The organism is Kitasatospora sp. NPDC048545, from assembly GCF_040651155.1.
GTDB lineage: Bacteria > Actinomycetota > Actinomycetes > Streptomycetales > Streptomycetaceae > Kitasatospora.
Genome location: NZ_JBEZIQ010000035.1, coordinates 8,629 through 65,470 on the forward strand (window position 1 = coordinate 8,629; position 56,842 = coordinate 65,470).

The 56,842-nt window shown below is 72.5% G+C and carries 49 protein-coding genes and 5 pseudogenes (1 of these 54 cut by a window edge); 30 read left to right on the forward strand and 24 right to left on the reverse strand.

Translation table 11 applies throughout. The annotated features are described in order from the left end of the window. Positions 1 to 304: hypothetical protein (locus AB0D10_RS28715; protein WP_360261853.1), on the forward strand; the 304-nt coding region annotated here is incomplete at its 5' end. 51 nt (positions 305 to 355) lie between these two features. Further along, positions 356 to 646 carry a hypothetical protein gene (locus tag AB0D10_RS28720; protein WP_360261854.1) on the forward strand — a complete coding sequence of 97 codons (291 nt, stop codon included), beginning with the start codon at positions 356 to 358 and terminating at the stop codon, positions 644 to 646. A 499-nt stretch (positions 647 to 1,145) separates the two neighbouring features. On the opposite strand, the pseudogene AB0D10_RS28725 reads toward AB0D10_RS28720, so the two are convergent. Further along, positions 1,146 to 1,610: pseudogene (locus AB0D10_RS28725) on the reverse strand (transposase); the annotation flags it as partial. A gap of 180 nt (positions 1,611 to 1,790) precedes the next feature. Beyond that, the gene (locus tag AB0D10_RS28730; RefSeq protein WP_360261855.1) at positions 1,791 to 2,648 is read right to left on the reverse strand and encodes a ribosome-inactivating family protein; all 858 of its coding nucleotides are present in this window, start codon (positions 2,646 to 2,648) and stop codon (positions 1,791 to 1,793) included. A 595-nt stretch (positions 2,649 to 3,243) separates the two neighbouring features. On the opposite strand from AB0D10_RS28730, the gene AB0D10_RS28735 reads away from it, so the two are divergent. The 8 genes and pseudogenes from AB0D10_RS28735 to AB0D10_RS28770 form a co-directional block, all read left to right on the forward strand. Further along, positions 3,244 to 3,885 carry an integrase gene (locus tag AB0D10_RS28735; protein ID WP_360261856.1) on the forward strand — a complete coding sequence of 214 codons (642 nt, stop codon included), beginning with the start codon at positions 3,244 to 3,246 and terminating at the stop codon, positions 3,883 to 3,885. Between the two features lie 595 nt (positions 3,886 to 4,480). Next, the gene (locus AB0D10_RS28740) at positions 4,481 to 9,370 is read left to right on the forward strand and encodes a DUF6603 domain-containing protein (RefSeq protein ID WP_360261857.1); all 4,890 of its coding nucleotides are present in this window, start codon (positions 4,481 to 4,483) and stop codon (positions 9,368 to 9,370) included. A 6-nt stretch (positions 9,371 to 9,376) separates the two neighbouring features. Beyond that, complete coding sequence (locus AB0D10_RS28745) at positions 9,377 to 11,554, forward strand: hypothetical protein (RefSeq protein ID WP_360261858.1); 2,178 nt, start codon at positions 9,377 to 9,379, stop codon at positions 11,552 to 11,554. A 9-nt stretch (positions 11,555 to 11,563) separates the two neighbouring features. Further along, the gene (locus AB0D10_RS28750; protein WP_360261859.1) at positions 11,564 to 16,036 is read left to right on the forward strand and encodes a discoidin domain-containing protein; all 4,473 of its coding nucleotides are present in this window, start codon (positions 11,564 to 11,566) and stop codon (positions 16,034 to 16,036) included. 68 nt (positions 16,037 to 16,104) lie between these two features. Beyond that, a complete protein-coding gene (locus AB0D10_RS28755; protein ID WP_360261860.1) occupies positions 16,105 to 16,614 on the forward strand; it encodes a hypothetical protein in 510 nt (169 codons plus the stop codon). 98 nt (positions 16,615 to 16,712) lie between these two features. Beyond that, on the forward strand, positions 16,713 to 17,651 hold the full coding sequence (locus AB0D10_RS28760) for a hypothetical protein (RefSeq protein ID WP_360261861.1): 939 nt from the start codon (positions 16,713 to 16,715) through the stop codon (positions 17,649 to 17,651). Between the two features lie 125 nt (positions 17,652 to 17,776). Then, complete coding sequence (locus tag AB0D10_RS28765) at positions 17,777 to 19,195, forward strand: hypothetical protein (RefSeq protein WP_360261862.1); 1,419 nt, start codon at positions 17,777 to 17,779, stop codon at positions 19,193 to 19,195. Between the two features lie 280 nt (positions 19,196 to 19,475). Beyond that, positions 19,476 to 19,649: pseudogene (locus AB0D10_RS28770) on the forward strand (hypothetical protein); the annotation flags it as partial. A 173-nt stretch (positions 19,650 to 19,822) separates the two neighbouring features. Here AB0D10_RS28770 and AB0D10_RS28775 read toward each other — a convergent pair. Beyond that, the gene (locus tag AB0D10_RS28775; RefSeq protein ID WP_360261863.1) at positions 19,823 to 20,758 is read right to left on the reverse strand and encodes an AraC family transcriptional regulator; all 936 of its coding nucleotides are present in this window, start codon (positions 20,756 to 20,758) and stop codon (positions 19,823 to 19,825) included. A gap of 87 nt (positions 20,759 to 20,845) precedes the next feature. Here AB0D10_RS28775 and AB0D10_RS28780 point away from each other — a divergent pair, with 87 nt between their 5' ends. Beyond that, complete coding sequence (locus tag AB0D10_RS28780; protein ID WP_360261864.1) at positions 20,846 to 21,775, forward strand: NADP-dependent oxidoreductase; 930 nt, start codon at positions 20,846 to 20,848, stop codon at positions 21,773 to 21,775. Positions 21,776 to 21,894: 119 nt separating this feature from the next. Next, positions 21,895 to 22,044: a hypothetical protein gene (locus tag AB0D10_RS28785; RefSeq protein WP_360261865.1), complete on the forward strand. Its 150-nt coding sequence runs from the start codon at positions 21,895 to 21,897 to the stop codon at positions 22,042 to 22,044. Between the two features lie 303 nt (positions 22,045 to 22,347). On the opposite strand, the gene AB0D10_RS28790 is transcribed toward AB0D10_RS28785, so the two are convergent. The 3 genes from AB0D10_RS28790 to rpe form a co-directional block, all read right to left on the reverse strand. Next, entirely contained in the window at positions 22,348 to 22,707 is a 360-nt protein-coding gene (locus AB0D10_RS28790) for a hypothetical protein (protein ID WP_360261866.1), read from the reverse strand. A 315-nt stretch (positions 22,708 to 23,022) separates the two neighbouring features. Next, positions 23,023 to 23,982 carry a pirin family protein gene (locus AB0D10_RS28795; protein WP_360261867.1) on the reverse strand — a complete coding sequence of 320 codons (960 nt, stop codon included), beginning with the start codon at positions 23,980 to 23,982 and terminating at the stop codon, positions 23,023 to 23,025. A 145-nt stretch (positions 23,983 to 24,127) separates the two neighbouring features. Next, positions 24,128 to 24,811: a ribulose-phosphate 3-epimerase gene (gene rpe / locus AB0D10_RS28800; RefSeq protein WP_360261868.1), complete on the reverse strand. Its 684-nt coding sequence runs from the start codon at positions 24,809 to 24,811 to the stop codon at positions 24,128 to 24,130. 283 nt (positions 24,812 to 25,094) lie between these two features. Here rpe and AB0D10_RS28805 point away from each other — a divergent pair, with 283 nt between their 5' ends. After that, positions 25,095 to 25,946: a hypothetical protein gene (locus tag AB0D10_RS28805; RefSeq protein ID WP_360261869.1), complete on the forward strand. Its 852-nt coding sequence runs from the start codon at positions 25,095 to 25,097 to the stop codon at positions 25,944 to 25,946. 53 nt (positions 25,947 to 25,999) lie between these two features. On the opposite strand, the gene AB0D10_RS28810 is transcribed toward AB0D10_RS28805, so the two are convergent. From AB0D10_RS28810 to AB0D10_RS28835, 6 genes are all read right to left on the reverse strand, one after another. Further along, the gene (locus AB0D10_RS28810; RefSeq protein ID WP_360261870.1) at positions 26,000 to 26,683 is read right to left on the reverse strand and encodes a C39 family peptidase; all 684 of its coding nucleotides are present in this window, start codon (positions 26,681 to 26,683) and stop codon (positions 26,000 to 26,002) included. Between the two features lie 349 nt (positions 26,684 to 27,032). Further along, complete coding sequence (locus AB0D10_RS28815; protein WP_360261929.1) at positions 27,033 to 27,623, reverse strand: DUF4188 domain-containing protein; 591 nt, start codon at positions 27,621 to 27,623, stop codon at positions 27,033 to 27,035. Between the two features lie 155 nt (positions 27,624 to 27,778). Next, on the reverse strand, positions 27,779 to 28,393 hold the full coding sequence (locus tag AB0D10_RS28820; protein ID WP_360261871.1) for a TetR/AcrR family transcriptional regulator: 615 nt from the start codon (positions 28,391 to 28,393) through the stop codon (positions 27,779 to 27,781). A gap of 107 nt (positions 28,394 to 28,500) precedes the next feature. Further along, entirely contained in the window at positions 28,501 to 29,487 is a 987-nt protein-coding gene (locus tag AB0D10_RS28825) for an aldo/keto reductase (RefSeq protein WP_360261872.1), read from the reverse strand. A 69-nt stretch (positions 29,488 to 29,556) separates the two neighbouring features. Next, positions 29,557 to 30,360, reverse strand: coding sequence for an ABC transporter permease (locus AB0D10_RS28830; RefSeq protein ID WP_360261873.1), 804 nt, complete (start codon positions 30,358 to 30,360; stop codon positions 29,557 to 29,559). Positions 30,361 to 30,377: 17 nt separating this feature from the next. Beyond that, entirely contained in the window at positions 30,378 to 31,448 is a 1,071-nt protein-coding gene (locus AB0D10_RS28835; RefSeq protein ID WP_360261874.1) for an ATP-binding cassette domain-containing protein, read from the reverse strand. Between the two features lie 161 nt (positions 31,449 to 31,609). On the opposite strand from AB0D10_RS28835, the gene AB0D10_RS28840 reads away from it, so the two are divergent. After that, positions 31,610 to 32,440: a TetR/AcrR family transcriptional regulator C-terminal domain-containing protein gene (locus AB0D10_RS28840; protein ID WP_360261875.1), complete on the forward strand. Its 831-nt coding sequence runs from the start codon at positions 31,610 to 31,612 to the stop codon at positions 32,438 to 32,440. 7 nt (positions 32,441 to 32,447) lie between these two features. Here AB0D10_RS28840 and AB0D10_RS28845 read toward each other — a convergent pair whose 3' ends face one another. Continuing rightward, positions 32,448 to 33,845, reverse strand: a complete 1,398-nt coding sequence (locus AB0D10_RS28845) for a pyridoxal-phosphate dependent enzyme (RefSeq protein ID WP_360261876.1) — start codon at positions 33,843 to 33,845, stop codon at positions 32,448 to 32,450. Between the two features lie 347 nt (positions 33,846 to 34,192). Between AB0D10_RS28845 and AB0D10_RS28850 the strand changes: the two genes are divergently transcribed. Next, positions 34,193 to 34,666, forward strand: a complete 474-nt coding sequence (locus AB0D10_RS28850) for a hypothetical protein (RefSeq protein WP_360261877.1) — start codon at positions 34,193 to 34,195, stop codon at positions 34,664 to 34,666. A 7-nt stretch (positions 34,667 to 34,673) separates the two neighbouring features. Here AB0D10_RS28850 and AB0D10_RS28855 read toward each other — a convergent pair whose 3' ends face one another. Beyond that, positions 34,674 to 35,249, reverse strand: a complete 576-nt coding sequence (locus AB0D10_RS28855) for a hypothetical protein (protein WP_360261878.1) — start codon at positions 35,247 to 35,249, stop codon at positions 34,674 to 34,676. A gap of 205 nt (positions 35,250 to 35,454) precedes the next feature. Here AB0D10_RS28855 and AB0D10_RS28860 point away from each other — a divergent pair, with 205 nt between their 5' ends. Then, positions 35,455 to 36,597 carry a serine hydrolase domain-containing protein gene (locus AB0D10_RS28860; RefSeq protein WP_360261879.1) on the forward strand — a complete coding sequence of 381 codons (1,143 nt, stop codon included), beginning with the start codon at positions 35,455 to 35,457 and terminating at the stop codon, positions 36,595 to 36,597. Continuing rightward, positions 36,594 to 37,151, forward strand: coding sequence for a hypothetical protein (locus tag AB0D10_RS28865; RefSeq protein WP_360261880.1), 558 nt, complete (start codon positions 36,594 to 36,596; stop codon positions 37,149 to 37,151). The genes AB0D10_RS28860 and AB0D10_RS28865 overlap by 4 nt, the downstream gene beginning before the upstream one ends. 106 nt (positions 37,152 to 37,257) lie before the next feature. On the opposite strand, the gene AB0D10_RS28870 is transcribed toward AB0D10_RS28865, so the two are convergent. Beyond that, positions 37,258 to 38,673, reverse strand: a complete 1,416-nt coding sequence (locus AB0D10_RS28870; RefSeq protein WP_360261881.1) for an alpha/beta fold hydrolase — start codon at positions 38,671 to 38,673, stop codon at positions 37,258 to 37,260. 311 nt (positions 38,674 to 38,984) lie between these two features. Beyond that, positions 38,985 to 39,794, reverse strand: a complete 810-nt coding sequence (locus AB0D10_RS28875) for an alpha/beta hydrolase (protein ID WP_360261882.1) — start codon at positions 39,792 to 39,794, stop codon at positions 38,985 to 38,987. A 269-nt stretch (positions 39,795 to 40,063) separates the two neighbouring features. Between AB0D10_RS28875 and AB0D10_RS28880 the strand changes: the two genes are divergently transcribed. Then, the gene (locus AB0D10_RS28880; RefSeq protein ID WP_360261883.1) at positions 40,064 to 40,591 is read left to right on the forward strand and encodes a GNAT family N-acetyltransferase; all 528 of its coding nucleotides are present in this window, start codon (positions 40,064 to 40,066) and stop codon (positions 40,589 to 40,591) included. 115 nt (positions 40,592 to 40,706) lie between these two features. Here AB0D10_RS28880 and AB0D10_RS28885 read toward each other — a convergent pair whose 3' ends face one another. Next, positions 40,707 to 42,275 carry a PQQ-binding-like beta-propeller repeat protein gene (locus tag AB0D10_RS28885; RefSeq protein WP_360261884.1) on the reverse strand — a complete coding sequence of 523 codons (1,569 nt, stop codon included), beginning with the start codon at positions 42,273 to 42,275 and terminating at the stop codon, positions 40,707 to 40,709. A gap of 734 nt (positions 42,276 to 43,009) precedes the next feature. On the opposite strand from AB0D10_RS28885, the gene AB0D10_RS28890 reads away from it, so the two are divergent. Further along, complete coding sequence (locus tag AB0D10_RS28890) at positions 43,010 to 43,132, forward strand: hypothetical protein (protein WP_360261885.1); 123 nt, start codon at positions 43,010 to 43,012, stop codon at positions 43,130 to 43,132. A gap of 32 nt (positions 43,133 to 43,164) precedes the next feature. Beyond that, positions 43,165 to 43,854 carry an alpha/beta hydrolase gene (locus AB0D10_RS28895; protein WP_360261886.1) on the forward strand — a complete coding sequence of 230 codons (690 nt, stop codon included), beginning with the start codon at positions 43,165 to 43,167 and terminating at the stop codon, positions 43,852 to 43,854. Between the two features lie 630 nt (positions 43,855 to 44,484). Here the strand turns inward: AB0D10_RS28895 and AB0D10_RS28900 are convergent. Then, entirely contained in the window at positions 44,485 to 45,411 is a 927-nt protein-coding gene (locus AB0D10_RS28900) for a LysR family transcriptional regulator (RefSeq protein WP_360261887.1), read from the reverse strand. Positions 45,412 to 45,542: 131 nt separating this feature from the next. Between AB0D10_RS28900 and AB0D10_RS28905 the strand changes: the two genes are divergently transcribed. From AB0D10_RS28905 to AB0D10_RS28945, 9 genes and pseudogenes are all read left to right on the forward strand, one after another. Beyond that, positions 45,543 to 46,268: an SDR family oxidoreductase gene (locus tag AB0D10_RS28905; protein WP_360261888.1), complete on the forward strand. Its 726-nt coding sequence runs from the start codon at positions 45,543 to 45,545 to the stop codon at positions 46,266 to 46,268. Continuing rightward, positions 46,261 to 46,896 carry an ester cyclase gene (locus AB0D10_RS28910; RefSeq protein ID WP_360261889.1) on the forward strand — a complete coding sequence of 212 codons (636 nt, stop codon included), beginning with the start codon at positions 46,261 to 46,263 and terminating at the stop codon, positions 46,894 to 46,896. The genes AB0D10_RS28905 and AB0D10_RS28910 overlap by 8 nt, the downstream gene beginning before the upstream one ends. 88 nt (positions 46,897 to 46,984) lie before the next feature. After that, entirely contained in the window at positions 46,985 to 47,341 is a 357-nt protein-coding gene (locus AB0D10_RS28915; RefSeq protein ID WP_360261890.1) for a DUF6204 family protein, read from the forward strand. An 81-nt stretch (positions 47,342 to 47,422) separates the two neighbouring features. Then, a complete protein-coding gene (locus AB0D10_RS28920; RefSeq protein ID WP_360261891.1) occupies positions 47,423 to 47,971 on the forward strand; it encodes a MarR family transcriptional regulator in 549 nt (182 codons plus the stop codon). Positions 47,972 to 48,108: 137 nt separating this feature from the next. Next, positions 48,109 to 48,795 (forward strand): class I SAM-dependent methyltransferase, encoded by a 687-nt coding sequence (locus tag AB0D10_RS28925; RefSeq protein ID WP_360261892.1) that lies wholly within the window; start codon positions 48,109 to 48,111, stop codon positions 48,793 to 48,795. After that, on the forward strand, positions 48,792 to 49,166 hold the full coding sequence (locus AB0D10_RS28930; protein WP_360261893.1) for a sulfurtransferase TusA family protein: 375 nt from the start codon (positions 48,792 to 48,794) through the stop codon (positions 49,164 to 49,166). The genes AB0D10_RS28925 and AB0D10_RS28930 overlap by 4 nt, the downstream gene beginning before the upstream one ends. Positions 49,167 to 49,432: 266 nt before the next feature. Further along, positions 49,433 to 49,591, forward strand: a pseudogene (locus AB0D10_RS28935) (ChbG/HpnK family deacetylase); the annotation flags it as partial. 103 nt (positions 49,592 to 49,694) lie between these two features. Beyond that, positions 49,695 to 50,024: pseudogene (locus tag AB0D10_RS28940) on the forward strand (ChbG/HpnK family deacetylase); the annotation flags it as partial. A gap of 214 nt (positions 50,025 to 50,238) precedes the next feature. Then, positions 50,239 to 50,700, forward strand: coding sequence for a hypothetical protein (locus AB0D10_RS28945; RefSeq protein WP_360261894.1), 462 nt, complete (start codon positions 50,239 to 50,241; stop codon positions 50,698 to 50,700). Between the two features lie 60 nt (positions 50,701 to 50,760). On the opposite strand, the gene AB0D10_RS28950 is transcribed toward AB0D10_RS28945, so the two are convergent. From AB0D10_RS28950 to def, 5 genes are all read right to left on the reverse strand, one after another. After that, a complete protein-coding gene (locus tag AB0D10_RS28950) occupies positions 50,761 to 51,720 on the reverse strand; it encodes a MerR family transcriptional regulator (protein ID WP_360261895.1) in 960 nt (319 codons plus the stop codon). A gap of 106 nt (positions 51,721 to 51,826) precedes the next feature. Beyond that, complete coding sequence (locus tag AB0D10_RS28955; RefSeq protein ID WP_360261896.1) at positions 51,827 to 53,272, reverse strand: transcription antitermination factor NusB; 1,446 nt, start codon at positions 53,270 to 53,272, stop codon at positions 51,827 to 51,829. A gap of 184 nt (positions 53,273 to 53,456) precedes the next feature. After that, positions 53,457 to 53,771 carry a hypothetical protein gene (locus AB0D10_RS28960; protein WP_360261897.1) on the reverse strand — a complete coding sequence of 105 codons (315 nt, stop codon included), beginning with the start codon at positions 53,769 to 53,771 and terminating at the stop codon, positions 53,457 to 53,459. 136 nt (positions 53,772 to 53,907) lie between these two features. After that, positions 53,908 to 54,858, reverse strand: coding sequence for a methionyl-tRNA formyltransferase (gene fmt, locus AB0D10_RS28965; RefSeq protein WP_360261898.1), 951 nt, complete (start codon positions 54,856 to 54,858; stop codon positions 53,908 to 53,910). A gap of 46 nt (positions 54,859 to 54,904) precedes the next feature. Beyond that, positions 54,905 to 55,450, reverse strand: a complete 546-nt coding sequence (def, locus tag AB0D10_RS28970; RefSeq protein ID WP_360261899.1) for a peptide deformylase — start codon at positions 55,448 to 55,450, stop codon at positions 54,905 to 54,907. A 264-nt stretch (positions 55,451 to 55,714) separates the two neighbouring features. On the opposite strand from def, the pseudogene AB0D10_RS28975 reads away from it, so the two are divergent. Then, positions 55,715 to 56,071, forward strand: a pseudogene (locus AB0D10_RS28975) (hypothetical protein); the annotation flags it as partial. A gap of 591 nt (positions 56,072 to 56,662) precedes the next feature. Here the strand turns inward: AB0D10_RS28975 and AB0D10_RS28980 are convergent. Next, positions 56,663 to 56,842: the final stretch of a primosomal protein N' gene (locus AB0D10_RS28980; protein ID WP_360261900.1), read on the reverse strand. The gene runs 1,905 nt beyond the window's last position; only the last 180 of its 2,085 coding nucleotides appear in the window; its start codon lies off the right edge, out of view; its stop codon occupies positions 56,663 to 56,665.

Below are 56,842 nucleotides of genomic sequence, written 5' to 3' on the forward strand. Positions count from 1 at the left end.
TCCCGAGTTCACAGTCGACTTCGGCGCCGAGGTACTTGATGCCGTCTTCTACTTGGGATCGATCGGCTCGATCCTGACGTTTCCGGTGGACACGACTGTCACTCAGCTCAGCGGCGACAATGGTTTCACGGTCACGAACAACGTAGTCCAGGGCGTGGCCAAGAACCGCACAGCAACCACGCCTTCTGATTCCAACGGCAGCATTCGCCTCCGCAGGTCCACACCCTTCCGGTCGATCACATTCAACCTGAAGCCGAACGCCCCGATCGAGAAGGACGGCGTAATGCTCCAAATCGGCAGTTAACACGTCACTCACGCTGCGAACTGATCCCGTCGGTGATCTGGAGGACGAGCGATGGCGAAAATCAACCAGGAGACGCAGGGGGGATGGGTGGAAGAGACAGAGGTATTCAACGTTGAGCTGAACGCGAATGAACGGGCTGCGTTTCGTTCTTCCCCTGAGGCCTTCCTGAAGGATCTGCTGGAGAGGGAAGGACGCAAAGTCAACGGCATCGCCATTGACGCGCGACTGCTCGAAGGGGACGGCGAGGACGACTTCGCGTGCCCCCGCACCCCGAAGCTTCTCCACATAGCAGGAGGTCTTCTGAATTCCAACTACGCGTACATCTGCCCTACCCCCATTTGAGCCTGGATCCATCGATCGATGACGGGCTGCGGGAGGGCCAGACGCAGAGAGGTGCCTGCTGAGCCGGGAAGATGGGAGTTCTCTACGCTCCACCGGCCCAACCACTGAATTTGAATGCGTGTTGTCGGATCTGGTCGTGGTCAGTAATCCATGATCAGCCCGGCCTGGGTGAGTGCTCCGTCGATCAGGTGCGGACGGTACTGGATCTGGGCAGAGGTCCTTGGCACGGAGTCCGGTCTCGGCGTGCTCGAAGGCGGCCAGGATGTGTCGGTAGGCCGGTTGGGACAGGACCGGGTCGGCGGCGTGCTCCGCCTCGTCCTCGGCGGCCAGTGCGAGCACGGTCTCGCGGGTGATCTCCAGGCGCGTCAGGGCGTTCTCGGCCTCGGCCAACTGCGCGACCAGCGCGTCGATCTGGCCGCGCAGGAGTTCGACGCGTTCGCGGGCACCGGCCTCGCGTTCGGCCAGCCGTTCCAGCAGCGACCCCATCGTGTGCCTCCTGCTATGCGTCGCCGCTCTCGCGTGGTGGATCGCGCCAGGTCGGTGTCGTGGTGTCGGTCAGTCGGCGGGTCATGTTGTCGCTCATCGACCAATAGATCATCGACTCCGCACTGGCCGGCAGCGTCTCGTAGTCGCGTGCCAGGCGCCGGTGCAGCATCAACGTGCCCCAGGTCTGCTCGACCACCCAGCGCTTGGGCACCGGCGCGAACCCCTTGGTCCCCGGATCGCGCTGGACGACCTCGACGTCGATGCCGAGCCCGGCGCCGTGTGCGGCCACCGCGTTCTTGAACCCGGCGTCCACCCAGGCCTTGGTCACGCCCGGGTTGTCGGCGGCGACCTTGTCCAGCAGCGTGATGCCGATGGCGTTGTCGTGCACGCTCGCGGCCGTGACCAGGACCGCGATGAGCAGGCCGAGCACGTCGGTGGCGATCCCGCGCTTGCGCCCCGGGCTCCTCTTTCCCGCGTCGTCGAGGCCTTCATCCAGGCCATGGAGCGCGACGGCGTCGGCCTCGCCACCCAGTCCAACGCCTTCGACAAGCTCAAGGCCATCCTCCTCGACGCCCACCGCCTCGGCCTCTACGACGAGAACCTTCCACGCGCGCGTTCGCGCCGAAACGCACCAACCGCGAAGGTGACAGCTGCTCGGTCAGAGGACCTTCACGACGCGCAGATACGTCTGGGCTGTCTGCAGGTCGTTGACGGTGATCTGGGCGTTGATCCGGTGCGGCGGGGTGGCAGGGTTGTTGAGCTTGTTCACGGCCCAAGCAGAGAAGCTGGCCCAGCCCTTTTCGAGATCGACCATCAAGCCACGATCAGCAGTTGGGATACTGCTGGTCCACCCCTTGTTGACCAGATCGTCGATCTTGATGAAGCGGGCGGCTTCATTGACCTCCTGGGCCAGAACCAGCAGGGCCGCAGCGGCTTCCTTACCGCTGTCAGACTTGGTGGCGAGCTCGGCCGCGGCCCGGTCGGTACCCGTCCTGCCCAGCGTCACGGCCTCCAGGGAGGTCTGCGCGCGCCGCTCCAGGGTGGTGTAGCTCCCGTCGTAGTCGAGGCGGACCTGCCGGGTGTTGGCGGTGTGCTTGTAGGTGGTGTGGCTGCCGTCGTGCTCCTTGAGGGCGTGGTAGGTGTCATCGCGGGGGGTGTACCAGCCCACACCGTAGAGGTCACTCGACCTCACGATCTCCCAGACCTGGGCCCCTGAAGCCGTGGTGAAGGCGACCGGGAACAGGTCGTTGGTCGCACGCGGCCGGACCTTGTACATCGACTGGTAGAAGACCTCACCGTTGGTCGCACGCAACCGCACGGCCTGCACGAAGCTGCTGTAGTTCGCCGCAGTCGCCGTACTCGTGTTCAGCGAGGGATCCGCACGGACGGGGGGCCTTTGTGCCAACGCGGCAGGCCCGGGCCGCGCCGGTGCGGCGACCGCCACCCCAGCACCCGCAACCGCCGATAGCACAGTGAGCCCGGCCGCGAAGCTCCGCACCCATGATGTCGCATTCATGAACCACTCCATTCCCGTTCGCGAAATGAACATGAAGTCACATTCACTGCTGTGAGGGATGTCAGCTGAATCGACCAGCTCCCCCCAGCCCTAGCTATTCGTCCGTGGCAACGCACCTGCATACTGGGCTACTCATACCGCTCGGCCGAACACGCGAAGCGTCTGCCCCATGGCGTCCCCCACATGCACGGGCCACCTACAGGGCCGCGGCCCCACTGGATGCCTCCCTGAGCGCAGGCTCGCCCACGGCGCTCACGCCACTGCATACCGCCCCCATCACGCCAGGCGATCGACTCTCGATGAGACATGTCGAGTACAGAACATAGCAAGGAGAAGAATGACGCATATGCCGTTCCGATCGAATGGCCAAAAATCGCACATATCTCAGATGCCTGATCAGTTGCCTGCAGGTCATGGCTGCCACTCGCTGCTTCCCAGGGCGGCGCGGATTATGAGGCCAGCGCCGTGCGGGTGCCGATAATTCATCCGTCCAGGTCATGGCCTTGATCGCTGATCTCCGGCCGTGCGCCTGCCGAGAATGTCATCCATACAATTCAAGGACACAATGGTGGCTGCGACAGGATGATCGCTCGTCTTGCTTCGCTCGGCATACCCGACTGTCACCAACGCGTTCGCCGCCCTGCGGCTGCTGCCACCTACACCCCAGGCCGGCGCCCTCCTGGCGTGCGACTTCATCGAGACCATCACCCTGACCAGCCAGAACCAGTACACCCTCGCAGTCATCGAGCACACCAACCGCCGCATCCGCATCCTGGGCGCCGCCGCGCATCCCACCACCCGCTGCGCCGGCCAGACCACCCGAAACGTGGCCATGGAGCTCGAAGGCGCCGGAGCAACCGTCAACTACATCACCGCGACCAGGACGCGAAGTCCCTGCTCTCTCCGACCAGATCCTGGGCGAGACCGACATGCAAGTCGAGCTCTCCGGCATCCGTATACCGCAGATGAACTCCATCATGGAACTGGGGGGCGCCTCCCGACCGAAGCCTTGGGGCGAGTGCGGCCCTGCCGCGACGAACTCCTCGACCGGACCTTGATCCGGAACGCGCGCCACCTGCGCCACGCCCCGCGCGAATTCGAGCAGCATCACAACGCACACCAGCCCCACCAGGCCATAAACCAGGCGGCACCGCTGCGCGCGATCCCCGAACCGATCACGATTCCAGACAGATCACCCGCCTGGACATACCCCGACACGACCGGCTCGGCAGAGTGATCCACGAGTACCGACGCGCCGCCCAACCCGGTCGGATGAGATATTCGGCAGGCCCAGTGATCTTCGGGTCGACCCAATAGCCACAGCAGTGACCGACACCGACAGCAGCGGGGGCCGCTCTCCCGGAAATGATCTTCTTGAGCATGGGAAGCGATCAACGAGGCGGAGTATTCGCACCTGGTCAGCTACAGCTCGCCGGTCTCCCGCCAGGGTCAACCGACCCAGTGGGGCCAGCCTGAGCGACATGACGTCGCTGCGACCGGCCTTTTCGTGGCTACGCCGGGGCGGACCGGCTCGATCGAGTCCAACCCGCCCCACGTCCTTGCGTGATGGGGTGAAATGTCCCCCCATGGACACCCGGGACGATACACTCCGTAGGCGATCGGTATCACAGGGCAGTCGTGCCCGTGGCGCCTTCCGCATACTTGGCGTGTTCTGATGTGACGTCATGTGCGCTTTCTGGTGCTGGGCTTGGCGAGGTGCTGGGATCGCATGACGTACCGGGCAGCGTGCCGGCGCGCCGCCCCCGGCCCGCTGGCGTGAGTGCCTGCGCAGGACCTCCCTCCGTTGTGCGCACGAGAGGATCTCCGTCCCCATGGCCCTGTCTGTCGCCGATCTGCTGGACTCCTTCCCCACCGCGGGCGAAGACTTCGTGCTGCCCCTGGACGCGATCGAACTGCCCGAGCTGTACCAGCTGTTCGCTGCCGGCAAGGAGCTTGTCCTGCGGGTGACGGAAGTCGCCGAGGATCAGCTGACGGTGATCGGTGAGGCCGCGTTGGACGGTCACCCGGTGGCCCTTCGACTGGTGTTTCTCGCCGACGCGGCGGAGAAGTTCGTCGCCGGGCTGCGGGCCGAGTTCGATGCGGCGATGGGTCTGGTCGAGCTCGCGGCGGCCTGGGGGCTGGAGCTGGCCGAGGCGCCGGCGGCGTTCCTGGCCGAGGTGGCGGCGTTGACGGCGCGCTACGACCTCACGGTGGGCCGGGTGGCGATCACGGCGCAGACCGAGCGGCTGCGGCTGGTGTTCGCGCGGCCGGCGCGGGACGCGGGTCTGGTGGGGCTGGTCGGGGTCCGGGGCAGCCAGGCGTTGCTGTCCCAACTGCCGTACGTCGGACCGGAGATCCCCGACGTCGAGCAGGTCGGGGTGCACGGCGTCGAGTTGATCGTGGTGGGTCCCGGCAATCTCACCACGGAACACTGCGCGCTGGTTAACGCGGCAGTGGCCGAGGTGGTGGCGGAGACGGCCGATGACGAGCCGTGGTGGCCGCTGCTGCCGGAGCGGGACCTGGTGGCGGGGCTCTGGGTGGGCGCCGCCTACCAGTTGCCGCAGGGCGATCCGCAGGTGTGGGCGGTGCGGTTGGCGGTGCCGGATCCTGAGATCGACTGGGTGCCGGACTTCCCGGCACTCCCCCCGCTGGGCCGGTTCACGCTCTCCGGCTTCGGTCTGCGCTGGCCGCTCGCGGGCTCCGTCGGCAGCGGGCTGGGGGTGTACCTCAGGTTGTCGGTGAAGCTGGGTTGGCTCGACCTGTCGCTGCCCGATGTCGGCTTCGACTTCTCGCTACCGGACATGGGTCCGTTCTCGGTCGTTCCGCGCCTGCCGAAGCTCGCCCTCTCGCTGGGCGGTGCGGAGTTGACCTTCCGGGTGCCCGAGGGCCCGGACCTGCCCGCGTGGCCGGGCCTGCCGGGGCTGCCGGCGGTCGGGCTGCTGACCGGCTGGTGGGACGGCAGCGGGGACGGCAAGCGGCTGGTGGACCTGCTCGCGCTGTTCGGCTTCTCGCTGCCCTCGCTGCCCGACCTGTTCAATCCCCAACTGCCCTCACTGGGCCTGCGGTTCGACCTGAGTGCGGGCGACTTCGAGCTGGTCGGCGACTTCAGGCTGGTCGGCGACTCGATCCGGCTGCGCTTCGTGCTGGCCGGCCTTCCCTCGCTGTCCGGCCCTGACTGGGGCAAGGTCGCCTTGCTGGGCGTCACGGGCTTCACGGCCTGGCTCACGGACCTGCCCTTCATCGGTTCCCTGCTGACGGGGCTGTCCGGTTTCGCTCCGAACGGGCTCAGCCTGGCCGGGCTCGGATCCGGCCTCACCCGACCGCAGTTGGACCTGCTGAACGCGGGGATCGGCTCGTTCCCGGGCGGACCGGGCGTCTGGTGGCCCACCGTGAACTGGGACTTCTCCGGGGGCGGTCAGGGCGGCTCGGGCTGGTCGCTGGACATGGGCTGGAAGCTGCCCGGTGGTTCGGGCGCGTCCTGGGGAATCCCGTGGCCGCAGTCCTGGCCGGCGCGCCCGGACCTGTCCTGGCTGGAGCTGGAGCTGCCCGACCTCGCGCTGGGGCCGCTCGACGTGTCGCGGATCGGCCTGTCGTGGCCGGGCCCGGACGAGACCGACTGGTGGAACGGCTCCGACTGGGTCCTGCGTCTGCTCCTGGACGCCAGGATCACCTTCGGCGCCGGGATCACCGTGGGCCTGCCCGGCCTCGGCTTCGACATCGACCTGAAGAACTTCACGGTCCACCCGCGCTTCCCGAGCCTTTCGCTGTCTCTGCCCGGCAACGTCGAGCTGACCTTCGCCGTCCCCACAGCCGGCCCGCCCTGGCCGGTCGAACTGGTCGCGCGCTGGCAGGCGCAGGAGGGCGAGGAGGGGATCCCGGTCACCGATCTCATGATCGGGCTGGGCTCCGAAATCGCCGAGGCCGTGATCCCCGAGCAGTTGATGCCGACGCTGCGATCAGCCGGCCTGTACTTCAACTTCCAGACGTACCTCGTGGTCCTGACCACCACCACGGACTACTTCGGCTGGATGCTGGCCACCCGGCAGGTCAAGGACGCCAAGCGACGCTTCCTGCTGGCCGTCCGGGGCACCGTGCGGGCGAAGGCCTCGGACTTGCCGGTGATCGTCGAGCCGACCTCACCGGACCGCGACATCACCGTCGGCGACATCCACTTCGCCTGGGCGGGCGCCACCGGCAAGCCCGTGGAGGGCTGGACGCTCACCGAGATCACGCAACTGATCGGGATCCTGGCCGAGCTCGACATCGACCCGGCGCTCGGGAACCACGGGGTGCTGCCGGTCCTGCCGAAGACCGACTTCGACCCCGGGATGATGATCTGGGCCTCCCTCACCCTGGGCGTGGACCGCCTGCTGGACCTGGTGTGGCCGGCCGACCGGGAACTGCCCGCCCGAAGCTCCGGTGTGGTGCTGGGCCGCGAACGGGCTGCGGGCGACTCCGACCAGGGCGCGGAGAAGAGCCTGGAGGGGTTCGCGATCGGCCCGGTGCGGTTCCGCCATGCGGGACTGGGCTACGCGCACGGCCTGCTCTTCATCGCTCTGGACGCCACGCTGGCGGTCGGCCCGCTCACTCTGGACCTGCTCGGCCTGGGCCTGGGCGTGGACAAGGACTGGAAGGTGCAGCCGGTGCTGCGCGGCGCCGCCCTGGCCCTGGAGTTCCCCGGGCCGCCTCGGGTGGAGATCGCCGGGGCGTTCGCCCGGCTCGATCTGGGCCCCGAGTTCCCGCTGGCCTTCGCAGCTCTGGGCCGGATCGAGATCCAGGACCTCATCGCCCTGCAACTGGCTGGGAGTTGGGCCCGAAACGAGGCGGGCTGGGACTCGGTCTTCGGCTATGCCGAACTCGTGGCGGGCAGGAAGAGCATCACCGGCCTGTTCAGCATCGGCCCCGTCACGGTCACCGGTGTCGTGCTCGGCATCGGCATTAACAGCACCGTCCGCATCCCCACCACCAGCGAGCTGGAGAGCTTCCCGCTGACCAGGCGTCTGGGCGCCCAGCCCCCCGCGCCGGACGGCGAGGTGGAGAAGAAGTCGCCCGTGGACGCGCTGAACGAACTGGTCGTCGCCCCCGGTTGGGTGACGCCGGCCCAGGGCCAGTACTGGCTGGCCGGCGGCATGGAGTTCACCGTCTACAAGTTCATCCACGCCCGGGCGATGGTCCTGGTGGAGTTCGGCCAAGCCGGTTGGAAGGCCATCCTGGCCGGCAACACCACGCTGTCCCTGCCGCCCACCATGCCGAACGAGAGCGACGCGCGGGCCGGACTGCCGCAGGGCTCGAACTCCCTGATGCGCCCGATCGGGCAGGTGATCGTCGACTTCGTCTTCGCGTTCGACTCCGCACTGGGCCGCTTCTCGATGGACACCGTCATCGCCAAGGGCTCCTTCCTGCTGGACCCGGCCGCCACGCTCACCGGCGGGATCTCCCTGTACGTGTGGGGCAAGGACCTGCCCGAGCAGGGCATCAGCAAAGGCTTCGTGCTCTCGGCGGGCGGCTATCATCCCCAATTCCCGGTGCCCAGGTACTACCCCAAGCCGCCACGGATCGGCTGGCTGTGGGAGCGCGGCCCGATCACCATCAAGGGGCAGGCCTATGCGGCGCTGAGCGACGGCGCGTTCATGATCGGCGGATCGCTGGCGGCGGTCTTCGAGGCCGGCAAGGGCATCCAACTGCGGGCCTGGTTCACCGCCCACGTCGATGCGCTCGTGCAGTGGAAGCCGTTCTACGCCGATCTGGCCCTCGGGCTCAGTATCGGAGTCTCCGCCACCGTCAAGGTGCTCTTCATCCGGATCCGGGTGTCTCTTGAGGTCGGGGTCAGCCTCCAGCTGTGGCTGCCGCCGATCGGCGGGCGGGCGAAGGTCAAGGTCTGGTTCATCTCCTTCTCCTTCGGCTTCGGCGCGGACCGCAAGGGCGCGCCCCCGGTGCCGTGGGAGGACTTCCACGTCCAGTTGCCCGCCCCCTCGCGCACCACGTTGAAGCGGGGCATCGAGCTGCCGGACGCGACCGAGGACTCGAGCGATGCGCGCGCCGCGGCGCCGGCCGAAGCGCCCGCGCCGCTGCTGGTGCGGATGGACGGCTTCACGGTGGCCGTCGAGTCGGCGGTGCCCGCCTCGAAGATCACCCTGAACGACGCGCCGATCGCCGGCAGCGATGCCGCCCGCATCGACATCCGCCCCATGCGGCTGACCGGGGTGGTCAGCGAACAGGTCGTCGAGATCCGCAAGCAGGGCGCCACCGGCCTGTACGACTGGCGGCTGGCCGGCTGGAAGGTGACACCCACCACCGACGGCGTGCCGCGGGCCCTGTGGGGACGGCCGCTGGCCAACCCCCAGCAAGCCCTGGGCGAGGAGGGGTTGGTCCCGGACTGCCTGACCGGGCTGACCATCGAGGTGCCCGGGCCGGAGCGGTCGCAGTCGCCGGTGGGCCCGGTGCCGGCCGAGGCACTGAAGGTGGAACCGGTACTGCCGGACGGCAACATGCCGCTGCATGACACCGCGGCGGCGGGCAGCTCCCCCGAAGTGCACGAGCACAGCGTCCGGGTGATCACCAACACCCTGACCCAGACCGCGACGAAGCGCACCAAGGTGCACCAGGCGCTGGCCGCGCTGGGCGTGGCGCCGGGCAGCGACGGCCCGCTGACCCGCTACGCCGACCTGGCCGGCAACACGCTGACCGACCCCCCGCTGCTCACCACCACCGGCACGAGGTGACCCGCCATGACCACCACCCCTGAGCTGAACGTCACGTTCTACGACCACCTGCAGCCCAAGGCCACGGCCGGCGTCTACACCGTCACGATGAACCACCGGCTCACCCTGAACGGCAGCCCGGTCGACACCGCCGGCGCCCAACTGCCCCAGGTCGCGGACCGCTACGAGATCCGGGTGGCCCAGTTCACCCTGGACCCCACCTTCGTGCACGCCAGCTACCCGCCCGCCGACGCGGCCGGCCTGTACACGTACGTGCTGCCGCACATCACCCTGACCCGGGCGATCCTGCCCTGGGAACGCGAGCTCCAGGGCCGAGCCCCGCGGGCGCCCTGGCTGGCGCTGCTGGTCTTCGCCGAGGGTGAGGTCCTCGACGACCCCACCGCCGAGGGCGCGTTCACCCAGCGCACGGTGGGAGAGCTGCGCCGTCCGGGATCGGGCCTGCTCGGCCCGGAGCTGAGCGGTGAACTCGACGAGAGCGTCCAGTGCCGCACCATCGACGTGCCCACCGACGTGTTCACCGCCATCGTGCCGCGCGAGGACGAGCTGCTCCAACTGGCCCACGTGCGCGACGTCAAGACCGCTCCGCAACGCCGGGACAACGGCGAGATCCTGCGGGAAGGCGAGTACGCGGTACTCGCCGCCAACCGCTTCCCCCGGGCCGAGGGCCGCTACGCGGTGCACCTGGTCTCACTGGAGGGCTGGATCGGCCGCCTGGCCCCGGGCGCCCTGCCCGCCGATGCCGTCGTGCGACTGTGCACCCTGTGGTCCTGGTCCTTCACCAACGACCCCGACGGCAGCCTCAACCCGGGCGAGCTGCTGGCCGACCTGGTCGCCCCCGGCGCCGACCACCGGGAGAACCTGGCCCTGCGCCTGACCCCCGACACCGCCGGCCGGGCCGCCTCACCGGAGGAGGAGCACGCCCGCGAGCGGCTGCACCACGGCTACACCGCCGTGCCCTACCGCACACTGTCCGGGGAGCACACCTACGCCTGGTACCGCGGCCCGTTCACCCCGCTGACCGCCCCCGACGTGCCCCGCACCGAGGCCGACGGACCGTACACCACCGCCGATCACGCCCTGATCTACGACCCCGAGCACGGCCTGTTCGACGTCAGCTACGCCGCCGCCTGGACGCTGGGCCGCACCATCGCCCTGGCCGACCCCGAGTACAGCGCCGAAGTCATCGAGGCACGAAGGGAGTTGGCCAACCGTTCGGCCACCCTGAGCGCACTTAGCATGGATCGCGAGCGTGCCCTGCACGACCCCGACGCGCTGCCCGCCGGCACCGCGCTGCGCGAGCTGGCCGGCGCCCGGTTCGGCCGCGACCTGGTCGGCGCGCTCAAAGCCCCCCTCGCCGCCGAGACCCGCCGCTCCCGCCTCGCTCCCCCGGCCCGCCGCGAGGCGCCCGCGCTGCTCGCCGACGCGCGCACCCGCCAGTCGCTCAGCGCCGTGGCCGAGGCCAGCACCCCCACCGCGTCAGCCTGGATGGAGCGCCTGGGCCTGCTGCGCGGGGTGCCCTTCAACCACCTGGTCCCCGACCCGCGGATGCTGCCGCCCGAGAGCCTGCGCCTGTTCCGCCTCGACCCTGGCTGGATCCGGGCGCTGGTCGCCGGCGCGAGTGACGTCGGCGCGCACACCTCCGTCGACCGCGACCTGGACGAGGTGCTACGCGCCCGCCTGACCCGCTCGCTCGGCACCACCGAGCCGGTCGCCGGCCTGCTCATGAACTCCGAGCTCGTGCGCGCCTGGCCCGTCTTCGACATCCTCGCCAGCCGCGGCACCGACCACGCCCCGGTCAACGAACTGCGCCGCGACCACCTCGCCCCCGACGTCCTGCTCGTGCTCTGGGACGACCTCCCCGACCGGATCGCCATCCGCGAACCCAGCCAGGGCATCCACTTCGGCATCAGTGCCGCGAAGCGGATCAACCTGCGCCACCTCGACGGCGACCAGATCGGCGAGCGCACCGGCGAGCAGTTCCCCGCCGCCGGCCCCGACCTCTTCGACACCCACCTGCGCCCGGCCCGGGGCAGTGCCCAGCCGGACGTGCTGGACCTGCGCGGCCTGCTCCCCGCGCTCAAGACGGCCCTGCGCCTGACGGCCGACCCCACCCCCGCCCAGTTCGCCCTCGAACTGGTCAACGCGCCCCTGGAGCAGCTCCTGCTCCCCGCGAACAACGCCTAGGAGCCGGACGTGAGCGACACCGAACTGATCGTGCCCGTCGAGGTCCACGCCCTGCTGGTCAACAACAAGGTGCGCACGGCGCACCCCTTCTACCGCTACCAGCCCAGCTTCCACTACATGCTGGGCAGCAACCCGAACATGAAGGGCCGCGGCGCCGCCGAACCGGAGCCGTTCAGCGGCGGCAACACCGGCGCGCACGAGTCGTTCGAGGGCGTCCACGTCCAGTGGCAACTCCCCGAGGCGCTGACCGACGGTGTCGTGGACCCGAGCGGACAGACCAACTACCCGCTGGTGCCAAACCGTTGGCTGGTTGTGCGGTACGCGCAGCTGTCCGGTGGGACGGCCGCTCCGGTCGGCTGGGTCGTCCACAGTGACCACCTGCACAGCGACGACCCCGATGCCTGGGACGGACGCTCGGTGATCAACAGCTTCGTCAACCCGCGTGCGGAGCACCCGGAGGTCGACTGGCTCGGCCGCATCCACTCGCTCGCCGACGGACCGTGGCAGGAGCCCGAGGCCCGCGAGCTGTTCCTCACCGCGGTCGGCGCCGGCCTGCCCACGTTCGCCGCATTCGAGCCGTACCACGAGAACGTCTTCTCGATGCACGACGACCTGATGGACCTCAAAGGGCCCGGTGACAGCTATCCGCCCAACGCCACACTGAGCTACCTGGTCTGCGGCTGGTACAGCGACCCCGGCCAGGACATCCTCCGCCAGGCGCCCGCCATTCCAGGCCTGTTGCCGCCGGACGGCGACGGCTCTCCGGCCGAGCTGCTCGCCGCGCTCGGGTGGACGACGGCCGGCCGCAGCGCCACCGAGCTCGGCGGCCTGGGCGCCGCCGCCGGGCACGGCGTCGAGCGCATCCTCGACCCCGATGAGGAGAGCTACTACCTCAGCGCGAACGCCCCCGCCGAGGGGAGCCGGATCGTCATCGACCTCGGCAGCGTCCAGCAGATCGGCACCTTCCGGGTCCTGCTGGGCGACCCGGACGACGAGCACCTGCTCCCGAAGGTGCGCGTGCAGACCTCGGTGGACAACCAGAACTGGCCGGACCGGTTCCACCGGGACTACGAGGCCGGCACGCCGGTCATCGACTACCGCCCGCCGGAGCCCTGCGAGGCCCGCTACCTGCAACTGTGGATCACGGAGCCTGGTACCGAGCCGGTCGCCGTGCGCAGCGCCCGGATCACCGCCGCCCCCAAGGACCTCAGCCGCACCCTGTACAGCGGCACCGCGCTGGGACTCGGCTGGGAGCGCTTCGGCGACGCCCCCGAGCACCCGGACTATCCCGAGAACGGCGAACTCCTCAAGGTCGCGCTCGGCCACAGCACCGGCGAGGCCGCCGAGGCGCTGATCGACCGGCAGCTGCCGGACTCGCGCCACGCCTCGCTGGTCAGCGCGCTCTTCCACGGCACGCTGGACACCTTCGACGGCGCCGACGGCGAGCGCGACCTGGCGGAGGTCACCCACAGCAGCTGGTTCGCCGGCAGTGACGGCGGCGCCGACTGGCAGATCGTCCCGCGCGAGTCACCGGGCCCGGACGCCCCGCCGGCCCGCCGCGGTGGCGACCTGACCGCCGGCTGGCTGACCCGGCTCAACGCCGACCAGGTCCGCTACGACGCCGCGCTGAACGACCTGACCGCGAGTCAGTGGCGGGTGTGGGCGCTGTACTGGCTGCAGAACCAGCTGAGCCATCTGCCCGAGGACGAGCGTCCCGCCGACCTACCCGCCGACTTCGAGGCGCAGTGCGAACGGCAACTCCACCCCGAAACAGGTGACTTGGTCAAGGCCGTCAAGGCCCACCGCGACACGATCGCCGCGCTGTTGCCCGGCCTGCCGCCCACCGCCGCCGACGGGCAGGACCCGCAGGAGGTCATCGACGACTGGGCCACGGACCAGGGCCTGCCTGCGCACCTCCAGCTCAGGCGCCTGCCCCAAGGCAGCTTCTACAAGCCCGCCGACCCGGTCCTGCTGGTCGAGGGAACCGGTGGCGGTACCGTGCCGCTGACCCGTGACGCCGACAACCCGCTGCCCTGCCGGCTACCCTCGGCCCTGCTGCGCGGGGTGCTGCTCGACCGTGTCATGACGCCCCCGCCCGGCGATCCCGCCGACCCGGGCATCCCCGAGCTGCCCGCCGGCTGCGCCGCCCTGCTCAAGGAGTTCGCCCTGCTGGACCGGGCCGCACGCACTCGCGACGGCGACCGGACCGCCCTGCACGCCCTCGCGGAGAGCCCCGCCACGCACGCCGAGGGACCGCTCGCCGAGTACACCGCCCCGTGGCTGCAGCCCTGGCTGCCGATGTTCCTGATGTGGAAGCTGAGCTTCTTCCCCACCCCCTACCGCACCGAGCAGGGCTACCACTGGACCTTCCAGGCCCCCGACCCCGGCAGCGGTCTCGACTCCTACGGCTACGGGTGGAACGGCGACGGTACCCTGGTGGCCGACTTCGAGAGTGAGGGCGACGTACTCAACCGGCTGTTCCGCGGCCGGGCCTACCTCGCCCCGACCACCGTCTACGTGCTGCGCGCCCAGCTGGCCCGCTACCTGGCCGGCTACCCCGGCGCCGACCGCCGCGCGCTGGCCGCGCTGAGCGATGAGCTGGCCGGACTCGACGTCCTCTCGCAGAGCCTGGACGGGTTCAACGACTGGCTCCTGCAACTCGACGGCGGCGCGCAGGTCCCCTCCGAAGGCGATCTCGCCGAGCTGACCGGCGAGCAGAACCACGTCCCCGACGGCGCCGGCGGACCGCAGCAGCGGCGCTTCCAGCCCGTGCGCGCCGGGCAGTTCTTCTTCACCGACCTGCGCATCGTCGACCGCTTCGGCCGGGCCGTCGACCTGGTCACCTCCGGCGACGGCGGCAACTGGTACGACCAGTACCCGGTCCGCGCCGCCTCGGTGACGCCGAGTGAGCCCCTCTACACCGAGGTGGAGCTGATCAACCCCGAACGGTTCATCCAGCTCCCACCCCGCCTGCTGCAGGAGAGCCGCCTCACGTTCGCCCCCGTCCCGGCCGCGCCCGCCCCCGCGGGCCAGGGCACCCCGCTCGCGGGCTGGCTGCTGGCCAACTACCTGGACCAGACCCTGGGCGTCTACGGACCCGCCGGGCAGGCCCTGGGCGAACTGCGCGTCGTCACCACCGTCGAGACCACCCGCGAGACCAGGTACACCCCGCTCCCGCACTCCCCCTACAGCGGCCTGAGCGACCTGCGGTTCGCCGACGACCACCCCGAGCTGCACCGGTTCGTGGCCGCGCTGGATGCCCGCCCCGACTCCGAGGCCGCGTTCAAGGACCTGCTCAAGACCATCGACACGAGCATGCGGACCATCGTCGACCCCGCCGCCGGGGACGACCGGCTGCCGGCCCGCCTGATCGGGCGACCTGTCGCCCTGGTCCGCGCCGACCTCACCCTGGACCTCCAGGGGCCGCTGCTCACCGACCCGTCCTGGGCCACGATCCTCGAACCGCCCGCCGCGACCTACCCCGAGGACAGCTGGGCGATCCGCCTCGGCGACCCCTATGACCTGGACGACGGACTGATCGGCTACTACAGCGCCGACCGCGACCGGGAGGTCGACTACGGCCGGCTCAGCGCCCTGCACCCCGCCGGGAGCAGCGGCTACGTCAAGCCCGTGGACGCCGCGGAGCTGGACCTCCCGGCCCGAACCGCCGATCGTGCCGTCACACGCCGCGTCGCTCTGCTCGTCCACCCCCACCTTCCGGTGCACGCCACCACGGACATCCTGCCCGTCCAGGAGCTGCGCCTGGACGCCGAGCAGGTGCATCAGGCGCTGGCCGCCATCCGCGCCTCCTTCCGCCTCAACCCGCTGCTCGCCACCACCCGCAGCCCGCGCACCGCCACCAGCAGCATCCCCGGCCACGGGACCAACACCCCGCAGGCCGGACCCGTCGAGCGCATTCTGGATGGTCGGCTCGACACCTGGTACCAGACCGGCGCGGCACCCCGAGCCGGGGACACCGTCACCGTCGACCTGGGCGAGGTGCAACCGGTCACCGGCATCGACCTCTACTTCGGCGAGGCCGGCGGAGGACGCATCGCACCCGCCAAGACGTTGCGGGCCTCCGAGGACGGCGAGGAGTGGCTCGACCTCGCCGAGGCCACCGCGTCCCAGGCGGAACTGCACTGGCACGGCGACCCCGCCGGGCCGCCGCTGACGGCCCGCTACCTGCAGCTGGTGCTGCGCGCCGCCACATACACGACGGTGATCCGCAGCTTCCAGGTCACCCCCCAAGACGACCCCGTGGTCTTCCCGCCGCTCTCGGCCCGCTACGGCACCTGGTCCTGGGCCCAGCCGCAGGCCACCGCCGCCGACGTGCCGGACTGGGACGAACGCGGGCTGATCCCCGCCGACCACCTCACTCACCCCGACGACGCGCTGCCCACCGCCCGGGCCGGCTACCTCCAGCTCCACCCCGCCACGCCGCAGGATGACCCGGCGCCCGAGCCCGCCCCGCAGCCCTGACCACTCATCGACCACTCATCGACCACTCGTCACCAGGACCTCACCCCTGGAAGGGACACCGCCGCCGGATGACCGAGCAGACCGAAACCGCACTCCTCAGCTATGCCCTGACCACCGCCCCCGCCGTGCTCACCCGGGCCGCCCCCGGGCACCCCCGCCAGGGCCGACTGGAGATCACGGTCTCCCGCAACTCGGCCGGCAAGGGAGACGCCGGCTGCCGCAGCATCACCGTCGAGGTGCCCACCGGCCAACATGCGCAGGCACTGACCGACCGGCCCGAACGCATCGACACCGCCTACAGCGCTCCGCACGGCCACAGCTGGCACATCCACAAGAACACCGCCGCGCACCCCGACCGGACCGTGTTCACCTGCACCCCGGAGAACCCGCGACGAGAGGCGGTCTTCGACGAAACCACCACGCTCACCCTGATCCTGGAGCGGATCGCGCTGACGGGGCCGCCCGGCACGGTCAGTCTGCGGATCACCGACGACACCGCCGGTCACGCGCAGGCGCACGCCCGCCGGAGCACGGAGCTGGCCGTCGCAGTCCAGCAGGCTCCCACCGACGCGACCTGACCACTGACTGACACGCGACCTGAGCACGCTTACCGACCGGGCGACCTGACGACACGTCGGGATGCCCGGATCCGCTTGTCCCACCGGAGGCCCCACCCGTGTACCAGCTCGCCGCCGCGTCCGTGGCCCTGCTCGACCTCGTCTACGAGACCACGCCCGCCCTGTTCACCATCTCCACGCCGGCCGAGACCAAGAAGGGGACGCTATTCCTCACCTTCCGCAGGCCCGCCACGAGCGCGAACGTGAGGTGCCGGAAGATCGTCGTCACGCTCCCGGTCGGCTCGAACGCCGCGGACCTGGTCGGCAACACCGGCGGCGCCGAGGCGGACGACATCGACGACTATCCGCGTGACAGCACCGGCCTGGAGTGGAACGTCGAACGACAGACCACCCCGGCCGAACCGGCGTCCCCCGCCGAGGTCACTGCCATCACCTTCATCTGCACCCCGCCCTCGGGCGAGACCACCTTCGACGCGAGCCGCGAGTTCACCCTCATCCTCTCCAGCATCCCGATCAACCGCACGGCCGGGGCGGCTCCCCTGACGGTCAGCGAGACCACCACCGCCGGCACGGACTGGTCGGAACGAACTCTCGGCCCGTCCGCCGTCGAGAAGGCGGGCAACGAGTTCCGCTTCCAGACCTTCTCCTGCGTCGATCCCCGGGTCGCGCACGGCCGAAGCACCGTCCTGCAGTGGGACGGCACACCCCAGAACACGGAGTACTACCTGTTCTGGGACGACGCACCCGCGAAGCGGCTCACCGGCCTTCCCGCACGTCCACCGCTCACGGTCACCACCCACGAACTCACCCGCACCACGACGTTCGTGCTGAACGCCCAGACCAAGAACGCGGCCGGCCAGACGGTGCATCACTATCTCTCCACCACCGTCACGGTCAAGGACCCCGACCTGCTCGCCAAGACCCTCGCCGCCGCCGACAAGGTCGACGTCCACGACACGTTCGTTGCGGACCGGACCAACGCGAGCAAAACCTGGGCCCGCGCGACGACCTTCAACGGAGACGTCACCATCACGTAGCGCCGCACCCGATTCCGCTCCCTGACCGCCCGCCCGCTGACCCTGAGGGCCCCATGACCCAGACCGCCACTCCAGCCGACGCCCGACTCGAGGTCCACTGCGCCCCCTCTCCCAATCCGCTCCCGGTGTCCACGGCCAGCAAGACCAAGAACGGCGTCCTCGAACTCACCTTCGCCAAACCCGACGACAGCCCTGACATCAAATGCCAGGCGATCACCGTCACCGTCCCCGTCGGCACGGGCGCCACCGACCTCGCCAGCAGCGCCACCCCCATCGAGCACAACTACAGCGGCCAGGGCACCTGGCACGTCAGCAAGCAGATCGGCGAACACGCGATCACCTTCACCTGCACCCCCGAGGCCCCGGGCACCCCGCCGACGGTCGTCTTCGACCGGACACGGCGCTTCACCCTCGACCTCTCCGCCATCCCCGTCACCCGCGCCCCGGGGCACGCCGCTCTCACCATCACCGCCCTGACCACCCTCACCAACGACTGGGAGACCCGCCCCGTGAGCACCGACCCGGTCGAGAAGCATCTCGAAACCATCGCCGACTTCTTCTTCCGCAGCTTCTCCTGCGAGAAGCCCCAGGTCAACAACGGCACATCGGTGGTGCTGCGTTGGGAGGGCAGCGAGGCCGGCACCGAGTACTGGCTCTCCTGGGACGACAACGCCCCGATCAAGGTCACCGGCCGGAGCCACCCCTCCCACGCCCTCACCGACACCACCACCTTCGTCCTCGACGCCCGCACGAAAGCCGAGGACGGCGTGACCGTCATCCACCACTACCTCTCCACCACCGTCACGGTGAAGAACCCCGACATCAAGGCGAAGACCCTCACCGCGACGGACAAGATCAGCGTCACCGACACCTTCTGGGCCGACAACAAGGACAGCAAGAAGACCTGGGCCCGGGCCACCACATTCGAAGGAGAGGTCGTCATCGCCGGCAAGAACACCCTCAAGGTAGGCGGCGTGATCACTGCCGAGGAGGGGGTCACCATTCCCACCATGAAAAAGCTCGTGGTGGACACGATCGAGATCCCCAGCCCCACGGGCAGCCGCAAGCAGGTGGTGTTCAACTCCCCCGTCTGGATTCAAGAGGTCGTCCTCCCCACTGGCACCCCCGCCCACCTCACCGTCAAGGGCTCGGTAGATGTGAGCGGCACCGTCGCCCTGAACAAGATCAAGTCCACGGTGAACAGCGCGATCGAGCTGCTGAACAGCATCAACCAGACCGCGGGGGCCATCAGCACCACCGGCAACGTCACCGCTACCGGCAACGTCACCGCCGGCGGGAACCGGGTGCTTCGGGCGGGTGACACCCTCCGCTTCAAGAGCATCACGAACAGGTATCTCAGCGAGGATTACGACTACGGGCGGGACCACGAGACCGTCATGGCCGCAAGGACGCTCTACAACACCGCGCGTTGGACGGCTCTCCACCTGTCTTCGGCGAGCTCGCTCGCCGAGACACCCGGGAGTGAGCAGCAGCTGGCTGAGCCCCCGAGGGCAGACCAGGCCAGCGCCAAGCCAGAAGTCTGATTTCGGAGTCGACCGGGCCGCCGGTCAGGCGGGGACCCGCGTCGCCGTCGCCCACCGCATCGGCCTCCCGCTCGATGCCCTCACGCACCGTCACGCCCCCGGCCACCGCCAACTGCACGCACCACGCACCACGCACCACGCACCACGCACTCCATTCTCCTTCAGGCCCGGCCGAACCGCGCGGCCGGGCCTGCGCATGCTGTGGGTCGAAGGCCCTGGCCCACGTAGTAGGCGACATCAGCCGGACCGACGCCAAGGTCGGCTTTCGTAGGCCCGGCAGATCGAGCTGCAGGTCACCTACGCCGACCGCAGCCACACCACCCGCCGGCGCACCCTGCGCGAACCCACCCGGCACACCCCGGTGTTGCAGGAGAACCTGTACGCCCTGTTCGCCGCCCTCGGCCTCCAGCGAGCCCGGATCCGCGCCGTCACCGCCCGCATCGGCGGTCTCAGCCCGGCCGCAGCCGGCTGGACCCAGTTCACCCTCGACACCCAGACCGAGGACCGGCGCGTCCTGGAACCCGTCATCGACAAGGCCAACCCGCACCACCTTCGGCCGCAGCGACGCCACGACCGCCGCCACCATCCCCGCCCTGCACTTCTCCGACGGCGTCACTTGCAGCCGATTCAGCTTCTGCGCCGGTATGCGCCGGGGGCCAGCCCGTGCGTGCGTTTGAACGCGTTGGCGAAGGCGAACTCGGAGGTGTATCCGACTTGGGCGGCGATGGATCTCAAGGGTGCTTCCGTCGCCCGTAGGAGGCGGGCTGCCGTGGTCAGTCGCCACCAGGTCAGGTAGCCGAGGGGCGGTTGACCGATCATTGAGGTGAAGCGCCTGGCGAACGTCGCCCGGGAGAGGCGGGCTTCCGTGGCGAGTTCTGCCACGGTCCAGGGTGCTGCCGGGTCTCGGTGGATGGCGTGGAGGGCGGCGGTGATCGCCGGATCGCTGAGTGCTGCGGCCCAGCCGGTGGTGCTGCCGCGGGTGGGCTGTTCGGCGAGCCAGATGCGCAGGATGTACATCAGGAGCGTGTCCAGGAGCGCGGGGACGGTTGTGCTGGTGCCCAGGCGCGGATTGCCCACCTCGGCGGCCAGGAGTTGCACCGCCGCGTGCAGCTCGGGGTGGCGGCCCGGATCGGCCGGCAGGTGGATCAGGTCGGGCAGGGTCAGCAGCAGGGGGTGGGTTCGGGACGGGTCGAGCTGGTAGGCGCCGCAGAGCACTACGGTGGCCGGGCCGCCCTGGCCGAGCCGGTCGACGCTGTCCGACGCGTAAGGCCCGGGCAGGTCGGGGTCGTCGGGGGTACAGGCAGGGGTTGTGATCGCGGTTGCCGGGGTGTCGGCCAGGGTGTGCCCGCTGCCGTGCGCCAGGAACAGCACGTCACCCGCACCCAGTCGGACCGGCGCGGCGTGTGGGGGTAGGAGCCAGCAGTGGCCCTCCAGGATCACCTGGAAGCCTGCCGACCCCGGTACGGTGGCGAACTGCTGTCCCCACGGGGCATGCCATCGCACGTAAGCCGACCGGGGTCGGCCGGTCCGCGCCACCGTGATCACGTCGCTGAGCACATCCATGGGGCGAGCGTACGTATGAGACTCACGCGCATGAACAGGGCACCCTGGCGCATGGATCGTCTCCATGGACGGCCGTAGGTTCACGGCATGAAGATGAAGAGCGCGCGTATCCACGCGTTCGGCGATGCGTCCGTGATCCGCTACGACGACGTTCCGCGGCCTCGACCCGAATCCGGTGAAGTGCTCGTCCGCATCGCGGCGACTTCGTTCAACCCCACCGAGGTCGCGTTGCGCGCCGGGCTGCTGCAGGTGTTCCTGCCCGTGGGCCTCCCCTACACGCTGGGGTGGGACGCCGCCGGCACGGTGGCCGAGATCGGCCCGGGGACCGAGGGCTTCGCCGTCGGCGACCGGGTCGTCGGGCGGCTGGAGGGTGCCGGCGCGGCTGCCGAGTACGTTCGGGCGCCGGGTGCACTGCTGGTCCCGGCACCGGCCTCCGTTCCTCTCACGCACGCCGCAGCCCTGCCGGTGGCGGGCCTGACGGCCTGGCAGGCGGTATTCGAGCACGGGAAGGTGGTCGCCGGCCAGCGGGTGCTGGTCAACGGTGCGGGGGGTGGGGTCGGTGGCTTCGTGACCCAGCTCGCCAAGCACGCCGGGGCCGAGGTGATCGCCACGGCCAGCGCCCGCAGCAACCAGGCAGTCCGGCGGCACGGGGCGGATGACGTGATCGACTACACCGCCGGGCCGGTCGCCACCGCGCTCGACGGTCCAGTGGACACTCTGCTGAACCTCGTACCGCTGAGCCCACACGACGCCACAGCCCTCGCCTCTGCGGTCCGGCCTGGCGGGCGGATCGTCTCGATCGCAACCCCCATCGAGCCACCCGCCGATGCCGGGGTGAGCGCGATGCACATGGTCGCCCGCAACGACGTGGTGCAGCTGGCGGCACTCGTGGAGCTTGTCGACGCAGGTGAGGTCACCCTCGACATCAGCGCGTCACACCCGCTGGCCGACCTCGCAGACGTCCACCGCCTCAGCGAAGCCGGCCGGATCCGCGGCAAGGTCGTCATCATCCCCTGACACCGACGGCCGCAACCGGTGGCCGGCTCCCGCAGCCACGACTCGGTGGGCACGTTCACGTGTACGCGGCTGAGCACTGTGGCGGGTACGCCGACAGCGGGAGCATCGCGGTCACCAGCATGACCACCGACACGTTGCTCATGCTCAACCCACAGGGGGAGATCGTGCACCGTGTCCCCGCCGGCCGAAAGCCTGCGGGCGTCGCCACCCCCTTCCGGAAGGACGACAAGGTGGTGACCTACTTCTCGAACGGGGTGACGACACGGTGACCCGGATGACCGTCGACGGGGCGGATCTGCCGACCACCCCACAACCCGCCAGTGCTACGCACCGGACTGCTCGATGACGTCGCCGCATGGCTTGACTCCTTCCTCGCTGCGGCACAGGCCGTAGCCGTCGGCACCAAGGGAGCAGCCGGCCTTCTGCAGAACTCGGTCGGCGCGCTGATCGGACTCCGCGAGGAGATCGGGGCCACCTTCCGGCGCCCCCAACTGGCACGAGCCCGGGCGGTGCGTCGGGTCGTCGAAACCATGGAGCAGATGCTTCGCACCTTCCTGGGAGCCATCAGCGCGTCATCGCCGTTTGTTGCGCAGACTCTGGCCGCCCAGGCGCAGGATCAACTCGACAGAGCCACAGAAGTCCTGGGCGAGATCAGCTGGCTGGCACGGGCAACGAGCCAGTTGGACACCGCAGCCGATCCGGAGGACGTCGCAGACGTTCTTCTCCAACAGGCGTTGATCTTCCATTCCTCCGCCGATCTGGTCGAACTCGACGCTGCGGGCCGAGACGAGCTCGAAAGTCTCCTTGGAGTTCGCGGTTCCAATGGCTGCGGCCTGACGTTCGCCATGTACGACGTCCTCGCCCGCACCGCGTGCGATCGCCAACGGTTCATACAACTTATTTTCCAGGCCTACTCGTTCTTGAACGCTCACGCGACTGGTGTTCGTGCCCTCGTGGCCGACGGCGTCCTCGAGGAGGACCTGCGGGCCGCACACCTTGAGGTGTTCGACAGCTGCACACGGATCACATCCGCCGTCCAACAAGGGCGAGTGACGCGACAAGCCGGGCGGGCCCTGATCGACACCGCGGCTGCCTTGGTGGAGGGGCCCGGCAGGGTGACTCGGCAGGCCCTCCCCGAGCACGACAAGCCCTTTGGGGCGCGGGCACCAGACAGGCAGCGGATCGGCCGCCCCGGCACGGCGGCCGCCAGCAGCAGAGCAGCCCGTCCAGCCGCACGTTACCGCAGGTCAGCGCACCCGTCCGCGCGACTTCAGCGGGATGTCGGGCAGCGCCGGAGCGGGCAGTCGGCCGCCGTCGTAGCCGTGCACTTCACCGAACCGGGAACCCTTCTCCCAGTCGTTTCGTGCTTGTGCGATCTCCTCGCCGGATCGGCCGATGAAGTTCCACCACATGACGATCTTCTCGTCGAAGGGTTCCCCGCCGAGGAAGAGGACGGCCGCGTCGGTGCGGGCGTGGAGGGGGAGGTGGGGGCGGCCGCAGCCGAGGTAGAGCATGGAGCCGGGTTCGACGGGGACGCCGTCGACGTCGAGGCGGCCGGACATGGCGAGCACGGCGTACTCGAAGTCGGGGACGAGGGGGAGCCGGAGGTCCGTGCCCTCGGCGAGGGCGAGGTCGGCGCCGACCAGGGGGGTGTGGGTGGTGCCGGGCGAGGTGGCGGTGTCGAGCGTGCCGAGGATGACGGTGGCGCGCAGGCCGGGGGCGGTGACCACGGGCAGGTCGGGGTGGTGTTCGAAGGCGGGGGCGGTGTGCCGGTGGGCGTCCGGGAGGGCGACCCAGAGCTGGGCGCCGTGCAGGTGGCGGGCGTGCGGGCGCGGCGACTCCTCGGAGTGGGAGATCGCGCGGCCGGAGGTCATCAGGCCCAGTTCGTACGGCCGGACTGTCTGCAGGCTGCCGAGGCTGTCGCGGTGCAGCACTTCGCCCTGGTGGAGCCAGCTGACCGTCTGCAGGCCCATGTGCGGGTGCGGCGGGACCTGCATGCCGGGTTCGTCGGCGATGTCGTCGGGCCCGTAGTGGTCGACGAAGCACCAGGCGCCGACCATTCGGCGGCCGAGGTTGGGGAGCAGTCGGCGGACCACCGTGCTTCCGCCCAGCTGTACTTGACGGGCCGTCAGGAGATCTCGGACCGGTCCGGTGCTGGCCTCGCGACCGCAGGCGGTCGGGGTGGGCTTGAGGTCGAGGTTGCTCATCGCGGTTCCACCACCGTACGAGGAAGGCCGGGCGGAGAGGGGTCCGTCGTCACCGATCATCCATCACGGTCCGAGGTTCCTCCACTCACGCCCGGCCATCCGACGGCCGTCCGACCCCGAGCCGCTCCCGCCGGGGCGCAGCGCCTCAGTGCCGGCAGGACCACCAGGCGTCCGCCGAGGTCCGGTCGGCGAGGTCGCGCAGGTTGCGGACCGCCTCCGCCGGGTCCTCCGCCCCGTACACGGCGGAGCCGGCCACGAACACGTCCGCGCCCGCCTCGGCGCAGCGCTCGATGGTGCTCGCGGCGACGCCGCCGTCCACCTGCAGCCACAGCTCCAGGTCGTGCTTGGCGATCAGCTCCCGGGTGCGGCGGATCTTCGGCAGCATGATGTCCAGGAACGCCTGGCCGCCGAAGCCGGGCTCGACGGTCATGATGAGCACCATGTCGAGTTCGGGCAGCAGGTCCTCGTACGGCTCGATCGGGGTGCCGGGCTTGAGCGCCATCGAGGCCCGGGCGCCCTTGGCGCGGATCTCGCGGGCGAGCCGGACGGGCGCGGCGGCGGCCTCGACGTGGAAGGTGACGGAGCCCGCGCCGGCCTCGACGTACTGGGGGGCCCAGCGGTCCGGGTCCTCGATCATCAGGTGGAGGTCGAGCGGGGTGCCGGTGGCGCGGGCGAGCGACTCGACCACCGGGACGCCCAGGGTCAGGTTGGGCACGAAGTGGTTGTCCATGACGTCCACGTGCAGCCAGTCGGCACCCCGGACGGCCTCGGCCTCGTCGGCGAGCCGGGCGAAGTCCGCGGACAGGATGCTGGGGTTGATCTGGGCCATGACCGACTACCTTCACATGAGGGCTGGGGGGCTCCCCGGGTACGGGCGCCTCGCCCCATCATCTCGTGCCGTGCGACCGCCGACCGCACGCGCGACCCCCGCGTGACCGTCATCACACCCCGTCCGGGGTTACCGGGGCCGTCACCGTGGTCATCAGCCCTTGAAGCGGTCCTCGTACCCGCCGCAGCGGTCCGGGCCACGGACCGTCACGGCGCCCGCCGGGCCGTCCCGACCAGCCGAGCTCCCGCTCCCACCCGGAGCTCCGTCCGAGGAAGGTCCCTCGATGGCCGATCTCGTCCACCCCGCCCGCGCCCTGTGGTGGCTCTTCGAGCCGGTGCACGCCGTCACCTACTTCCTGCCCGAGGGCCGCGCCGCCTTCGAGGAGGCCGGGCTGCACGGCCGACTGCACAGCTACTTCGCGAGCCGCTCGGCCCCGCTCGGCGCGGTGGACGCGGCACCGGTGGTCGCCGCGTTCTTCAGCTTCTCCCCGACGATGGTCGAACGCGCCCTGCCGGAGGTGTGGTCGCACGCGAGCCCGGAGGAGGCACTGGCCGCCCGGCTGAAGGGCTCGGCGGCGACGCTGGCCCGGCTGCTGGAGCACGTGGACCGGGCGCAGGTCGAGCTGGTGGCGGAGACCCTGGAGCAGGCCGCGTCCCGGCTGGACTGCGCGGGCCGGGTGCTGGCCGCCGCGAACGCCGGGCTGCCCCGGCCGAGCGGCGTGTACGAGCGGCTCTGGCAGGCCGCGACCGTGATGCGCGAGCACCGCGGGGACGGTCACGTGGCCGCGCTGGTGGCGGCCGGGCTGGACGGCTGCGAGGCACTGGTGGTCCGCTGCGCGATGGACGTGCGGCGCGAGGCGCTGCAGCCGCTGCGTGGGTGGACGGACGCCGAGTGGGAGGCAGCCGCGGAGCGCCTGGTCGAGCGCGGCTGGCTGACCGCCGGGGGCGCGATCACCGAGCTCGGCCGGATCCGTCACCAGGCCCTGGAGGCCGCCACCGATCTGGCCGCCGCCCGGGTGTGGGAGGACTATCCGCGCGCCGAACTCGACCGGCTGGCGGCGGCGCTGAAGCCGATGTCGGCGCTGTGTCGCAGCGAGTTGCCGGTCAACCCGGTGGGTCTGCCGGACAATCCGTAGCGCCGCCGGGGCCCTGCGGCGCCCGGCCCGCACGACCCGCACGACCCGACGCCCTACGGCGTGCGGCCCGTGGCGACCTGCGGCTCGCGGCGCTCGGGCGGGCCGAGCACGACCCCCCGCCCGGCGTAGAAGGCCCCGAACGACCGCCACGGCACGCGCGCGAAGGACTGCGACTCCCCCGGGAAACCGGACGGGTTGTGGATCAGCAGCGCCGTGTCCGTGGCGCCCACCGCCAGCACCAGGTGGCCGCCGGGCCGCACCGGTTCCGGCCCGCCCGGCTCCCGGATCGACGGGTGCACCGACACCATCACCAACCGCCCGCCGGCCACCTCGGCCGACACTTCCTCGGGCGTCAACTCCCGTGCCCGCGCGGCCAGTCCCCACCGCCGCCGGACGTAGTCGGCGAACGGCGCGTGGATCAGCCCGTGCAGGCTCTCACCGTCCCGCACGTACGCGCCGGCCGCCACGCACTCGCCCGCCAGCGCCATCGCCGTCGGCGTCACGCCCCACCAGTGCTCCAACGCCATCCGCAGGCAGGCCACCCCGCACAGCCGCCACGACCACCACGCGTACTCCTCCGGGCCGACCGCCCCGGACTGCCCCCAGCGCGGGTCGGCGGCCGCGTTCAACCGCCCGTCGACGATCTCCCGCACCAGCTCCGGGGACTCCCACTGCGCCCGGTACGGCACCTCGTGCACCACCCGCACCGGCCGCGCGGCGCTGCCCTGATCCACCATCCCCCGACGCTCTCACGCCGGGCGGCCCGACCGACTCACGACACTCCCTGAGTACCCGTACTCAGGCGGCCGACCTGCGGGTTCTCCTAACGTGATCACGCCGCCGACGAGAAGCGACACAGGACTGGGAGCGACCCAGGCCGGGAGCGACCCAGGCTGGGAGCAACGCAGGACTGGGAGCGGCACGGGACGCGGGAGGAATCATGAAGAGGACGGCGCTGGGCGTAATCGGCGGGGTGGCGGTGGTGCTGGGGATCGCGTTCGTGATCCCGTTCGTGGTCTGGATGGTGATGGCCGCCCAGCTTCAGTCCGAGATCGATCACGGCACCGGTTCGCCCGTCGGCGCCACCTACGCGCCCGCCGCGCCGTCCCCGACGGCCACGTCCCCGTCCCGCTTCCCGGCGCCGCCGGCGTCTCCCGCGCCGCCGGTCTCGCTCGACCGGTAGGCCAGCCGCTGGGCCGCGTGGCGTCCGCGCTCCTCGACCGGGAGCGCACCGGTGGCGCCGGCCAGGCCGAACGGCGGCATGTCGAAGTAGATCGACTCGTAGCCGCCCTCCGGCACGATGTACGTCTCGTGCCAGAGCCCGACGTGCCCGCGGGCCTTGCCCTCCCGCAGCTTGCGGTTGGCGATGCCCCACACGGTGTGGTGGAAGCCGTCCGGCGCGCTCGCGTAGCCGTACAGCTTCTCCTTCGACTCCCAGTACTGGACGACGTAGTAGGTGCGCGGCGAGGCGGTGAGCAGGATGCGGCCGAGGAGGCCGCGTTCGCGGCCGCGCGCGGAGCCGCGGCGCAGCTCGTACAGCATCCGGAACATCGCGAACATCACCGGGCCCCAGTGGTGCACGGCCCAGAACCGGTTGATCCGCATGCCGATGAGCAGCACCACGGTGTCGCCGGTGACGGCGGCGGTGGTGTAGCCCGGCAGCGGTTTGGCGAACATCGAGCGGACGAACCCGCTCCCCGTCGAATCCGTGGACATCCCGGCCTCCCCACGGCTGACCGCGGGTGCCCCCGCACCGGAACCCGCATCCATGTAAGCGGTGATTACATCAGCGTGCGATGACCCGGTCAAGGCTCGCCGCAGCCACAATTCGACTACTGCACAAGCCGGTTGGCGATCCCTTGGCCGAAGGTGTCGAGCACCTGCGCGGCCACCTCCTCCGCCTTCCCGGCCGGCAGGTACCCGTCCACGATCATCTGCGCCAGCCCGTACACCAGGGCCTGCCCGGCCAGGCCGACCAGCGCCGGATCCCCTGGGCGCAACCGGCCCGCCTCCTGGTCCGCGACGATCAGGTCCGTGAACGCCCGGTCGATCCCCTCCAGTTGCTCCCGCAGCTCGGGCTCCCGCGAGGCCGCGAACACCCGCGAACGCACCAGCTCGAACCGCCGCGGATGGTGCAGCGCGTACCGGACGCAGCCCAGGCCGATCGTCCGCATCACCGACCGGCCGTCCGCACCGGCGGCCGCCACCTGCGCCTCCTGCCAGCTCACGAAGTCCGCCAGCACCCGGTCCGCCAGCGCGGTCAACAGCGCCTGCCGGCCGGCGAAGTGCCGGAACGGCGCGCCCGCGGACACCCCCGCCCGCCGCGCCACCTCCCGGACGCTCACCCTCTCCTGCCCCTGCTCGTCCAGCACCTCGAACGCCGCGGCCACCAGCGCCTCCGGCAACGCCCCGTGGTGGTACGCCCCCCGGCCCCTCGTCTCGCTCATGCCTGCCTTGCTACCACAGCCGGAGCGGGCCGGTCCCCGCACCGGCCGTCCGGCCCAGGCCCAGGCCCAGCAGCCGGGCCGGGGCCTGACCACGGGGGCCGCGCCGCCTACCAGGCGTAGTCCTCCGGGGCGGGCTGGTGGCCCGGGAAGAGTTCGTCGAGGCGGTCGAGGGTCTTCTGGTCGAGCCGGAGGTCGAGCGCGGCGAGGGCCGCGTCGAGGTGGGCCGGGGTGCGGGGGCCGATGATCGGGGCCGTGACGGCGGGTCGGGAGAGCAGCCAGGCGAGGGCGAGGTCCGCGGGGTCGGTGCCGAGTTCGTCGGCGAAGTCCTCGTAGGCCTGGAGGCGGTCGCGGTGCTTGTCGAGGAGTTCGCTCGCGTAGCCCATGGCGCTGCGGCCGCGCGTGCCCTCGCGCTCCTTGCGCAGGACGCCGCCGAGCAGGCCGCTGCGCAGCGGGGACCACGGGATGAGCCCGAGGCCGTAGTGCTGGAGTGCGGGGACGACCTCCAGTTCGATCGTGCGGTCGAGCAGGTTGTAGAGCGACTGTTCGCTGACCAGGCCGAGGAAGTGGCGGGAGCGGGCCGCCTCCTGGGCCTGGGCGATGTGCCAGCCGGCGAAGTTGCTGGAGCCCACGTAGACGATCTTGCCCTGGGCGACCAGGACCTCCATCGCCTGCCAGATCTCCTCCCAGGGCGTCGCCCGGTCGATGTGGTGCATCTGGTAGAGGTCGATGTGGTCGGTCTGCAGCCGGCGCAGGCTGGCTTCGACGGCCTTGCGGATGGCGAGCGCGGAGAGCTTGCCGTCGTTGGGCCAGTCGCCCATCTCGGCGTAGGCCTTGGTGGCGAGGACGGTGCGCTCGCGACGGCCGCCACCGCGGGCGAACCAGCGTCCGATGATCTCCTCGGTGCGGCCCTTGAGGTTGCCCTCGCTGTCGCGGCCGTAGGCGTTGGCGGTGTCGAAGAAGTTGATGCCGCGTTCGTGGGCGGTGTCCATGAGGCGGTGGGCGTCGGCCTCTTCGGTGTGCGGGCCGAAGTTCATGGTGCCGAGGCAGAGGCGGGAGACGGTCAGGCCGGTGCGGCCGAGGTGGGTGTACTCCATGGCGCCCCACCCAAGACCACACCGGCCGCCCTGTCCAGCACATTGCGCGGGCGCGCCGGAGTGCCCTGCTCAGCGCCCGTGCGTGGCGAACTTCCGTACGGCGAGCGGCATGCAGAGCGCGAGCAGCACGGCGCTCCAGAGCAGTGCGGCGAGCACGGCGTGCTGCACGGGCCAGGCGGAACCGGGTGCCGAGGGGTTGCCGAACAGCTCCCGGCAGGCCTGGACGACGGAGCTGATCGGGTTCCAGTCGGCGACGAAGCGCAGCCAGCCGGGCATGCCGAGGGTCGGCACGTAGGCGTTGGTGATCATCGCCACCGGGAAGACCACGACGGAGAGTTGACCGGCGGCCTCCTCCTTGCCGACGGCCAGGCCGAGCAGCGTGCCGAGCCAGGTCATCACGAACCGGAAGAGCAGGAGCAGTGCGAACGCCCCGGCCGCGTCGGCGAGTCCATGCCGGGCGCGCCAGCCGGCCGCGAGGCCGACCAGGGCCAGCAGCGCCAGCACGACCACGCTGACCAGCAGGTCGGCGAGGGTCTGCCCGAGCAGCAGGCCGGTGCGGGAGACCGGCATGGAACGCAGCCGGTCGGTGACCCCGCGCCCGACGTCGCGGGCGGCGCCGACCATGGTGGGCATGACGCCGTTGGTGGCGACCATGGCGAACAGCCCGGGCATCAGGAACTCCCGGTAGTCACCGCCGCCCGGCACCTGCATGGCACTGCCGAAGACGTAGCCGAAGACCACCACCATGACCACCGGGACGCCCAGCGAGGCGGCCAACAGGCCCGGCGAGTGGCGGTAGTTGAGCAGGATGCGGAGCATCGACGTCCAGGTGCCGGAAACCAGCCGGCCGACGGTGGACGGGCGCGGTGCCACGGACCCGATGGCGGCCATCAGGCGGCCCGTCCGGCCTCGGCGGACACCGCGACACCGGCGGACCCCACGGAACCGGCAGGTTCCGCGACCCCGGCAGGTTCCGCGACCCCGGCGGACCCTCCGGGCGCACCGGAGCCTCCGACGGGACGGTCGGTCAGCGCCAGGAAGACGTCGTCCAGCGACGGCGCCCGCACCGCGACGTCCTCCGCGACGACCCCGGCACCGTCCAACTCCCGCACCAGCGAGGGCAGCAGGACGGAAGCGCCCGGCGCCGTCAGCACCGTGACGGTCCGCTCGGCGACGTCCACCCGCGCGTCACCTCCCGTCATCGCCGACAGCACGACGGCGGTGGAGGCGAGTTGCCGCGGATCGGCCAGGGTGACGGAGACCTGGCTGCCGATCGCCGCCTTGAGCCGGTCCGGCGGTCCGGTGGCGATGGCGGCGCCGTGGTCGACGACCACGATGTGGTCGGCGAGCCGGTCGGCTTCCTCCAGGTACTGGGTGGTGAGCAGCACCGTGGTGCCGTCGTCCGCCAACTCCTTGACGGTGTCCCAGATCTCCTGCCTGCTGCGCGGGTCGAGCCCGGTGGTCGGCTCGTCCAGGAAGAGCACGGGCGGGCTGGTGACCAGGCTGGCGATGAGGTCGAGGCGCCGCCGCATGCCGCCGGAGTAGGTGCGCACCAGCCGGTCGGCGGCTTCGTCGAGCCCGAAGCGGGTCAGCAGTTCGTCGGCGCGCGCCCGGGCCCGGCGGGCGCCGAGGCGGTGCAGCCGGCCGAGCAGGTGGAGGTTGTCGCGGCCGGTGATGCCCTCGTCGACGGCGGCGTGCTGCCCGGCGAGCCCGATGGCGCGGCGGACGTCCTCGGCGGCGCGGACGACGTCGTGTCCGGCGACCCGGGCGACGCCGCGGTCGGGGGCGACCAGGGTGGCGAGCACGCGGACGGCGGTGGTCTTGCCGGCGCCGTTGGGGCCGAGGAGGCCGCAGACGGTGCCGGCCGGGACGGTGAGGTCGAGGCCGCGCAGGGCCTCGGTGGCGCCGAAGCGCTTCTCCACGCCCGCCATCTCGATGGCGGGCCGGGTGGTGCCGGACATGACTCTGCCCTTCTCTAGGTACAGCGTACGTAGAAGCGTGTGCGGACGCCACCCTACTACGTACGGCGTACGTATCTAAGATGGGAGGGCGAGGTGATCTTCCAGTGCCGTCCAGCAAGCCCACGCCGTCCAGCACGGCCGCGTCCGACCAGGCAGGGCCCGTGACCGACAGTCCCGCGACCGGCGGGCCCGCGACCGGCGGGCCCGCGACCGACAGTTCCGCGACCGACAGTTCCGCGACCGCCGGGCCGGAGCCCCACTGGCCCGCGACCGGCAGCCCCGGGCCGGCCAAGCCCACGCCCCCCGAGGCCCCCGAACTGATCTGGCTGCGCCCCGAACGCACCGGCCGCGGCCCGCGCCCGGCCCACAGCCGCGACTCGATCGCGGCCGCGGCCATCGGGATCGCCGACGCCGAGGGCTTGGACGCGGTCTCCATGCGCCGAGTCGCGGCCGTGCTCGGCGCGGGCACCATGTCGCTCTACAACTACGTGCCGAAGAAAGAGCACCTGCTCGACCTGATGCTCGACGCGGTCGCCGGCGAGTACCGGCTGCCGGCCGCGCCGAGCGGCGACGTCCGGGCCGACCTCGCCGACCTCGCCCACCAGCAGCTCGGCATCTCCCGCCGCCACCCCTGGCTGCCCACGCTGCTGCTGGCCCGACCCAGCATCGGCCCCAACGCGCTGCGCTACACCGACCACTTCCTGGCCGTCACCGCCCCCACCGGCCTGGGCGGCGGGGCCCGGATGGAGGCGATGGCGCTGTTCAACGGGTTCATCACCCAGTTCGCACAGTACGAACAGACGGCCGCCGCGGGCGCCAAGTGGCAGGCCGAGCTGATCGGTTACCTCGGCCGGGCGGCGGCCGGCGGCGAATTCCCGCACCTGGCACAGGCGTTCGCGACCGCCGGCCCGCCCGCCGACCCGGACAAGGCCTTCGACCGCACGCTGGACCGGGTGGTCTCCGCCATCCTCGCCCCCACGAGCGATATCTGACGTTGCGTCAGTCCGCGAACGCCTCCCCCGACAGCACCCCGGCCACCCGGCCGTCCACCAGCACCAGGACGGCCGGGTGGCCGCCCCCGGCCGCCCGGCCCGCCAGCGCCGCCCGCGCCTCGGCCACCGACTGCCCGACGCCCACCGTCGGCAGCGCCGGCCCCACCAGCGCGCCCAGTGGATCGTCCGGCTTGGCGGCGCCCTCCGCGAGCGCCGCCGTCAGCGCCTCCCGCGACACCGAGCCCATCAGCTCCGTCGCACTCACCCCGAACGGGCGCGCCGCCCGCGCCAGCGCCACCGGCGCCACACCGCCCGGCGCAGCCCGCAGCGCCTCCACCGCCTCGCCGACGGTCGCGTCCGCGGGGACCGCCACCAGCGGATCCGCCGCCTCCAGCGCCGCCCGGACCGCCGTCTCCCCCGGCTCCTCCAGGAAGCCCCACTCCCGCATCCAGGTGTCGCTGTGCACCTTGGACAGGTACGAGCGCCCCGAGTCCGGCAGCAGCACGACCACCAGGTCGTCCGGGCCCAGCCGCCGCGCCACCCGCAGCGCCGCCGCCACCGCGGTGCCCGAGGACGGGCCGGCCAGGATGCCCTCCTCCCGGGCGAGCCGGCGTGCCGTCAGCAGCGACTCCCGGTCCGGGATCCGCTCGAAGGAGTCGACCACCTCCGAGCGGTAGGCCTGCGGCCGGCGGTCCTCGATCGTCCCGGGGTGCAGGAAGTGCCCGATGCTCTCCACGAACCACGGGCTGCCGTCCCCGCCCCCGTACGAGGAGGACTCCGGATCCGCGCCGACCACGGTCACCGCACCGCCGGACGCCTGCTTCAGGTACCCGCCGGTGCCGGTGACGGTGCCGCCGGTGCCGACGCCGGCGACGAAGTGGGTCACCCGGCCACCGGTCTGCTCCCAGATCTCGGGGCCGGTGGTCCGGACATGGGCGTCAGGATTGGCCAGGTTGTCGTACTGGTTCGCGAGCCAGGCGCCGGGGACCTCCTCGGCGAGCCGACGGGCCACGTTGAACAGGTGCGCCGGATCCTCCCGCGGCACGGCGGTCGTGGCGAGCACCACCTCGGCGCCGTACGCCCGCAGGATGTCCGACTTCTCGGGCGCCGACCGGTCCGACACCCCCGCGATCACCCGGTACCCGCGCTGCCGCCCGACGATGGCCAGACCGATGCCGGTATTGCCGGAGGTCGCCTCGACGATCGTCCCGCCCGGCTCCAGCAGACCGTCCCGCTCGGCGGCCAGGATCATCGAGAGCGCGGCGCGGTCCTTGACACTGCCGCCGATGTTCAGGAACTCGGCCTTGGCGTAGACCGGCGCGGCGATACCGGCGCCGAGCCGGGCGAGGCGGAACAGCGGCGTCCCGCCGATCGCGTCGAGGACGGATTCGTGCACTGCGGTCATCCTGGGCTCCTTCATCCGGGCCGTCCCGGCCTTCCCTGTCATTCGCGCCGTCCGTGCCGCCCCGGCCACCCGACCGTTCGGCTGCCCGGGTCGTGCGGGCCGCCCCGGGCATCCGGTGCGGCGTGGACGGACGTACCGACCGAGCCTTCCCACACCCGCGCCCCGCTAGGCCCGGTCCGGCCGAGCCGTCCCGACGGGCACCTCCCCCACCCGACGTGCGCCGACCCCACCCGGGGCCGTTTCCCCCGCCCGGGGGAGACGGCCCCTCCTCGTGCAGGACGGCAACCCTGGCCGCCCCCGGCAGGCTTGGGGCACCGAAAGCCCCACGGAGCACCCGAGGACCGGACATGACCCGACGCCGACTGCACGCCGTCACCCTGGCGGGCGCGCTCGCCCTGCCGTACATCGCGCTGAAGTCGTACTGGGCGGCGGGCGGCCGCGCCGGACTGGCCGACGGCTACCGGATGGTGGACGACTTCCGGCGCAACGGCGCACCCGCCGCGCTGATCCGGCTGGAGCAGCACGGCGTCGACTTCACCGCCGTCCTGGCGCTGGCGGGCGTCGCGCTCGCGCTCGTCCTGGCCCGGCGCCCACCGGCCCGCACCCTGCCCCGCCGCCTGCTGCTCGTCCCCGCCTGGGCGGGCACCCTGTTGGTCCCCTACGGGCTGCTCACCGCCCTGCTGGGTGCGAACGGCGGCCACGCCGCGGGCGGCGACCCGATCACCGGCTGGGTCGTCCCGGCCGGGGCCGCCGCCTTCGTCGGTATCGGAACGGCCCTGGGGGTCGCGGCGTGGTCGCACCGCCCGTCGAGCACGAACTGACGACAGGTCACCATCCCTGCGGGTGTCGCGACAACCAACCGGCGTACCGCGCCTTCAGCCGATCGCGCTCCGCCGTCGTGGCCAGGAACACGTCCGCGCCGCCGTCGTACGGGTGGTGGATGCGCCGCAGGTCGGTGTCCGTGATGATGACGCCGGCCACCTCCTCGTCGGCAACCTGGCGCAGCAGACCGTCCAGGCAACCGCGCTGCCACGGGAGCTGCTCGACGTAGGCGTGACCGTAGGTGCGGAACGCCGGGTCGGGATCGTCGGTCTGCAGCCAGGTCCGCCAGTGGGTCGCTCCCGGGCGCGCGGCGGGGGCGGGCGGATCGGAGGTCCACGCCGGAATGATGACGTACAGCTCCGCGCCGCCGAACAGCTCGTCCAGCACCGTGTTGTGGCGCTCCAGCACGATCGCGTACTCGCGCTCGTCGCCGGGGTAGCGCTTGGAGTCGGGCAGGCCGTGGAAGCGCACCCAGACGTCCCGCCCCCGCTCGTCCAGCTCGTGTCCGACCGGCAGGCTCCCCGGCCACCGTCGCTCCCAGCGCCCGGTCAACGCCTCCAGGTCCACCGCGACCCCCGCCACCCGTCCTCCTCCTCCGATCACCGGGATCCGCAGGACGGACGCCGACCCTCCGCCGGACCGGCGGCGCGTCACCTCCCGGATCGCCGCCGAGTCTGTCACACCCGCCCCACCAGCCCCGACCTGGTGAAATTCCCTCGTCCCAGCTGTCCGGCTCCCGTAGCGTGGTCCGGTCGTTGATCTTGAGGGCAGAACGGGGCTCCACACCATGCAGCAGTACCAGGGCTGGGCCGACGAACGGTTCGGCGCCGTCGCGGACGCCTTCGCGCGCAACTTCGCCGACTTCCCCGAGCTGGGCGCCGCCGTCACGGTCTTCGCCGGCGGCCGCAAGGTGGTCGAGCTGTGGGGCGGAACGGCCGACGAACGCACCGGCCGGGCCTGGACGCAGGACACCGTGGTGCCGGTGTTCTCGTGCGCCAAGGGCCCGGTGAGCATCTCCGCGCACCTGCTCGCCCAGCAGGGCCGGCTCGACCTGGACGCCCCGGTCGCCCGCTACTGGCCCGAGTTCGCGCGGCACGGCAAGCAGGACGTCACCACCCGGATGATCCTCGGCCACCGCGCCGGCATCCCGGCGCTGGACGCGGTGCTCACGTTCGAGGAGATCGCCGCCTGGGAGCCGGTGATCCGGGCGATCGAGGCGCAGGAGCCGCTCTGGGAGCCGGGCACGGCCTACGAGTACCACGGCCACGTGTTCGGCTTCGCGGTCGGCGAGGTGATCCGCCGGATCACCGGCCTGACCCCGGGCGCGTTCCTGCACAAGGAACTCGCCGACCCGCTCGGACTGCCGGTCCGGATCGGTCTGCCGGAGAGCGAACTCCCCCGCCTGGCGCGGCTGGTGGAGGCGGAGGGCCGCCGCCCGATGCCCGGCCCTGAGCACCTGCTGACCCGGATCGTGACGATGAACGGCGCACTGGTCTTCCCCGGCCTGGACGCGCCGCACGGCTGGAACGACCCGACCCTGCACGCGATCGAGCTGCCCGGTGCGGGCGCCGTCGCCTCCGCCACCGGGCTGGCCGGCCTGTGCGCGGCGGCGGTCACCGGCCTGGACGGCGGGGAGCGACTGCTCTCCACCGAGACGGTCACCGGGATGGTGCGCGAAGTCTCCTCCGGGGCGGGCTTCCTGGGCTTCGACATGGGCGCCCGCTGGGGCTCCGGTGTCCTGCTCGATTCCCCCGCCTTCCGCAAGCTGCTCGGCGCGCGGAGCTTCGGCAACGACGGCGCCGGCGGCCAGTTCGCGTTCGGTGACGACGAGTTCGGCGTCGGCTTCGGCTACGTCGCCAACCGGATGATCGGCCACGGCGACGCCCGGGCGACCCGCCTGATCGACGCGGTGCGCGGGTGCCTGGGGTGACGGACTTCCTCGCGCTCCTCACCGGCCTGGCCGGCACCGGCAGCCTCGGCGAGCTGCGCTACGGCGCCTCGCTGCCCGAACTCGCCGCCCACTACGGCGATCCCTGGGACGGCGGCCGGATCCACCGCGACGACCGCTGGCCGCACGGCTTCAACTGGGGCGACGTACTGACGGTGTTCTGTCGCTGCCGGCAGCTGCACTCACTGTCCCTGCCGGCCTGGTACGGCGAGCTCGAACTCCCGCGACCGGGCGGCGGATCGGTGACGCTCGGCAGCCGCGTCACCGAGACCGAGCTGATGGCCGCGCTGACCGCCTCCGGCCACACCTGGCAGACCGTGACGTACGAGAACCTCCCGTACCAGAAGAACCTGATGTTCTCGCCGGCCGAGGAGGTCCGGGTGGAGCTGGTCCTGACCAACCGGGAGACCTACGACGAGCCGCCGTCGGAGGAGTTCATGCTGTACAAGGCGATGCTGTGGGGCTACGAGCACGTCGAGTGCCCCGAGCCGGACCGTACCCTGCCCGACGACGGCTGGGGCGCGGGCGACCGCTGAGCGGCGGCCGCCCGCGGAGCGGAGCCGGCGGCGGGCCGTTCCGTCCCCTGTGCGGAACGGACCGCCGCCGGCTCCCCGAACTCCCGTACTGCTTCGGCTACTTCGGCTACTTCAGCAGGAAGTCGTACACGGCCTGCCGTCCGGCCGGGTTCGCCGCCCGGGTCTGCACCGAGTGCGCCGCCCCGGGCACGATCACGATCTGCGGGTCGTGCGCCGACTCGGCCTGCTGGTACAGCCATTCGTTGGGCGTGGACAGGTCCCGGTCGCCGCCGAGCAGCAGCACCGGCACGTTCGGCAGCTTGCGGTGCGCCGGCGGTGTCGGCGGGACCTGCTCGCGCGGCCAGTCCAGGCAGACCAGCAGGCTGCCGAGGCCGGTCGCGGTCGCCGGGTCGTACGGCCAGGTCTGTTCGGCGGTCAGCCGCTGCCGGGTGCGCTCCAGCGCCGTCGCGCGTCCCGCGACCGGGGTGTCGGTGGTGCCCCACGGGAAGTGCGAGTCGGCGCACACCGTGGCGGCGTGCAGTCCCTGGCTGAGCAGGTTCGCGGGGGCGGCGTCGCCCTGGTGGACGGTGTCGATGAAGGCCTGGAGTTTGGCCGGCTGCCCGGCGGCGGCCTCGTGCAGGGCCTGCGCGACACCGCCGTAGTTCGGGTCGGTGAACTCGTAGCTGGTGAGGGCGTCCAGGATCTGCGCCCCGTTGCCGTACTGCCGGACGGTGGCGGCGAGGTCGGCGGCCGGGTCGGTGGTGCAGCCGGTGGCCTGGCAGGCGGCGCGCAGGACGCGGGCGCTGGCGGGCAGTGCGGCCAGGTCCAGGGGGTCGTAACCCTGTTGCGGCACCACCGAGTCGAGCACCAGCCTGGCCACGTGCGCCGGGTGGGCGAGGGCGTAGCGTTCGGCGACGAAGGTGCCGTAGGAGACGCCGTCCAGGGTGAGGCGCCGGTCGCCGAGGGCGCGGCGCAACAGGTCGATGTCGGCGACGGTGTCCGCGGTGCCGTAGTGGCGGGCGTTCGGGCCGAGGGCGGCGGCGCAGTCGGCGATGGACTGCCTGCGGGGCGCGGAGAGGTCGGAGGAGCCCATGTCCTCCTGGAGGCCAGGGCATTGGAGCGCGCCGCCTCCGGTGCCGCGCTGGTCGTACATGACCAGGCGGTAGTCCTTCAGGACGGGCTCCATCTTGCCCGCGATCCGCTTCATCAGCGGGACACCGGGCTGGCCGGGGCCGCCGGTGAGGAACAGCAGGTCGCCCTTGGGGGCCTTGGTGTTGCCGGTGACGGCCACCGCGAGGTCGAGGGTGCCGGGGGTGGCGCCGCTGTGGTCGAGCGGGACGGTGAGGGTCCCGCAGGTGAACTCGGGTGCGTCCGGGCAGGGCGCCTGCCCGGTGATCCCGCCGCCGGGTCCGGCCTGGTCGGCCGCGGCAACGACATCAGCGGCGGGGCCGCCGGAGGCGACGGCGGGGGTGGCCAGGGTGGTTCCGGCGACCACCGCGACGGCACCCAGCAGGGCGGCGAAACGGCCGCGCGTGCTCGTCATGTTCGTCCTTCCGCTCGCACCGCGTCCGTACTGACGCGGTCACGGAAGTAGCCTGCGCCCCGGGAGACTTCGATGGCGAGCACGGACACCAGGATTCGTCCAGGGTCGAATCCTGGTCCCCCGGAAGGCGGACGAAACCGCCCCGATCGGTCGTGGCCGGCACGGCCCGGGCGCGGACCGCCTCGCACGGGCAGCGGCTCAACCCGGGCACGCGGCGGACCGCCTCGCACGGGCAGCGGCTCAACCCGGGCACGCGGCGGACCGCCTCGCACGGGCACCGGCTCGCTTCCCGCGTGCCGCGGCGCGGTCCGTCACACCAGCACGCGCGGAAGGACCACCCGCACCCAGTCCTCCGGCCGCGACAGGTGCGGGGCGTGGCCGCCGCCCGGGTACAGGTGCCGCTCCGCCTTCGGCAGGGCGAGGTCGATGAGGTCGAGCACCTCGCCGAACATCGGCGCGCTGTCGTCGCTCTGCGTGAGCAGCGCCGGGTCGGTGAAGCGAGCCAGTCCGGTGAGGTCGAGGTCGAGCGCGTCCGGGTCGCGCAGTTCGTCCAGGTAGGTGGGCGCGTTGCGGATGTAGGTGTGCCGGATGGGCGCGGGCAACTGCTCCCACGCGCCCGGTCCGTAGGCGAGGCTGTCCACGTACAGTTCGGCGGCCGCGGCCGACTCGGCCTGCTCCAGCAACTCCCGGACGGCGGCGATCCGGTCGGCGAAGGCCGTGCCGATCGGGCGCAGGTCGGGGTCGGCGAGCAGGATGCCGGTGCCGGGCGGCTCGTGCACGGCGATCCCCCGGAGCAGGTCTGGAATGGCGGAGGCGAGCCGGAGGGTGACCAGCGCGCCGTAAGAGTCGCCGTAGACGAAGGCCGGGGCGAGGCCGAGCTCCCGGATCAGCCCGGCCAGGTCGGCCGCGTCCTCGTACACCGAACCCTGGGTGAGCGGGTCCTCGCTGCGGCTGTGCCCCCGGCGGTCGTAGACGACGGTGGTGGCGGACTCCGCCAGACCCGGAACCACCCGCGCCCAGGAGTCCCCGTCGCTCCACGAGCCGTGCACCAGGACGACACCGGGTCCCTCGCCGCGGACCTCGTAGTGCAGCGCCACCCCGTTCACCCTGATCTCGGCCATCACGAGCCTCCCGATCTCTGCGGTGCTCCCCCACCAGCCTGACACAACCGCCTGGAAGGCTCAGATCCGCCGGTCCGGGCGGCTGCAGTACCCCGCCACCGGGCCTCCGGGAGGTGCGCGAGGGCCGTGATGCAGGCCGTCATGACGGCCGTCATGCAGGCCGTTATGACGGCCGAACCCGGGGTCCGGCCGAGGACCGGGACGGGATCGGGCCGAAGATCATCCTCACGCGTGATCCCGCCGCCTGGCGTCCATGCCAGGCTCGACGCATGCACTACGCCGTACGCCGGATCGCCGCCGAGGAATGGCGGGAACTCCGCGAGATCACCCTGGAGGCGCTCCGGGACTCACCCGACGCCTTCAGCCTGTCCTACGCCGACGCGGCCGCCCGCCCCGACGGCTACTGGCAGCAGCACGCCGCCGCCGAGGCCACCTCCGGGGACTGCGCCACCTTCACGGTCCGTGACGACCACGGCGCCGTGGTCGGGATCGCCGGCGTCGAACCCATTCCGCACGTCCCCGACACCGCGCACGTCCACGCCGTCTACGTCGCCCCGGCGCACCGCGGTGCCGCCGGCCCCGCCGCCGACCTGGTGAACGCGACCATCCGCCACGCGCGCGACCACATCGACGTGCGGTGGCTGACCCTCGGCGTCAACGAGAGCAACGGGCGCGCGCTGGCCTTCTACCGGCGGCTCGGCTTCGAGGACACCGGCAAGGTGATCCCCTACGTCCGGAACCCGGCCGAGAAGGTCTTCATCCTGGGCTACCCGGGCTTCCGCGACGGCCCCCGGTAGGACGGGCCGCGCCCGCACTCCCAGCCGCTGCGCGTGCGGGCGCGAGCACCAGCGGGCGCGGGTGCGGGTGCGCGGGTGCGCGGGCTCGTGCGGGTGCCGACGGAACGCCCGACGCTCAGCCCATCCCGCGCACCGGCGGCTCGTCCCGGGTGCCGTCCTCCGCCACCACCGTGAACCGCCCGGGCCCCGACGCCGACAGGTCGACCGGGTACAGCGACGCCGTCCCGTTCACGTCCATCTCCGCGCTCCGCCGTCCCGTCGCGGTGTCGACCCGGGTGATCCTGGTGCGGGTCATCGCCCACACCGCCGTCCCGTCCACCACCAGGCCGGTGACCTGGTCGTCCAGCCCCGCCGTCCAGCGCTGCCCGCCGTCCGCGAGCGAGTAGGCCACCAGCCGCCCGGTCGCGCTGCGGCTCGGGTGCTTGCCGCCGCTGATGCTGACGTCCCCGGGCTTCTCCCCCGGCACGATGAACAGGTCCCCCACGACCACCCCGCCGAACAGCGGCCGGGCGTCGAACTCGTCGAAGGCGTGCAGCCCGCCCAGCATGACGTCCAGGTCGTACTCCTCCCCGGAGACCGGGATCGATGCCCGCGGCCGCCCGGCCCGGTCGTAGCTGAGCACGGCGTGCGTCCCGCGCTCGCCCTGGGCGTCCACCCACACCGTGAGCGGGTCGACCGACACCACCGCGAGGTTCTTCAGCCCGCCCTCCACCGGCAGCGCGATCCGCGACCGTTCCTGCCCGTCCGCGGCCACCAGCGACCGCAGGACCGGCGGCGCCTCGCCACACTGCGCCACCGCCACCACGTCCGCCGCCCCGCCCGCGACCTGCAACGGGAAGCAGCCGGCGTCGACCGCGGTGCGCCACACGGCCCCGCCGTCGGTCAGCCGCACCGCCCGCCAGCCGCCCTTCTCCTGCAGGACGGCCTGCTGTCCGGCGACGACGACCACGTCCGGTGCGGCCGCGTCCCCGTCCCGGGCGGGTGCGTCGACGGCGGTGGTCCAGCCCTCACGGCCGTCGGCGAGGTCGAGCGCGGTCACCGCCGCGCACGGCTTGTCGTGCGGCGAGTGGCCGATCAGCCCGACGCCGCCGGTCGCGGCACCGTCCTGGCCGGCCCCGGGTTGTCCCGCCCCGGGTTGTCCCGCCCCGCCCGGCCCGATCCTGCCCTGCCCGATCCCCCGGCTCATCGCGCACACCGAGTCGTTCCCCGGCGGCGACCAGCGCCAGACGACGGCACCGGTGCCACTGCGGTACGCCACCACCAGATCCGGCCGGACCCGCACGACCAGGCCTCCCGCCGTCCAACTGCCCAGCGCGCGGGTCGTGGACGGGCGGTCCAGTGGCGCCTTCCAGGAGTCGTTGAGGCCGTCACCGGCGAAGAGGACGAATATTCCGAACCCCAGCAGTGCCCCCAGGGCTGCCGACGGAAGCCCGCGCCGGGGGTGGATCAGTGCCCAGACGAAGCCCGCACCGCACGGCATCAGCCCGAGGATGCTGATGATGCCCATGTAGGCGAGGCTGTCGCCGCCGAACCCGTTCCCGGGCCCGAACAGCACCGCCAGCCCCATGGTCGCGAACATGGCTCCCAGCACCCCGCCGGAGACCACCATCCAGGTCTCCTTGTTCCAGGCGGACCTGACACCCCACCCCGCCCGGACCACGCTGTCCTCGGGCCCAACGGCCATGCCGGTCTCTCCCCTGCGACGCGCCGCCCACCGCGACAGAACGACGATCATCGGATCGTCGCAGAGCCCCACCATGATCCGAAACAAAGAGCAGGGAAAACCCCGGCCATCACCTGCACATGAGAGGCGCGGAATCAGGCGTTCGTCACGAATCCTCCTGCGGTCCCGGCGCCGGACCAGCACGGGCCAATCTTGGCCCTTCACTTCCGTCCACTTCCGTCCGCGTCCGCCACTCCCCCCATCCCCACCACCCCGGCCCCGCCGACCACCCCAGCCTCTCCGGCCACCGCGGCCCCGCCGTCGCCCCACACCCCGTCCCGCCGACCCGCTCACCGGCCCGCCAGCCCGCGGGGGATCACACCAACAGCCTTGACCGACAACCCAGTTGAGGACGGGGAAAGCTCGACCCGCGACGCGGAGCCGCCGCACCCCCGCCCCTTGATCGCCCGACCGGGTGAGCCTCGCCACCCGGCAGTACGCGCCCGCAGGGGCGGCTCGTTCTGCTGTACGTGACTCCCCGCTCCTCACACCTCCGTTCTTCACACCTCCGCTCCTCACACCTGCGCCGTCACCCGTGCACGGCGTCGCGCCGAGGCTCCCGTGGCCGTGATCGGCCGGGCGACGGCGGCGGTGATCTCCCTGGCGATCCTGCTCGTCCCGGCGGCGGTCACACCGGGCGGCGAACGGTCGCCCGAGATCGGAGCCGGCCGGTAAGCGGGGACGTCGTGGAGGTCGTGGACACCTGGACCTCACCGCTCGGCGCCTGCTGGGCCCAGGTCATGGTGACGCGCCCCCGGGTCACCGGCTGGGTGCCGTGGTCCCTGCTCGCGCACCGCGACCCGTCACCGGAACCGTAGAATCCGACCGTCCACACCAGGGAGGATCACGCGTGTTCCGAGCGCACCGTCCGCGCACACCAGAGCTGACCCCGCGACAGGGGGACGAGCCGGTCAACGGCGTCGCCCTGCTGCTGCCCGGCGGGTTCCTCCGCAGCCGCCGGGGGCCGTTGAAGGTCGCCGAGCTGGGCCTGCGGGAGCTGGCCGGCGAGCTCACCGAACGCGGCCGGCCGCACGGCCTCGCCGTGCACCTGCTGCGCTACCGCTACAGCGGCTGGAACGGCGACGACGCCGACACCGCCGTCGACACCCGCTGGGCGCTCGACGAACTCGCCCGGCGGTACGACGGCGCGCCGGTGGTCCTGATCGGCAACTCGCTCGGCGGACGCGCCGCCTTCTGGTGCGCCGGCCACCCCTCCGTCGCCGGCGTCGCCGGAATCGCCCCCTGGCTGCCCAGCGGCGACCCGGTCGACCAGTTGGCCGGACGCCGGGTGCTGATCGTCCACGGCACCGGCGACCGCAGCGCGGCCAACGCCACCCAGTCGCTGGAGTACGCGCTGCGCGCCCGGCCGGTCGTCCCGGACCTCGCCCGCTACGAGATCCCGGGCGCCAACCACTACCTGATCCGCGAGACCCGCGCCGTCAGCGCCCTCACCACCGCCTTCACCCTCGCCACGCTCGCGGCCGAACCTGCCGCGCTGGCCACCGGCGCGGTCTGCACCCGCCTCCCGGTACGGGTGTAGCGGGCTCGGAAACCCCTCCCCGGTCGGGGCACCGCCCTGTGCACCGACCGGGCTCCGCGACCCGTACCCGGACGGGGCGCCCGGCGGCACGCTGCCCCTGCCGGGTGCACGGCGCACGGACTCGGTCGTTCGCCGGGGTCCCGGGGGTGTGGGCCCCGGGAACGGGCCCCTCACGAAGGGTGTTCCCGGGCGCGGCTTCTCCGGACACGGGTTCTCCGGACACGGATTCCCCCGGCACAGGGGTGCCCATCGGCAGGGCACCCCGGTGACGTTCCCCCGTGAATCCTGCCGATCGGCACATGCACGATCGAGGCCCGGGCGACCACTCTTGGAGTCACCGAACGGCGGCCGTCCGAGCCGCCGGAGATGGGAGTCTCCACCGTGGTCCGCATCCGCGCCGCCCGCAGGCAATCGACCCGACGTCACATCCGTGCGGCCCGCCGGGGGTCGCGCCACCCCGCCGCCATCGCGCTCATCCGCCCGTCACCTCACCGTCCCCCCGGCCCCGCGCCTCACGGCCCCGCGTCTCACGGCCGCACGGCCCTCCGGCTGCGCCACACCCCCGCCGCCCGCCGCGGCGCCGGAGCCACCTCCCCCGCCGCCCGCCTTCCCCGTCCCCCACCTCCCCCGTCAGCCGCCCACCCCGCCGCACACCGTCCCGGCCGCAGGCAGGCCGGGGTTGACGCAGGCCTGCTCGGCGAGCAGGTCGGCGAAGGCCACGGTGAGCGGGTCGGGGCGGGTGCGGGTGTAGGCAGTGAGGGTCCGGCGGATCGGCGGGTCCGGGCGGAGCACGACGCCGTCGAAGTGCGCCGGGACGATGTTGGCGGGCACCAGGGCCGGGCCGAGGCCGGCCGCGGCCAGCAGCGGTGCGGCGGAGGTCTGTTCGGCGCGGACGGCCGCCCGGGGGTGGAAGCCGGCCCGGGCCGCGACACGGTCGAGCAGGTCGGCGAGGCCGTTGTCGGGGGCGTAGTGGACCCAGGCGCGGTCGGCGAGTCCGGCCAGCGCGACCGTACCGGTGGGGCTGTCGGCCAGCGGGTCGTCGGCGGGCAGGACGACGGCGAACTCCTCGACGCCGAGTTCGCGGATCGGACCGTCCCAGTCGGCCGGCTCGGGTCCGATGGCGACGTCGGCGCGGCCGGCGGCCATCGCGGCCTGGAGGCGGTCGGCGTGCGGGTACTCGCGCAGCCGGATCCGGACACCGGGGTGCCGTCGGCGCCAGACGCGCAGGACGGGCGGCAGGATGCCGAGGCTGACGGAGTAGATGGCCGCGACCTCCAGCTCACCCTCCTCCAGTCCGGCCGTACGCCGGGCCACCGTGTGCAGGCGGTCGGCCTCGGCGAGCGCGGCACGGGCGTGCGGCAGGACCGCCCGGCCCATCGGGGTGAGCCGCACGGAGCGCGGCAGGCGTTCGAGCAGCGGTCCGCCGACGGCCTTCTCCAGGGCCCGCATCTGGTGGGAGAGCGCGGGCTGGGTGACGTGCAGTTGCTCGGCCGCACGGGTGAAGGAGCCGGTGTCGACCACCGTGACCAGGTACTGGAGCTGCCGAAGCGTTGCCATGAACAGATTTTATCGCTGCCGTAGAAAACAAGCCTTGGACTCATCACACCAGCTCAGGAGAGGGTCGTGGTGTGGCCGCAGCAGTACGCGACAGGCGGCCGATCCCCCCTCTGCCACCAAGGAGCACCCTCATGTCCGATGACAGTTCTCTCAAGGGCCGACGCCTCGTCGTGGTCGGCGCGGGTTCGCACACCGGGCGGGCACTCGCCAAGGCCGCTTCGGCCGCCGGTGCCGAGCTCGTGCTGGCCGGTCCGGACCCGCGCAAGCTGGAGTGGACGGCCGGTGAGCTGTCCGGGCCGTCCGAGGTGCTCGCGGTCGACCTGGCGGACGAGCGGTCGATCGCCGAACTCGCGGCCCGGGTCGGCCGGTTCGACCACCTGGTGTCCACCGCCGCGATGCCGGCCAACGGCCCGCTGCGGGACCTCGACGCGGCCGATGTGCAGCGGGCGTTCTCGGCGAAGGTGATCGGGCCGATGCTGCTGGCCAAGCACCTGGCCGACCGGGTCTCCGGGAACGGCTCGTTCACGTTCTTCTCCGGTGTGGCCGCCTGGCGTCCGGCGCCCGGCCGCACGGTGATGGCCACGACCAACGGCGCGCTCGCCTTCCTGGTGCAGGCGCTGGCGGTGGAGATCGCGCCGGTCCGGGTCAACGCGGTGTCCCCCGGCATCGTCGACACCGGTTCCTGGGACGGCCTCGGTGCCGACAAGGAGGCGTTCCTGCGGGGCGTCGCCGAGCGCAATCCGGCCCGTCGCGTGGGCAGCACCGAGGACTTGGTCAAGGCCGTGCGCTACGCGATCGACAACCCGTACGTCACCGGCACCGTGCTGCACGTCGACGGGGGCGGTCGCCTTGTCTGAGGCCCGACCCCGGGGAGCGGTCCGCCCCCGCGCCCTGACCCGCACCGCCGCCGTCGCCGCCGCGCTGGCCGCACTGGCGGGCGGCACCGCCGCGGCCGCGCCCGTCCACGACGCCGGGCGCCACCCCGTCCCGCACGCCTGGCCGGAGCGCCTGGTCGACCGCTCACCCGGTCTGGTCCAGCCGAAGGCGCTCACCGTGGACCGTTCGATCGGCGCCCGGCGCGCGGCACAGGAGGTCCACCTGGCCCAGCAGTTGTACACGTTCTGGAACACCGGACAGCAGCAGTACCTGGACGCGGCGATCAGTCCGCGGTTCCGGGACAACACCCTGCCTCCGGGCCGTCCGCAGGGCCCGGCAGGCCCAGCGCTCGCCTCGCGCACCTTCCGCGCCGCCGTTCCGGACCTGACCTGCGAGCTGTCCGACGTCCTGGTCACCGGTGACGAGATCACCGCGAGGCTGGTCTTCCGCGGCCACTTCACCGGAACCTTCAACGGTGTCCACGGCCGCGGCCAGGCCGTCGAGTTCAACGCCATCGACATCCAGCACGTCGGCACCGACCGGATCGTCGAGGACTGGCACATCGAGGACAACACCGCCCTGCTCGCCCAACTGGGCGTCCACGGCTGAGGTCCGTCGCCAGGCCGAGGGGCCGCCGACCGCCGACGCCCGGAAATCACGTTGGCGGTCGGCGACCCCTCCTGCCTATCGTCGGGGGATGACCACCCGAACCTTCCGCATCATGGTGCGCGGCGTCTTCGACGGCCTCACCGACGGGCAGCGCGCCGAGCTCCTCGCCGCCGCGCCCGAGCACGACGTCCTGCACGCGGCCTTCACCCGCGAAGGCCACCTCAGCTACGACCTCTCCGCGCGGGCCGCCTTCACCTTCCGCTTCCTCGACGGCGGCGAGGCCGAGGAGGACATCCTGGAGGCCACCGAGCGGGCCGAGCAGGCAGCGCGCGACTGGCTGGCCGAGCGCGGCTACGGCCACAAGAACCTCCGCTCCCAGGCCGAGGACCTCTCCCAGGCACCCCTCGGCAAACGACAGCGCCGCGCCGCCGGCACCGCCCACTGACCGACCGGCCCCCTCCCCCCCTCCCCCACCTCCTTGACGACTCTTCGCCGAGCTATGCTTGAGCAGTCAAGGAGGTGGCAAATGACAGAGCCGACAGCACGACCGGCATCAGCGCCGACGACCGCACCGACCACCGAGCCGTCAGCGGAGCCGACGACGGAGCCATCAGGTCCGGTCCTGGGCGCCGACCCGCTGGAGACCGCCCTACGACTGGTCCGCGCCCAGGCAGCCGTGGTCAAGCGGTTCGACGCGAGCCTCAGCAGCCTGCACGGCGTCAGCCTCTCCGACTTCACCGTGCTGCTGCACCTCGCCCAGGCCCCGGGTGCCCGGATGCGCCGGGTCGACCTCGCCGACGCCCTCGGCCTCACCGCCTCCGGCGTGACCCGGGGCCTGGCGCCGCTGGAGCGGATCGGCCTGGTCACCCGCGAGACCGCGGCCCGCGACGCACGGGTCGCGTACGCCGCCCTCACCCCGACCGGCCGCGAGCGGCTCGCCGAGATGCTGCACACCGCCCGCCAGGTCGCCACCGACCACTTCGCGGCCGAACGGTGGAGCCCCCAGGACCTCGGCCACCTGTCGGCCCTGCTCACCCGGGCCGGCGGCGCCGCCCCCGGCACGCGGCTCGGCTGAGCGGCTCGACTGAGCGGCACACCACCCGGCCCGCCGCCGAGCGCCCGGAACGGCCCCCGACGCCCCACCGGACACCCCGCGCCCTACGCTGAACCAGCACCGCCCGCACCGCCCGCACCACCGCGAAGGGCACCGCCATGACCCACACACCCGGCACCCCGCCCGGCCGGGAGCCCGCCCTCGCCGACACCCAGCGCGCGCACTGGCAGCGGACCCACACCGCCAACCCCGGGATGTACGGCGAGCATCCCTCCGCCCCCGCCCGGTACGCCGCCGAGGTCTTCGCCGCCGCCGGCGCCCGCGAGGTGCTGGAGCTCGGCGCCGGGCACGGCCGCGACGCGCTCCACTTCGCCCGCGCGGGCTTCCACGTGCTGGCCACCGACTTCAGCCCGACCGGCCTGCAGCAACTGCGCACCGCCGCCGCGGACCAGGGCCTGGCCGACCGGCTCGCCGTCACCGCCCACGACGCCCGCGACCCGCTGCCCCTCCCCGACGCCTCCGTCGACGCGGTCTTCGCCCACATGCTGCTCTGCATGGCGCTCTCGACCCGGGAGATCGAGGCACTCGTCGCCGAGGTCCGCCGCGTCCTGCGCCCCGGCGGCGCCTTCGTCTACACCGTCCGGCACACCGGCGACGCCCACTGCGGCGCCGGCACCGGCCACGGCGACGACGTCTGGGAACACGGCGGATTCGCCGTCCACTTCTTCTCCCGCGAGCTGGTGGACGCGCTCGCCGCAGGCTGGCACCTCACCGACGTCCACCCCTTCGACGAGGGCGAGCTGCCCCGCCGCCTCTGGCGCATCACCCAGGAGACCCCGCGATGACCGCCCCCGACCGCACCGCTCCCACGACCGACCCGAACGGCCCGAACGGCCCGACCGGCCCGAACACGCCGGACGCCACCACCCCCGACCTCACCGTCGACGGCACCGGCCTGCTCTGCGTCCAGCTCCTGCTCCGCCTGCGCGCCCGGATCGCGCACCTCCCGGCTGGCGCGGTGGTCCACATCCACACCACCGACCCCGCCGCCCCGCTCGACCTGCCCGCCTGGTGCCACCTCACCGGCCACGAGTACCTCGGCCGGATCCCGCACGAGGCCACCGACCACGAGGTGTACGGGCTACGTCTCACCTCCGCCCCGGTCGTCACCCGCCCCGACCGCCCCTGGCACCCGGCTCCCGCCCCCACCGACTGACCCGTCCCTCCCCCCATCGACCGGCATCCGACCGGAGGCCCCGGACACGAACCCCCGGCCGCGAGCCCCCCGACGCGCAACCCCCAGCCGCGAGCCCCCGGCCGCGAACCCCGCACGAAAACCCCGCACGCCCGGCCCGACCCCCGTCACAGACTTCCCTCGTGCCCGCGCCCACCACCGGTCCCTGCCTCGGCCGCCCACCCGACGCCCGCCTCCTCCCGCTCACCTGCGACGACCTCGGTCCGGACGAGTCCGTCAACCTCGCCGTGATCGGCGCCGTCCGGACCGGCATCGCCGCCTCCGGCAGCCCGATGACCCCGTGCGCCGCCGCCCCGCACGCGCTCCGCCTGCTGCGGCAGCACCCGGAGGTGCCGTTCGGCGTCCACCTCACGCTGGTCTGCGAGGCGCCACATCTGCGCTGGGGCCCGCTGTCCGCCCGCGACCAGGTTCCGTCCCTGCTCACCGACGACGGCGGGTTCTTCGCCCCCCACGCCCGCCGGACGGGCCGAACTGCCGGCCCGCGCCCGCATCGACGCGGCGACGACGGCCGGCCCCTCCCCGACCCGCCTCGACCTCCACTGCCTCGCCGACGGCGGCCTTCAGGGCATCCTCGACCTCGCCCTCGCCCTCGGCACCGAGTACGGTCTGGCGGTACGGGTCCGGCAGCCGCCCGCGCTGGGCCGACTGCGCAAGCGAGGACTTCCCGTCGTGGACCACGCCTTCCTCGACGGCTTCACCGTCCCGCTGGACGACAAGCCTGCCCACTACTTCCGCCTGCTCGCGGCCCTGCGCCCGGGTCTGACCGAATGGGCGCTGCACCCCAGCCTGGCCGGCCCGAACCCAGCCGCCCCGAACGACGGTTGGCGGGTCCGTCGCACCGACTGCGACTTCCTGGTCTCCCCCGGAGCCCGCCGCCTCGCCGCCTCGCCGCCGAGCACGGCATCACGGTCCTCGACCACCGCCCGCTGCGGGACGCCTGGCAACGGGCCCGAGAACGGCTCACACCCGACTTCCCTCCGCCCCCCGGTGTGCCGCGATGATGGACCACGAACAGCCGAGGACCACAGGGAGGTTGACCACCATGGACCTGACCCTGCACTGCCACTGGCGCGACCTGAACGGCCCGTGGGCACTGACCGTCAGCCACAACGGCCACGAGTGGCAGCTGTTCGCCGGCACACCCGTCGGATCCGAGTCGCTCCCCTTCGCCGGCCCGGACGAGGTCCGCCGGCTCGCCCAGGCGCTGCTGGACCTGCCCGCCGAACCCGAACCGTACGAATGCGAATGGCAGCTCTCGCAGACCGAAGTCATCCACGACAAGCGCGAGTTCACCCACTACGCCACCTTCGCCGTCGGCCTCGACCCCAGCGACGGTCACCGCCCGTACCTCGCCTACCAGTCCTACTTCCACTGGGGCCAGACCACCGCGCTGGGCCTGGAGGTGATCTGCGAGGACCCGCCGGTCGACGACCTCCGCGCCCAGGCCCACGCCTTCCTCACCGGGCTCCCGGGCCCCGCCCGCCCCCAGCGGTAGCAACCGCACCCGGCACCGGAGCGGGCGCCCGAGCACACACTCGCGCCGACGGGCACCGGTTCACGCCACCGCGCGCCGCGCCCAGTCCACCTCTGCCGCCCGACTCTCCGGCGCTGGCCACCCGTTGACCACCGCCAGGAGTTCCAGGTAGCGCTCCCGCCGGGGGTCCGCCATCGCCGCCAGTCGCTCGGCCAGCCGGCCACGCACCGCTCCGGCGTCTCCCGGCACCGTCCCTGCGGATCGCTGCACCATCCCCGCGTATCGCTCCACCAGGGCCGCGACCGCCTCCGCCGCCTCCGGCGACCCCGGATCCAACCCCGCCGCGACCGCGGGCCCGACCGACTCCCGTACCGCGACTGCGAGTCCGGGTCGCGGCGGACCGGAACCGACCTCCGCCGCTTCCCCCTCCGCGAGCCCACGCAGCAGTTCCCGGAACCCGTCGTCCCCCGCCAGCTGCGCCAACTCCACCCAGGCCTCGACCTGGTCGGCCGTCGGTTCCTCCGGCAGCTCCGGCGTCAGCGAGCGCGCCACGCCGGCGAACAGACCCTCCCCCGGCCCGGCATCACCCGGCCCGACATCACCCGGCCCGGCGAACACCCCCGTGAGGAACTCCCCGATCAGACGGTTCCGTTCGTCCTCCGACAACTGCGCCAACCGGTGCACGAGCGTCAACTCCTCGGGTGTCGACCCGCGCCGGGCCACCGCCCGCAGGACCGCCTGCCGCACCCGCAGCAGCCGGATCCGGACGTCGAGCGCCTCGGCGTGCGCCGCGGCGACCGCGGGCAGGGTGAGTTCGCGCTCCAGCACCGTCCGGATCACGGGCAGTCCGAGCCCGAGTTCCCGCAGGGTGCGGACCAGGTCCAGGCGCGCGACGGCGTCGACGCCGTACCGCCGGTGGCCGGCCGGGTTGCGGCCGGTCGGCGACACGATCCCCCGGTCCGAGTAGAAGCGGACGGCCTTGACCGTCAGCCCCGTCCGTCGGGCCAGCTCACCGATGGTGTACGTCGCGTCGCCGTTCATGGCCGCCACTCTGCCGCCTCCCCCTACGGGAGATGCAAGCACCCAGGACCAAGCGCACCACCCACGCGGAACCACCCACGCGGGACGGCCCGCCGGAACTGCCCGATCAGGCCGTCCGACGCAACAGCGCCAGGTACATCGCGTCCGTCCCGTGCAGGTGCGGCCAGAGCTGCACGTCCGGGCCGTCGCCGAGTGCGGGGACGCCGGGCAGCAGCGGGCGCGCGTCGATCCACTCGACCCGGCCGCCTTCGGCTCGCAGCACGTCGTCCACGACGGCCCGGGTCTCCGCGAGGTGCGGCGAGCAGGTGGCGTAGCCGACCACGCCGCCGACCCGGGTGGCTTCGATCGCCGAGCGCAGCAGGTCCCGCTGGAGCGGGCCGAAGGCCGCGACGTCGGCGGGCCGGCGCCGCCAGCGCGCCTCGGGGCGGCGGCGCAGCGCTCCCAGGCCGGAGCACGGCACGTCGACCAGCACCCGGTCGAAGCTGTCCGCCTGCCAGGCGGGACGGGTGCCGTCCGCCGCGATCACCGTGTACGGGCCGGGGTTGCCCTGCAGTGCCCGCGCCACCAGTCGGGCCCGGTGCGGCTGCTTCTCGCTCGCGACCAGCGCCGCCCCGCGTTCGGCGGCCAGCGCGCCGAGCAGCGCGGCCTTGCCGCCGGGGCCGGCGCAGCCGTCCAGCCAGATCCGGTCCGGGCCGTCCAGCGGGGCGCTCGCCAGGGCGAGTGCGACCAGCTGGCTGCCTTCGTCCTGCACGCCGGCCCGGTTCTCCTGCACGGCCGCGACCGAGCCCGGATCGCCGCCCTCGGCGAGCCGCAGTGCAAACGGCGACCAGCGCCCCTGCTCGGCCTCGGGCAGCGCCTCGGCCAGCTCGCCGACAGTGGCCCGGCCGGGCCGGGCGACGAGGGTGACCTCGGGCCGCTCGTTGTCGGCCCGGAGCAGTTCCTCGATCGCGGTGCGTCCGGAGGCGTCCGGCTGCCAGCGGCCGAGGGAGTCCCAGAGCGCGGAGACCACCCAGCGCGGGTGCGAGTGGACGACGGCCAGGTGGTCCTCGGCGTCCTTGTCGTACGGCGGGGCGACCCGCTGGATCCAGGCGTCCAAGTCGTGGGCGCTGATCCGGCGCAGCACGGCGTTGACGAACTTCGCCTTGCCGTCGCCGAGCACGACCCGGGCGAGTTCGACGGTCGCCGAGACGGCCGCGTGGCTGGGGATCCGAGTGGTGAGCAGCTGGTGGGCGCCGAGCGAGAGCACGTCCAGGACCGGCGGGTCGACCTTGCCGAGCGGCCGGTCGATGCAGGCCGCGATGATCGCGTCGTAGGTGCCCTGCAGGCGCAGCGTGCCGTAGACGAGTTCGGTGGCGAGCGCGGCGTCGCGCCGGTCCATGCCCTTCTGCTCTGCCTCGCGGAGCAGCGAGGGCAGGATCAGGTTGGCGTACGCGTCCCGCTCGTCGACGGCGCGCAGCGCGCGGAACGCGACGATCCGGGCCGGGTCCTTCTTCGGACGGCGGTGCGGGCGGGGGGCGCGCTGGGTGCCGGGGGTGCTGCTGGGCGTGCTCATTTTGTGTGCCTCAAGGTGCTGCGGGGGTTATCGACGGTCAACGATATCCCCTGCGGGACGTGCCGCCCGAAGCCTCCTCCGCGCCGCGACCCGGGTGGAGCCCCCCGCGGGAGGGGGCTCCACGAACGCGTAGGGGTACGGGTACGGGTCCCGCTGCGCGCGGACGGTCCTTTCGGACGGTGCGTCAGCCCGTCTCGCAGAGGGCGAGCGCCTTGGCTCCGTCCACGCCCACCGCGACGACCTCCCAGGTGTTGCTCTGGTCGGCCGAGGGGGCGTTCCGGGACACCAGCACCGACGGTGCCGCACCGGTGCCGGCATCGACCTGGACGGGCCCCAGGTCGAAGCCTCCCGCGATCAGGAGGGTGTTCTGCGGGCAGGTGGCGGAGGAGAGCGTGCCAGAGGCGGCCGGCTCGCCGGAAACCACCGTGGTGGTCGCGGCGCCGACCGGAGGAGCGGTCGCCAGTCCATAGGTCGCGGTCACCAGTAGTGCACCGGCCATGGCGGTCCAGATACGCGGGCTCGTCCAGGCGATTCGGGCCATTGGGATCAGCCTTCCTGGTGAGGAATCCCCCACTCGGACCAAGGTAGGTCCACCCGCCGCGGCTCGCGCGGCGAGCCGCACCTCCCCCGGACGCTCAGCCCTCGGAGCCGGTCCCGAACCGCTCCCCGGCCTCCAGTCGGGCGCCGCGGGCCCAGTCCGCCGCCCGCATCTCCTTCTTGCCCTGCGGGCGGACCTCGCCCAGCTCGACGTCGTGGCTGCCGGTCCCGACCCGCACGCTGTTCTTGCCGGCCATCGCCACCTCGCCGGGCGCCAGCTCGGCCGACTCCGGCAGCAGCTTCACCGGCCCGGTGACCTTCAGCCGCTCGCCCCGGAACTCCGTCCACGCCCCCGGCGCCGGCGCGCAGCCGCGCACCACCCGGTCGACCCGCAGTGCGGGGTGGTTCCAGTCGATCCGCGCGTCCTCGACGCTGATCTTCGGCGCGAGCGTGATGCCGTCGGCCGGCTGCGGCACGGCGTGCAGGGAGCCGTCCTCGATGCCGTCAATGGTGGCGGTGAGCAGCCGCGCGCCGGAGTGCGAGAGCCGGGTGAGCAGTTCGCCGCTGGTGTCGGCCGGGCGGATCTCCTCGGTGATCACGCCGTAGACCGGGCCGGAGTCCAGACCCTGCTCGATCAGGAAGGTGGACGCCCCGGTGACCTCGTCGCCCGCCAGCACCGCGTGCTGGACCGGGGCCGCGCCGCGCCACGAGGGCAGCAGCGAGAAGTGCAGGTTGACCCAGCCGTGCTTGGGGATCTCCAGGGTGCCGGGGCGCAGCAGCGCGCCGTAGGCGACCACCGGGCAGCAGTCGGGGGCGAGTTCGTTGAGCCGGGCGACGAACTCCGGGTCGCTGGGCTTCGCCGGCTTGAGGACCTCGATCCCGGCCTCCTCGGCGCGCTGGGCGACGGGGCTGGCGACCAGCTTGCGTCCGCGCCCGGCGGGGGCGTCGGGGCGGGTGACCACCGCGACGACTTCGTGCCGGTCGGAAGCGAGCAGGGCGTCCAGGGCGGGAACGGCGACCTCGGGGGTGCCGGCGAAGACGAGACGCATCAAGTGCCTTTCTGCAAGAGGGAGTTCGGAAAGCCGGGCGGGAGGGTCAGCGCGCGGCGCCGAAGGTGCTGTGCGGGGAGACCTTGACGACGGGCGCCGGTCCGGCACCCCAGTCCGCCTCCCGGATCGCCTTCAGCGCGGCCTTGCGCTGCTCGCGGTCGAGCCGGTCGATGAAGATGATGCCGTCCAGGTGGTCGGTCTCGTGCTGGATGCACCGGGCGAGCAGCTGGGTGCCCTCCAGGGTCACCGGCTCGCCGTGCATGGTGAAGCCCCTGGCCACCACGCCGTGGGCGCGCTTGGTGTCGTAGCGCAGGCCGGGCAGCGAGAGGCACCCCTCGGGGCCCTCCTGCTCGTCCTCGCTGAGCGACAGGTCCGGGTTGATCAGGTGCCCGGTGACGCCGTCCACGTGGTACGTGAACACCCGCAGGGAGACGCCGAGTTGGGGTGCGGCAAGGCCGGCGCCGGGGGCGTCCATCATGGTCTCGGTGAGGTCGCGGACCAGGTTGCGCAGTTCCTTGTCGAACACGGTCACCGGCTGGGCGGTGGCCCGCAGGACGGGGTCTCCGAAGAGGCGGATCGGCTGGATCGCCACGGGGTACGGGCTCCTGTCCGTCGAGGTGTCGGGCGTCCGGGAGGACTGCGGGCAGCGGCTGTTCCCACCAAGTCTATGCAACGCGCCGGCCCCTCCCCCCATGCCCTCGGAGCCGCCGGAACCGCACTGGCATAACCCGACTCTGCCGAGCGGCGTTACCCCGGCCCCCGATTCGGCGTTGGTCAAGAGAGATTGACCAGGGCCGGGCGCACGGGACACCGCGCCCCGGCCGAGCTGAACCGTACGGAAGGTGGCACGTAGGCCATGGCCGAGCAGATCAACCACGACGCCCGCGCGCGGGCGAGCCTGCACCTGCTGGTACGGGACATCGAGCGGGTGAGGCGCCAGGTCGACGCGCTGCGGACGCTCACCGCCCAACTGGGCAACGTGTACCGGCCGCGCCGCCCCAGCACCTCGGCCGGCTTCGTGGTGTACGGGCGAGCGCCGGCGCCGACCGTGCGCCTGGCGCAGGAGTTGCGGGAGAGCGTGGAGACCCTGGTGGCGGCCGCGGTGGAGTTCGACCGGGCGCTGGGCTTCTCCTGGGACTCGGTCGGCTCCGCCCTCGGGGTCACCAAGCAGGCCGTGCACCGCCGCTACGGCATGCGCCGCCCGACCAGCGAGCTCCTGGCCGCCGGTGGCGCCGTCCCGGGCCCGAGCCGCCCGGACCGCTCCGAGGACCTGCCCGCCGCGCCCACCGGCGGCCTGGCCGCGACGGTCCCGGCGGCCCGCCAGGGCGGACTGGACCGCAGCAGCCTGGAGCGTGCCGCCATGGACCGCGGCGCCATGGAGCGCGGCGCGCTGGACCGCACCCCCGTCGACCGCACCCCCATCGACAGCATCGACCGCATCGACCGATCCGGCATCGACCGCACGACGCTCGACCGCAGCACCACCGTCGACCGCACCGGCATCCCGCTGCGCGGCTGACCCCACCACACCACGCACCACCGCACACCGCACACCGCACACCGCACACCGCACACCGCACGAACGACCGGCCGCCCCGGGGCGGGGTGGCCCACTCACCCCGCCCCCACCACCGCCCATTCGCCCGGCCCGCCGCCACCACCCACCTGCCCGGCCCGGCCTCCCGGCTCACCCCCACCGCTCCTCGGCCGAAGTGTTACCCGACCGACCCCGCGCCTCGCCCGACCGACCCCGCACGTCGCCTGACCGACCCCGCACCCTCATCCGGCCGGCCGGCCCCGCACCTCACCCGATGTCCGTCGGATCCATCCGCACCCGCACCGGCTCCGGCGTCCGCAGCGCGATCCGCGCGATCTGCGCCGCCTTGAGCGCCGCCGCCAGCGCCGCCCCCTGCCCGGGCGCCACCCGCAGCAGCGCGCGCTCCTGTTCCTCCCCCCGCAGCGGCGCCGCCGGCACCGGCCCGAG

What these genes read in the sequence shown, in the direction of transcription:
- AB0D10_RS28720 (WP_360261854.1), top strand. Translation starts at nt 356, where the DNA reads ATGGCGAAAATCAACCAGGAGACGCAGGGGGGATGGGTGGAAGAGACA.
- AB0D10_RS28730 (WP_360261855.1), bottom strand. Translation starts at nt 2,648, where the DNA reads ATGAATGCGACATCATGGGTGCGGAGCTTCGCGGCCGGGCTCACTGTG.
- AB0D10_RS28740 (WP_360261857.1), top strand. Translation starts at nt 4,481, where the DNA reads ATGGCCCTGTCTGTCGCCGATCTGCTGGACTCCTTCCCCACCGCGGGC.
- AB0D10_RS28745 (WP_360261858.1), top strand. Translation starts at nt 9,377, where the DNA reads ATGACCACCACCCCTGAGCTGAACGTCACGTTCTACGACCACCTGCAG.
- AB0D10_RS28755 (WP_360261860.1), top strand. Translation starts at nt 16,105, where the DNA reads ATGACCGAGCAGACCGAAACCGCACTCCTCAGCTATGCCCTGACCACC.
- AB0D10_RS28775 (WP_360261863.1), bottom strand. Translation starts at nt 20,758, where the DNA reads ATGGATGTGCTCAGCGACGTGATCACGGTGGCGCGGACCGGCCGACCC.
- AB0D10_RS28780 (WP_360261864.1), top strand. Translation starts at nt 20,846, where the DNA reads ATGAAGATGAAGAGCGCGCGTATCCACGCGTTCGGCGATGCGTCCGTG.
- AB0D10_RS28785 (WP_360261865.1), top strand. Translation starts at nt 21,895, where the DNA reads ATGACCACCGACACGTTGCTCATGCTCAACCCACAGGGGGAGATCGTG.
- AB0D10_RS28795 (WP_360261867.1), bottom strand. Translation starts at nt 23,982, where the DNA reads ATGAGCAACCTCGACCTCAAGCCCACCCCGACCGCCTGCGGTCGCGAG.
- rpe (WP_360261868.1), bottom strand. Translation starts at nt 24,811, where the DNA reads ATGGCCCAGATCAACCCCAGCATCCTGTCCGCGGACTTCGCCCGGCTC.
- AB0D10_RS28805 (WP_360261869.1), top strand. Translation starts at nt 25,095, where the DNA reads ATGGCCGATCTCGTCCACCCCGCCCGCGCCCTGTGGTGGCTCTTCGAG.
- AB0D10_RS28810 (WP_360261870.1), bottom strand. Translation starts at nt 26,683, where the DNA reads ATGGTGGATCAGGGCAGCGCCGCGCGGCCGGTGCGGGTGGTGCACGAG.
- AB0D10_RS28815 (WP_360261929.1), bottom strand. Translation starts at nt 27,623, where the DNA reads ATGTTCGCCAAACCGCTGCCGGGCTACACCACCGCCGCCGTCACCGGC.
- AB0D10_RS28820 (WP_360261871.1), bottom strand. Translation starts at nt 28,393, where the DNA reads ATGAGCGAGACGAGGGGCCGGGGGGCGTACCACCACGGGGCGTTGCCG.
- AB0D10_RS28825 (WP_360261872.1), bottom strand. Translation starts at nt 29,487, where the DNA reads ATGGAGTACACCCACCTCGGCCGCACCGGCCTGACCGTCTCCCGCCTC.
- AB0D10_RS28835 (WP_360261874.1), bottom strand. Translation starts at nt 31,448, where the DNA reads ATGTCCGGCACCACCCGGCCCGCCATCGAGATGGCGGGCGTGGAGAAG.
- AB0D10_RS28845 (WP_360261876.1), bottom strand. Translation starts at nt 33,845, where the DNA reads ATGACCGCAGTGCACGAATCCGTCCTCGACGCGATCGGCGGGACGCCG.
- AB0D10_RS28850 (WP_360261877.1), top strand. Translation starts at nt 34,193, where the DNA reads ATGACCCGACGCCGACTGCACGCCGTCACCCTGGCGGGCGCGCTCGCC.
- AB0D10_RS28860 (WP_360261879.1), top strand. Translation starts at nt 35,455, where the DNA reads ATGCAGCAGTACCAGGGCTGGGCCGACGAACGGTTCGGCGCCGTCGCG.
- AB0D10_RS28870 (WP_360261881.1), bottom strand. Translation starts at nt 38,673, where the DNA reads ATGACGAGCACGCGCGGCCGTTTCGCCGCCCTGCTGGGTGCCGTCGCG.
- AB0D10_RS28875 (WP_360261882.1), bottom strand. Translation starts at nt 39,794, where the DNA reads ATGGCCGAGATCAGGGTGAACGGGGTGGCGCTGCACTACGAGGTCCGC.
- AB0D10_RS28880 (WP_360261883.1), top strand. Translation starts at nt 40,064, where the DNA reads ATGCACTACGCCGTACGCCGGATCGCCGCCGAGGAATGGCGGGAACTC.
- AB0D10_RS28885 (WP_360261884.1), bottom strand. Translation starts at nt 42,275, where the DNA reads ATGGCCGTTGGGCCCGAGGACAGCGTGGTCCGGGCGGGGTGGGGTGTC.
- AB0D10_RS28900 (WP_360261887.1), bottom strand. Translation starts at nt 45,411, where the DNA reads ATGGCAACGCTTCGGCAGCTCCAGTACCTGGTCACGGTGGTCGACACC.
- AB0D10_RS28905 (WP_360261888.1), top strand. Translation starts at nt 45,543, where the DNA reads ATGTCCGATGACAGTTCTCTCAAGGGCCGACGCCTCGTCGTGGTCGGC.
- AB0D10_RS28915 (WP_360261890.1), top strand. Translation starts at nt 46,985, where the DNA reads ATGACCACCCGAACCTTCCGCATCATGGTGCGCGGCGTCTTCGACGGC.
- AB0D10_RS28920 (WP_360261891.1), top strand. Translation starts at nt 47,423, where the DNA reads ATGACAGAGCCGACAGCACGACCGGCATCAGCGCCGACGACCGCACCG.
- AB0D10_RS28925 (WP_360261892.1), top strand. Translation starts at nt 48,109, where the DNA reads ATGACCCACACACCCGGCACCCCGCCCGGCCGGGAGCCCGCCCTCGCC.
- AB0D10_RS28930 (WP_360261893.1), top strand. Translation starts at nt 48,792, where the DNA reads ATGACCGCCCCCGACCGCACCGCTCCCACGACCGACCCGAACGGCCCG.
- AB0D10_RS28950 (WP_360261895.1), bottom strand. Translation starts at nt 51,720, where the DNA reads ATGAACGGCGACGCGACGTACACCATCGGTGAGCTGGCCCGACGGACG.
- AB0D10_RS28955 (WP_360261896.1), bottom strand. Translation starts at nt 53,272, where the DNA reads ATGAGCACGCCCAGCAGCACCCCCGGCACCCAGCGCGCCCCCCGCCCG.
- AB0D10_RS28960 (WP_360261897.1), bottom strand. Translation starts at nt 53,771, where the DNA reads ATGGCCGGTGCACTACTGGTGACCGCGACCTATGGACTGGCGACCGCT.
- fmt (WP_360261898.1), bottom strand. Translation starts at nt 54,858, where the DNA reads ATGCGTCTCGTCTTCGCCGGCACCCCCGAGGTCGCCGTTCCCGCCCTG.